The organism is Edaphosphingomonas fennica (assembly GCF_003034225.1).
Taxonomy (GTDB): domain Bacteria; phylum Pseudomonadota; class Alphaproteobacteria; order Sphingomonadales; family Sphingomonadaceae; genus Sphingomonas_E; species Sphingomonas_E fennica.
This window is the reverse complement of sequence record NZ_PHHF01000076.1, coordinates 226,815-282,830: the sequence shown is the minus strand read 5'-3', so window position 1 is coordinate 282,830 and position 56,016 is coordinate 226,815. Positions and strand designations below refer to the sequence as shown.

Here is a 56,016-nt window from a genome sequence, read left to right as displayed (position 1 = left end):
GGGCACCGTCGTGCCGCCATTGGAGCGGCTCAGCATCTCGGCGCGCTTCGGCCCGCCCATGGTGATGTCATATTCCTCGAACGCAACCCCTTTGTCCGCCAGCAATTTCTTCGCTCGGACGCAATAAGGGCAAAGCAGCTTGGTATAGATTTCGACCTTGGGCATCACGGCCCTTTCTTCTCGCATAAGGGAAATTACGTAAAAACCTGTGGTGCGGTGCGTCACTTGTCAACATCGCCGGTGGCATCGCCCAGTGCCAGATCGACACGGGCCAGATCGACACGCGCCCAGCTGATCAGCCGCACCTCGGCCGCCCCGGCCCGCTTGAGCGCGCGGGCGCAGGCATTGGCGGTCGCGCCGGTCGTATGGACATCGTCCACCAGCAGCACCCGCCGCCCCTTCAGCTCCGCCACCCGGCGCGGATTGGCGGCGAAGGCGCCCCGCACGGCCCTCGCCCGGGCGTTGCGGCCCAGCCCGCGCAGGATGGGCGTCGCCCGCCTGCGCTCCAGCATGTCGACGGCCAGCGTCAGCCCCCGCCGCCGGGCCAGCACGCCCGCGATCAACGCCGACTGGTTGTAGCCCCGCCGCCAGATCCGCCAGCGGTGGAGCGGCACCGGCACCAATATCGCGTCCGCTTCCTGCTCGATCAGCCGTTCCATCAACAGGCCGATCGTCCGGGCATGGCCGGGCCGGCCGCCATGCTTCAGCCGCATCACCACATGGCGGGCGACGGGGCCATAGGATACGGCGGCGCGCACGCCATCCAGCGCCGGCGGATCGACCATGCAGCCCGCGCATATCGTGCCCGGCGGCGCGAAGGGCAGCGCCACGCCGCACCTGGCGCAGCCGTCGTCGCCCAGGAAATCCAGGCTCTGCCAGCAATCGCGGCAGAAACCATGATCGTCAGGCGTCACCGCGCCGCAGCCGGGGCAGCGCGGCGGCAGCACCAGCGCGATCGCGCCGCCCGCGATTCGCGCCGCGATCCGCCCCCCGGTCGCGATCAGCTCCCTCATGCTCCCCCCAATGTTCCCCTTGTTCCAGCGGCGCGGGCGCGGCACAAGCCCGGCGATGATCCAGCCCCCCGCCCCGCCCTCGGCGGTGCCCGAGATATTCGATCGCCGCATCCGCCGCATCCGCCGCGATCGGGCGGCGCGCACCTTCGCCGATCACGCCTTCCTGCGGGATCGGATGGTGGAGGATATGCTCGATCGGCTGGATTCGGTGAAACGCAGCTTCACCCGCGCGCTCGATCTCGGCACGGCGGATGGCTCGCTCGCCGCCGCGCTCCGCCAGCGCGGCATCGAGACGATCGCCGCCGATGCCGGCTTCGCCTTCGCGCAGGCAGCGGGCGGCGTGCAGTGCGACGAGGATCGCCTGCCCTTCGCCGCCGGCAGCTTCGATCTGGTGGTTTCGGCCGGCGCGCTCGATTCGGTGAACGACCTGCCGGGCGCGCTCACCCTCATCCGCCGGGCGCTCAGGCCCGACGGTCTGTTCCTCGCCGCCTTCTTCGGCGCGGGATCGCTTCCCCGGCTGCGCGCGGCGCTGATGGCGGCGGACGAGGCCGTCGGCGGCGGCACCGTCGCCCGCATCCACCCACAGATCGACGTGCGCGCGGCGGGCGACCTCCTTTCGCGCGCCGGCTTCACCCTGCCGGTGGCCGACGTGGATCACGCCCGCATCCGCTATGCCGATCCGCTGCGGCTGGTCGGCGATCTCCGGGGCATGGCCGCCACCAACATCCTCCGCGATCGCCGGCACGCGGCGCTCACCCGCGCCCATCTACCGCATCTGTTCGAAGCGTTCGCCGCCCAGGCCGATGACGATGGCCGGGTGACGGAGCTTGTGGAGATCATCCACCTCACCGCCTGGTCCCCTGGCCCCGATCAGCCCAGGCCGGCGCGCCGTGGCAGCGGGCGCGCCTCGCTTGCCGACGCGCTGAAGCCCCGCCCGCAATAGGCGCCCGCGGAAAGCAAAAAGGCCCGGCGGAAACCCACCGGGCCTTTTCTCGGGGCAAGAGGTTCAGGCAGCCGCTAGACGGTCTGCACCCTGCGGCCGCGCCGGGTGCCGCGCTGGCGCAGCACATGGCCTACCGCCATGAAGCCCACCAGCATCATCGCCCACGTCCGGGGTTCGGGCACCGTCGGCGCACCGACTTCGCCGACATTATAGGCCGGCAGTCCGGTGGCGGTGCCATTGTTGGTTACCGCCCTCGCGCTGTAGCCTGTCAGCTTGACGCCGCTATAGGTGGACAGCGCGCTGAGACCGGCGAACTCGAGGTCGGGGAATGGCCCGCCGGAAGCCTGGAACGGCGGTCCCACCCAGGTGAAGACGAGGTTGAGGATGTTGGGGTCATCCGGATATCCCGGCACCGGCAGCACCCCACCGGGATCGGGGTATACGGACGACACAAGCTCCGTCGATGCGATGATGTTGGGCGACGGCGTCATCACCCCACCGGCAAAGCCCGCGAAATCGAAGATGATCAACCTGGACCCTTCAAGGAATCCCTGATCACCCGACAACGTTCCTTCATAGGAGAAGCGGAATAAGCCCCCCTCTTCCGTAACGCTCGAAAGCACGGGAATAACAGATGCCTGGGCCGTTGACGTTATCCCGGCCAGTACGCAGGCCGCGATCAGAAGCCGTTTTCTCATGCTTCCCTCCACTGTTCGTGGCCCTGTCGCCCGTTACAGCGCCGAGGTGGACAATAGACGGCCTCCCCTCCCGAATCCCCCTCTCATAAGGGGTATCCCTCAAAATGGTCCTGTTCTGGGACAGCTTTATGCGCAACAAGCCCTGCCCTTTGCCGTTCCGCCCACGCACCGATCGGCGGGTTCAAGGGGCTTCCGCCCTTGGCAGCGCCGAACCCTGCGCCTAAGCGCCAAGGCAATGTTGCGCCGGCTGATTCCCGATCCGTTCATCCTCGCCCTGCTCGCCACGGTGGCCCTCGCAACGATTCTGCCCGCCCACGGCGCCTTCGCCGGGGCCGTGGACGTGGCCGCCACCGCCGCGATCGTGCTGCTCTTCTTCTTTCACGGCGCGAAGCTGCCGCGCGAGGCGATCGTCGAGGCGCTGGGCCACTGGCGGCTACACCTCACCATCCTCGCCTGCACCTTCGTGATGTTCCCGCTGCTCGTGCTGCTGCTCCAATGGCTGGCGCCCGGCCTGCTGCCGTCGCGGCTGTGGACGGGGATGTTGTTCATGGCGGCCTTGCCGGGCACGGTGCAGTCGGCGGTAGCCTTCACCTCGATCGCGCGGGGCAACGTCGCCGCCGCCATCGCCTCCTCCTCCGCCTCGCAGCTGATCGGCATCTTCCTCACACCGCCGCTTGTCGGCCTGCTGGCCGATGCGCATGGCGGCACGGTGGATACGGCGGGCGTCGGCAGGATCTTCCTGGTCCTGTTCGCACCCTTCGTGGTCGGCCACCTGCTCCGCCCCTGGATCGGCGCATGGGTGTCCCGCAACCGCAAGCTGATCGCGCTCAGCGATCGCAGCGCCATCCTGCTCGCGGTTTACGGCGCCTTCTCCGCTGCCGTGATCGAAGGGATATGGAGCCGCCTGCCGCTTCCGGTGCTGGGCATGCTGGTCGTCGTCTGCCTCGCCATCCTCGCCTTCGCGCTCGCCTTCACCAGCGGCGTCGCGCGGCTGCTCGGCTTTTCCCGCGCGGATCGCATCGCGATCATGTTCTGCGGCACCAAGAAATCGATCGTGCAGGGCGTCCCGATGGCGCGCGTGCTGTTCGCGCCGGCGGATGTCGGCCTGATCCTGATGCCGATCCTCCTGTTCCACCAGTTCCAGCTGATGGCCTGCGCCTGGATCGCGCGCCGCTACGCCGCCCAGGGGGAATCCGCCCAAACGGACGGGGCGCAAGCCTGACGATTCGGCTTCAACCTCCCCCGATCAGGCCCTAAGGATTGGCCGAGACATATAGGAGGAATGCCCGAGTGACCGATGCCTCGATCTACCCCGTCCCGGCTGAATGGAAGACGAAGGCCAAGGTGGATGCGGCACGCTATGCCCAGCTGCACGGCCGTTCGCTGGCCGATCCGGGCGGCTTCTGGCTGGAACAGGCCCGCCGGCTGGACTGGATCAAGCGGCCGGAGATCGCGGGCGACTGGTCGTTCGACGAGAAGGATTTCCACATCAACTGGTTCGCCGACGGCAAGCTCAACGTCGCGGCCAACTGCATTGATCGCCATCTGGCGACACGCGGCGACCAGACGGCGATCATCTGGGAACCGGATGATCCCGCCGAACAGCCCCGCCGCTACACCTACGCCCAGCTCCACAAGGAAGTCTGCCGCTTCGCCAACGTGCTGAAGGCGGCGGGCGCCAAGAAGGGCGATCGCGTCACCATCTACATGCCGATGATCCCGGAGGCCGCCTTCGCGCTGCTCGCCTGCGCGCGGATCGGGGCGATCCATTCGGTGGTGTTCGGCGGCTTCTCGCCCGATGCGCTCGCCGGGCGCATCCAGGATTGCGATTCCACCATCGTCGTCACCGCCGATGAAGGCCGGCGCGGCGGCAAGAAGGTGCCGCTGAAGGCCAATGTCGATCAGGCGGCCCCGCTCTGCCCGTCGCTGGAGAAGGTGGTCGTCGTCCGCGCCACAGGCGGCGGCGTGGACATGGAGCCCGGCCGCGACGCCTGGTATCACGATCTCGCCGGTATGGTGGCGGATGAATGCCCGCCCGAGCCGATGGGCGCGGAAGATCCACTGTTCATCCTCTACACCTCGGGATCGACCGGCAAGCCCAAGGGCGTGCTCCACACCTCGGGCGGCTACCTGCTCTGGGCCAGCCTCACCCATGAGATGGTGTTCGATTACCGGCCGGGCCAGATCTACTGGTGCGCGGCCGATATCGGCTGGGTCACGGGCCACAGCTATATCGTCTACGGCCCGCTCGCCAACGGCGCCACGACGCTGATGTATGAAGGCGTTCCCAACTGGCCCAGCGCCAGCCGCATCTGGGAAGTGGTCGATCGCCATCAGGTCGAAATCCTTTACACTGCCCCCACGGCGCTGCGCGCGCTGATGAAGGAAGGTGATGATTTCGTCGCAAAAACCAGTCGCAAGTCGCTGAAACTCCTGGGCACGGTCGGCGAGCCGATCAACCCGGAAGCCTGGCGCTGGTATCATGAGGTGGTGGGTGAAGGCCGCTGCCCGATCGTCGATACCTGGTGGCAGACGGAAACCGGCGGCGCGATGATCACCCCCCTGCCCGGCGCCGTCGATCTGAAGCCCGGATCGGCCACCAAGCCCTTCTTCGGGATCGAGCCGCAGCTCGTGGACGGCGAAGGCCACCTGCTTTCGGGCGCGACCGAGGGCAATCTCGTCATCGCGCGGAGCTGGCCCGGCCAGATGCGCACCGTCTGGGGCGATCATGCCCGCTTCTTCCAGACCTATTTCAGCACCTATCCCGGCAAATATTTCACCGGCGACGGCTGCCGGCGGGACGAGGACGGCTATTATTGGATCACCGGCCGGGTCGATGACGTCATCAACGTCTCCGGCCACCGCATGGGCACGGCCGAGGTCGAAAGCGCGCTGGTGCTGCACGGCAAGGTCGCCGAGGCCGCGGTCGTCGGCATGCCGCATGACATCAAGGGCCAGGGCATCTACGCCTATGTCACCCTCAACGCCAATTGCGAGGCGAGCGAGGATCTGCGCAGCGAGCTGAAGCAATGGGTCCGCACCGAAATCGGCCCCATCGCCACGCCCGATGCCATCCAGTTCGCGCCCGGCCTGCCCAAGACGAGGAGCGGCAAGATCATGCGCCGCATCCTGCGCAAGATCGCGGAAGGCGATGTCTCGTCGCTCGGCGATACATCGACGCTGGCCGATCCATCGGTGGTGGACGATCTCGTCGCCAACCGGGTGGCCTGACGCCGGATCGCAGGAGATGCGGCGGCCGGGCTCACCCGGCCTTGCGCCGCCGCGTCTCCCAGCCCTTCTTCGCGGCCGCCGATCGATCCGCGGCGCTGCGGCCGGCCGAAGCGCGGCCGCCCTTGCGCGACGACACATGCGTATCCTTGCGGCCCCGGCCGGACCCGGATTTGTTGCCGCCGCCCGATTCCTTGTTCACCGTCGCCCAGGCCCGCCGCTCGGCTTCCTTGTCGGACACGCCGCGCTGCTCATATCCTTCCTCGATATGCTCGGCCTTGCGCTTCTGCTTGTCGGTATATTTGTCCTTGTCGCCCTGGGGCATGGTTCGTCTCCAACGCCCCCCACACGATCCAACAACAATCCGGCGCCCGCGATGATCCCACCCCCGCCCTTGGCCGGGCCACGGTTCATCCCGCCAGCACGCGTCCCAGCAGGCGATCGATCGCCGCCGCGCATTCCGGCTCGTCCAGCACGGGGGCATGGCCGATGCCCGGCACCGTCACCAGATCCGTGCCCGGCACCCGCTTCGCCATCTCCTGCGCGGTAGCCTGGCTCAGCACGTCGGAATGCTCGCCCCGGATCAGCGTCACCGGCCGTCCGGCGAGCCCTTCGAAGGCCGGCCACATGTCCATGCCGCCGCCGTCGCCGCCCGGCAGCTTCATCGGCTCGGCGATCTTCATGTCGTAATCGTAGATGATGCGGCCCGCGGGCGTCAGCCGGCACAGCCTTTTGGCCATCGCCAGCCACTGCTCGATCTCATAATCGGGATAGACGGCGAAATTGCCCTGCTGGATGCCGCGCGCGGCGTGCAGCCATGTCGGCCAGTTCGCCTGCTTGCCCACATAGGTGCGGATGCGCGCGATGCCGCCCGGCTCCACCACCGGCCCGATATCGTTCAGCAGCGCGCCGGCGATCCGATCCCGGCTGGTGGCGGAAAGCAGCATGGCCAGCAGCCCGCCCAGCGAGGTGCCGAACGCCACGAAGCGATCGATCTTCAATTCCTCCAGCAGCGCCTCCAGGTCCTGCAGGTAGGTCAGCGGCACATAGGTCATCGGGTCCTTGGCATAGGCGCTCTCGCCGCGCCCGCGCAGATCGACGCAGATCAGCCGCCATTCCCCCGCCAGCCGGTCCGCCATCGGCGCGAAATCGCGCACGTTACGGGTCAGGCCGGGGATGCACAGGATCGGCGGCCGCCCGTCCGCGCCGCCCGCATAGTCGCGATAATGGAGCCTCAGGCCATCCTTCGACCACCAATAGCCGTCGCTCCATTCCGCCATGCTTGCGTCTCCCGATGTGCCGCCCCCATATCGCTGCATGACGAAGCGCCCGCAAGCAGCCCCCTATCGCCCCGATCCCGCAATTCTCGGGCTCGGCCCGGATTTCTACGATCCCGTCGCGCCGGCGGCGTTTCCTGCGGCGAAGCTGCGCTTCCGCAACGATCGCTGGGCCGCCGCCGTGGGCCTCGATACGCTGGACGATGCCGGCTGGATCGAACATTTCGCCCGCTTCCGCCCACTGGCCGATAACCTGCCGGAACCGCTGGCGCTGCGCTATCACGGCCATCAGTTCCGCGTTTACAACCCCAATATCGGCGACGGCCGCGGCTTCCTGTTCGCCCAGCTCCGCGATCGCGACGGCCGGCTGCTCGATCTCGGCACCAAGGGATCGGGGCAGACGCCCTACAGCCGCTTCGGCGACGGCCGCCTCACGCTCAAGGGCGGCGTGCGCGAGGTGCTGGCGACGGAGATGCTGGAGGCGCTGGGCGTCAACACCTCCAAAAGCTTCTCGCTCATCGAAACCGGCGAGGCGCTGGACCGGCATGACGAACCTTCGCCCACCCGCTCCTCCGTCCTCGTCCGCCTCAGCCACGGCCATATCCGCATCGGCAGCTTCCAGCGCCTCGCTTATCTGGGCGATGGCGATGCGATCCGCCGTCTCGTCGATTATTCGCTCCGCGCGCTTTATGGCGAGGAACCGGGCGAACGGCCGGAAATCCGCCTGCTCACCCTCGTCGTCGATCGCACCGCCCGGCTCACGGCCTCCTACATGGCGGCGGGCTTCGTCCATGGCGTGCTCAACAGCGACAATATCGCCATCACCGCCGAAAGCTTCGATTACGGCCCCTGGCGCTTCACCCCGCGCTGGGAACCGGGCTTCACCGCCGCTTATTTCGACGATAACGGCCTCTACGCCTTCGGCCGGCAGGCGCAGGCGATCCATTGGGATGTCGTCCAGCTCGCCACGGCGCTCCGCGCCATCGCCGAGGCGGAAGACCTGATCCCCCCGCTGGAGGCTTTCCCCGCCCTTTACGAGGCCGCCTTCCGCGACGCCGTCTTCGCCCGCCTCGGCATCGCGCCCCTCGATGAGGAACGCGACCTCGCCTTGCTCCAGGCCATGGAAAACGGCCTGATGGCCACCGGCGTGGAGATCGATCGCTTCTTCTTCGATTGGCGCGGCGGCGCTCGGCGCGGCCCTTCGCCCGCCGACGAGGCCTATCGCCAGGCCGGTTTCGCCCAATTCGCCGCCCTGCTTCCGAACTTCCGCAAGGTCGCCGAGACCCGCCACCGCTACTGGTCCGATATCGCGCCCTGCTCCATGCATATCGACGAGGTGGAGGCGATCTGGTCCCGCATCGCCGACGATGACGACTGGGCACATTTCCACGCCAAGATCGGCGCGATCCGCCGCATGGGGGATGCGATGGCCGGCTAGCCGGGGCCACCGGCCCGAGTTGCGAAAAGTCGCCGCACCGGCCAAGATGGCCGCCATCATCCCGGCCGCAGCGCCGCCTCCATTTCCAGGATTTCCCTTTCCATGTCCGTTACCGAGATCATCTCCACCGAACCCGCTACCGGCGCGGAATTGTGGCGCGGCCAGATCGGCGATGCCGCCCGCGAGGTGGCGATCGCGCGGGACAGCTGGGCCGCGTGGGCCGCGCAGCCGCTGGCCGTGCGCGTGGAAACGCTGCGCCGCTTCGCCAATGTCGTGCGCGGCCGGCTGGAAGCCTTCGCCGATCTCATAGCGCGCGAAACCGGCAAGCCGCTGTGGGAGGCGCGGACCGAGGTCGAAAGCGTCATCAACAAGGTCGATATCTCGATCACGGCCTATTCGGATCGCACCGCCCAGCGCAGGTTCGAAGGCGCGCTGGGCGCCAAGAGCGCCGTCCGCCACAAGCCGCACGGCGTGCTCGCGGTGCTCGGGCCGTTCAACTTCCCGGCGCACCTGCCCAACGGCCACATCGTTCCCGCGCTGATCGCCGGCAATGCCGTGGTCTTCAAGCCGTCGGAAAAGACGCCCGCCTCCGGCGCCTTCCTCGTCGAATGCTTCCATGCCGCCGGCGTGCCCGAAGGCGTGGTCCGCCTGCTGATCGGCGGGCCGGATGAAGGCCGCGCGCTCGCATCCGATCCCGGCATCGATGGCCTGCTCTTCACCGGCTCCGCCCGCGCCGGCCAGGCGCTCCACCGCCAATTCGGCGATATGCCGCAGAAGATCCTCGCGCTGGAACTCGGCGGCAACAACCCGCTGGTCGTCTGGGACACGCCCGACATCGCCTCGGCGGCAGTGATCGCCGTCCAGTCCGCCTACATGTCCGCCGGCCAGCGCTGCACCGCCGCCCGCCGCCTGATCGTGAAGGACGGCGCGCACGATGCGCTGGTGGAGGAGATCGGCCGCCTGATCGATCGCATCATCGTCGATCACCCCCATGCCGATCCGCAGCCGCTGATGGGCCCGGTGATCGATAATGCCACCGCCGATCAGGTGCAGGAACGCTTTCTCGATCTGATGCTGAAGGGTGGCCGCCCCATCAAGCAGATGGGCCGCCCCGATCCGGCGCTCCCCTTCCTCACGCCCGCGCTGATCGACGTCACCGATATCGCGGCCCGCCCGGACGAGGAGATTTTCGGCCCTGTCCTCCAGCTCATCCGCGTCCCCGATTTCGAAGCCGCGCTGGCGGAAGCGAACAACACCCGCTTCGGCCTGTCCGCCTCGCTCGTCGCCGGCGATCCCGATCTCTATGATCGTTTCTGGGGCACGGTGCGCGCCGGTGTCATCAACTGGAACCGCCCCACCAACGGCGCCCCCTCTAACGCCCCCTTCGGCGGCATCGGCCTGTCCGGCAACCACCGCCCCAGCGCCTATTACGCCGCCGATTACTGCACCTACCCCGTCACCTCGTCCGAGGCGGACCAGCCCCGCGCCAGTATCGGCGTGGGTCTGCGGGAATAGCCGGGTGCGGGACAAGCTTTCCTAACCCCCGCAAAAGCATCCTTCGATTGCACGGTGCGGCGTTCGGGGCCATCTGCCGTGCCGATGTCATCGCTACTCGATCCCCACGCGCGCGGGCGCGTCATCCTTGTCGGTGCCGGCCCCGGCGATCCGGGGCTGCTGACGCTGCGCGCGGTGGAAGCGCTGCGCCAGGCCGACGTCGTGGTGCATGACGGGCTGATCGACCCGCGCGTGCTGGATTTCGCGCCGGCCACGGCACAGCGCATCTCCGTCGCCAAGAGCCGCGCGCGCCACACCCTGCCGCAGGATGCGATCAACGCGCTCATCATCGCCCATGTGAAGACGGGCGCGATCGTCGTGCGCCTCAAGGGCGGCGACCCCTTCGTCTTCGGCCGCGGCGGCGAGGAGGTGGAGGCCGTCCGCGCCGCGGGCCTGCCGGTGGAGGTGATCCCCGGCGTATCCGCCGCGCTCGGCTGCGCCGCCGATGCGATGCTGCCGCTCACCCATCGCGACTGGTCGAGCGCGGTCAGCTTCGTCGCCGGCCAGTGCAAGGGGCTGACGGAGCAGGACTGGTCCGGCCTCGCCGGCCAGGGGCGCACGCTCGTCATCTATATGGGCGTCGCCTGCGCCGGCCTGATCGCGGACAAGCTGATGGCCGATGGCGTGGCGCCGGACATGCCGGTCGCCGTGCTGGAACGCGGCACGCTGAAAGGCGCGCGCGCGCTCCGCACCCTGCTCGCCGATCTCGGCGGCATGGTGGAGCGCGAAAAGGTGGTCAGCCCCGCGATCATCGTGGTGGGCGAGGTGGTGTTGCTTTCGGATGCCGAAAACCGGCTCCAGGCGCTGGCGCAGCAGGCGGAGGCCATGTCTTGAGGATTTTGACGGGCAATGATCTGGCGACGGGGGACGTCGTCTGGTGGACGGGCAGCGACTGGTCCCGCCACGTCGCCGAAGCGGTCGATGTCGATAATCATGGCGAGGCGATCGGCGCGGCGGAAGAAGCCGCCCGCCGCGTCAACGCGCCCTATGTGATCGATGCCGAGGCCACGCCGGAAGGCCCCCGCCCCGCCCATATCAAGGATCGCATCCGCGCGCTCGGCCCCACGGTCCGGCCCGATCTCTATATCAAGCCCGCCGATCCCGCGGCGGGAAGCTGGGTGATCTGATGTACAAGTACGATCAATATGATCAGGCGATCGTCGACGCCCGCGTCGATGAGTTCCGCGATCAGGTGCAGCGCCGCCTGGCGGGCGAGATCACCGAGGACCAGTTCAAGCCGCTGCGCCTGATGAACGGCCTCTACCTCCAACTCCACGCCTACATGCTGCGCGTCGCCATCCCCTATGGCACGCTCGACAGCCGCCAGATGCGGATGCTGGCCCATATCGCCCGCAAATATGACAAGGATTACGGGCACTTCACTACCCGCCAGAATATCCAGTATAATTGGATCAAGCTGGAGGACGCGCCCGATATCCTGGCCGATCTCGCCACGGTGGAGATGCACGCCATCCAGACCAGCGGCAATTGCATCCGCAACATCTCGTCGGACCAGTTCGCCGGCGCCGCCGCCGATGAGGTGACGGACCCGCGCCCCTGGGCCGAGCTGCTCCGCCAGTGGAGCACTTTCCACCCCGAATTCAGCTACCTGCCCCGCAAGTTCAAGATCGCGGTAATCGCGGCGGAGGAGGATCGCGCGGCGGTGAAGCTGCACGATATCGGCATCCAGATTCACCGCAATGCGGCGGGCGAGGTCGGCGCGCGCATCTTCGTGGGCGGCGGCATGGGCCGCACGCCGATGGTGGCGCCGGTGATCCGCGAGTTTGTGCCGATCGGCGACCTGCTGAGCTATGTCGAGGCGTGCCTGCGCGTCTACAATCGCTACGGCCGGCGCGACAATATCTACAAGGCCCGCATCAAGATCCTGGTGCATGAGATCGGCGCGGAGGAATATGCCCGCCAGGTCGAGGAGGAATGGGCGCATGTGAAGACGCTCGGCCTCGATCCCTCGCCGGGCGAGTTCGAACGCATCGCTGCCTTCTTCGCGCCGCCGGCCTTCGAAACCGGCCTTGCCGATACGGTCGATCGCTCCGATCCCGATTTCGCCCTCTGGCTCGACCAGAATGTGAAGGCGCACAAGCAGCCGGGCTATGCCATCGTCAATATCAGCCTGAAGCCGGTGGGCGGCATCCCCGGCGATGCCTCGTCCGCGCAGATCGATCTGATGGCCGATCTCGCCGAACGCTACGGCCTCGATGAGCTGCGCGTCACCCATGCGCAGAACATCGTGCTGCCGCATGTGAAGAAGGCGGATCTCTACGCCGTCTGGCAGGCGCTGGATGCGGCGGGGCTGGCGTCCGCCAATCTCGATCTCATCAGCGATATCATCGCCTGCCCCGGCCTTGATTATTGCAGCCTCGCCAATGCGCGCTCGATCCCGGTCGCGCAGAAGATCGCCGAGCGCTTCGCCAGCCTCGATCGCCAGCGCGACCTGGGCGAACTGAAGCTCAAGATATCCGGCTGCATCAACGCCTGCGGCCACCACCATGCCGGCCATATCGGCATATTGGGCGTCGATCGTAAGGGCGTGGAGAATTACCAGCTCCTCCTCGGCGGATCGGGCGCGGAGGATGCCAGCCTCGGCCGCATCACCGGCCCCGGCTTCAGCGAGGATGGCGTGGTCGATGCGGTCGAGCGCGCGGTCGAGAAATATCGCGAGCTGCGCGAGGATGGCGAACGCTTCCTCGATACCTATCGCCGCGTCGGCTTCGAACCGTTCAAGGAAGCGATCTATGGCTGATTTCCTGCGTTTCCGCGACGATGCCCCGCATGAGGAACCGGCCGTCACGCTGGATGCCTTTCTCGGGCAGTCCAACGCCACGGCCGTCCGCCTGGAATCGGATGAGGATGCGCGCAAGCTGATCCCCCAGCTCGGCCAGCTCGCGCTGATCGAGATCGCCTTCCCCAAGTTCCGCGACGGGCGCGGCTATTCGGCCGCCCGCATCCTGCGTGAGGCGGGCTATGCGGGCGAGCTGCGCGCGGCCGGCGACGTGCTGGTCGATCAGATCCCGCTCATGCGCCGCTGCGGGTTCGACAGCTTCGCGCCCGACGCCGCGATCGACCCGGATGCCCTCACCCGGGCGCTCGGCCGCTACGACCATGTCTATCAGAAGGCGGCGGATGGCCGCTCCCCGGTCTGGGCGCTCCGCCATGGCTGAGGCCGCGCGCAGCATCGATATGATCGACACCGCCCCGCCCTTCACGGCGGAGGATGCGGCGCGCCTCAACGCGCGCTTCGAAGGTGTGGATAGCGCCGATATGCTGCGCGAGCTGCTGACCGGCGAGCTGGCCGGCCGCACGGCGGTGGTTTCCTCCTTCGGCGCGGAATCGGCGGTGCTGCTGCATCTCGTCGCCCAGGTCGATACCGAAACGCCGGTGATCTTCGTCAACACGCAGAAGATGTTCGGCGAGACGCTGGCCTATCGGGACGAGCTTTCCGAACGGCTCGGCTTCGTCGACCTCCGCGTCTTCCGCCCCGATCCCCGCATCCTCGCCGAACGGGACAAGACCGGCCTGCGCTGGTCCTACGATCCCGACGGCTGCTGCGGCATCCGCAAGGTGGAGCCGCTGCGCCGCGCGCTCGCGCCCTTCCAGGCGTGGATTTCGGGCCGCAAGGGCTTCCAGTCCGGCACCCGCACCGCGCTTCCCCGGTTCGAGATCGACGAGGGCCGGCTCAAGCTCAATCCGCTGGCCGATTGGCCGAAGGAACGGCTGGAAGCCTATTTCCACGAACATGATCTGCCCCGCCATCCGCTGGAGGCGCAGGGCTATCTCTCGATCGGCTGCGCGCCCTGCACCAGCGTGGTGAAGCCCGGCGAAGATCCCCGCGCCGGCCGCTGGCGCGGCTGGGACAAGGTGGAATGCGGCATCCACGGCGGCCGCACGCCCGGACCGGACGAAGAACCGGTATTCTGATATCTCCCTCCCCCTTCAAGGGGGGGGGGCAGAGGCAGAGACGATGCGCGGGCATGGCTCCCGGCGCGACGTTCCAGCGCCAGTCCGCAAAAAACCGGGCGCCCGCATGGGGCGCCCGGCTCCTCGTTTCCGGCAATCCGTGATCGGGTGCCTTAGCCTTACGCCCCCGGCAGCGGCACCCATTCGGCTTTCACGTCCTCGGCCAGCTTGCCCGTCACCACGGCGCGCTGGATCGCCCTGGAATAGCTGATCCGCCAGCCGTCCGCCGTCTTCACATATTTGTCGGCATAGAAGTTGGCGAGCAGGCGGAAGCTGCCCTCGCGCGGGTCATAGTTCACATAGCCCAGGTTCCAGCGCGCACTGGCGGTGTCGCCGTCGATGTCGATCTCGCCATTATGGCCGTGATGCACGTCGGTGATCGGCGTGTTCACCGCCATCTGGGTGAAGATGCCGATCAGCCCGTCCACGTCGAACTCGCCCAGCGGCGGGAAATCGATCACGGCATCGGGCGTAAAGCAGCCGCGGATCTGATCCACGTCCTTGGCATCGCACGCATTCAGGTAACGCGCCTTCAGCTTGCGGATCTCGCTTTCCGCTTCCAGGCGGGCAATGCGGGCTTCGAGGTCACTCATGGCAGCTTGATCACCTTCGTTGATGGAACGGGCTTGTCCTTGGCGTCGGTCCAGCGCCACAGCATCGTGCCGTGGCTGTGGCCGGCCGTGTCGATCCAGTTGCCGAATCCCGGATCGCGCGGCGCCACCACCAGCGTCACCGTGCCGTCGGGATTCAGCTTCGCGCTCGTATTGTTGTGGTGGATGCGGTGATACCGATAATCCAGCGATTCCATCCAGTAATTGTCGAGCTGGAAGTTCCACACCCGGCATTCGGGGATCGCCGTCTCGATCACCAGCGCCTCGTCCGGCCCCAATTCCCAGGCGCCGTGGAGATAATGGATCATGGGGTCGCCGCCGCCCTTGATGAACAGGCTCTGGTCGACGGTGTCGAGCTTGTTCATATGATCCTTGCGGAAGCCCTCGGTCCAGGCGGCAAAGGTTTTGGCCGTGCCCTCGACGAAGCCCGCCACCCGCTGCAGCGCCGCTTCCAGCCGCGCGGGCGTCATCGGCTCGGGCGTCGCCGGCCCGTCGACCGTCTCGATGCGGATGTCTACGCCCTTTTCCTTGCTCCGGTCGCCGAAGGTCTGGCGCACCAGGATCATGCTGGTGTCGTCGGCCATCGGCAGCCAGTTGCCGCTCGCCGGCTTTGTCTTGGAGACGATCAGCTCGAAGCTGCCGTCGGGGCCGATCTCCATCTCCTCGACGTCCAGCTCGCCGGTCGAAGCCATCGTGCCGTCAATGGCATAGCGGTTGGCCTTCGATCCGAATGTGAGGATCGGCACGGTGCCGCGATTGCCGCTGATGCGATAGGTGCGGTCGCCCGTAACGGTCGCGTTCAGATAATGATTGTCGGGATTGTCGGCGCCGATCTTCCCGGTTTGGTGGCTCGCTTGGTAGAAAGCGGGGAAATCCGGGTCGGCGAACTCCAGGTTCATCTCCAGCGCGATGCGCAGCAGGCGGGTGAGGTAGCGATAGCCCTCCGCCCGGTCGATCGGCGTCGCGGCGGCATCCGCCGCCAGCACCACATCGCCGGCCTTTTCCAGCTTGCGGCAGAAGTCCCGCCAGGCCTCGCCCGACATGACCTTGTCCTCGCTCATCACACTTTACTCCGATATTCCTGCCATCAAGGCGCCGCGCCTGCCAGCGCAGGGCCGGGGGCGTGCGGGCGCCACATCCTGCATGTGCGCCCCGCAGCCGCGACGGCCTAGCCCGCGAAGATGCCCTGTTGCGCTCAAGGCGCCATATATTGGCCGCCGTTGACGTCGAGCACCGCGCCGGTGACGACGCGGGCATAATCCGAAAGGAAGAACAGCACCGCCTTGGCGCAATCATCCTCGGGCGGGATGATGCCCAGCGGGATGCGGCCGGTGATCTCGGCGGTGATCTGGTCGCGATCGCCGCCGGCGGCCACGGCCCGGTCGATATAGTCATAGACCGGCTTGCCGCCGATCCAGCCCATGCGGGTATGGTTCACCCGCACGCCATATTTGCCGAAGTCGTTGGCCATGTGGCGGCTCAGCACGTTGAGGCCGCCCTTGCCGGTGGCATAGCCGCCCTCGCCGGTGAACGGGTTCACCGTCGACATGGTCGAAACGTTGATGATCGCGCCGTCATGCTTGGCCTTGAAGGTCGGGATCACCGCCTGCGCCATGCGCATCGCGCCCAGGCAGTTCACATCGAACACGCGGGCGTAATCCTCGGGGTCCGCCTCGTCCACGGGCAGCCAGGCGCCGTGGATATAGGCGGTGTTGACGAGGCCATCGATCGTGCCGAAGGCGTCGATCGTGGCCTGGGCCATCGCCTCGCACGCGGCCGCGCTGGAAATGTCGGTCGGCACCGCGATAGCCTGCCCGCCCTTGGCCTTGATGTCGGCGGCGACCTCCTCGATCAGGTCCTTGCTCCGCGCGCCCAGCGCCACCCTGGCGCCTTCGGCGGCGGCGATCCGGGCCAGCGCCTGGCCCATGCCGGGGCCGACGCCGCTGACGATGACGACCTTGTCCTTAAGCAGCATGGCGTGTTTCCTCCCCCGCATATATCTGATTCAACGCCGCATCGATGGCGTTGCCGGTTTCCGGGCAATAGGTGCCCGACGGGCCATACATCACCGCCACGCAGCGATTGCATGCGGTGCAGCCCGATTTGTCGCGCGTGCCGGCCTTCCATTGGGCCACCAGCGTCGAATCGTGGATCAGCGCGCGGGCGACGGCGACGGCGTCGAAGCCCTCGTCCAGCGCCGCCCTGGCCGATGTCAGCGATTGCACGCCGCCCAGATAGCTGAGCTTCACCTTGCGATCGGGGCCGAGCGCCGCCTTCAGCGTCAGCGCATCCTCCATCAGGTAATTCTCATGGAAGGGCGGCATCTTGGGCGTGCTGCGCTTCAATATGGCGAATTGCAGCTTGGCCAGCAGGCTCTTCTGCATGCCGGCCATCTCGTCATAAGGCAGCGGGCTGCCGAACATCTTCCAGGTGGATTCGATGTTCCGGCCGGCGGAAAGCACCAGCATGTCGGCGCCCGCCGCCTCCAGCGCCTTCGCCGTCACGATGGTATCCTGGATCGTGGCGCCCTTGGGCACGCCATCCACCAGGTTGATCTTGGCGAGCACGGCCAGCCGGCCACCCACGGCGGCCTTCACCGCCGCCAATACCTCGGCGGGGAAGCGCACGCGGTTTTCAGCCGATCCCCCATATTCGTCGCGGCGGAAGTTGCTGAGCGGCGAGATATACTGGTTCAGCAGATAGCCGTGGCCCATGTGCAGCTCGACCGCGTCGAACCCCGCCTGCTCGGCGCGCAGCGCGGCAGTGGCGAACTCGTCGCGCACCATGTCCATGTCGGCGCGCGTCATTGCCCGCTGGAAGGGGCGGCCCATCATCACGCCCATCTTGTCGATCCCGCCGGAGGACGACATGCAGCGCGAGGTGGACAGATCCTTGATCTGGCAAAAGCTGCCGCCATGGGTGATCTGGGCGGAAGCCTTGCCACCCGCCGCGTGGATCGCATCGGTGATCGCGCGATAGTGCGGCACGCTCTCGTCGCTCAGCGTCCCCTGCCCCGGCAGCGTCCGCCCGTCCTTGGACACCGCGATATAGGCCAGCGTCGTCAGCGCCACCTCATTCTCGGCATAGGCGCGGTGGAATTCCAGCAACGCCTTGGTCGGGTTCATATTCTTGTTCTTCGTCTCGTTCGCGCCGGAACGGATGAAGCGGTTCTTGATCGTGATCGGCCCGATCTGGACGGGCGAGAAGGGGTCGGCGGCCATGGTCACATCACCTCAGTCGAAATTGGCCTGTCCGCCGTCGAGCGGGATGGTCGCCCCGGTCAGATAGCGGAAGCTCGGCCCGCACAGCGCCGCCACCGCCTCGCCGATATCCTCCTCGCAACGGCCGATGCGGCGCAGCGGGATGGTCTTGAAGAAGGCGGCCGCCTCCTCGGGCCGGCTTTCGATCCAGCCCTTCAGCGCGGGGCTGTCGGCATGGGGGGCGATCGTCAGCACGCGGATGCCGTCCGGTCCCCATTCCGCCGCCGCCGCGCGGCTCAGCGAACGGATGCCCTGCTTGATGGCGGCATAGGTGCCGTATCCCGCCATGTCCCAGCGCACCGTAGCGGAAGAGGTGAGGTTGATGATCACCCCGCCGCCCCGCTTCGCCATCAGCGGCTGGCAAGCCTTCATGAAGCGCATCGTCGCCAGGGGGCCGCTGTCGAAGCCCGCCTGGAACTGTTCGTCGGTCACATCCAGCAAGGTGCCCAGCGGCACTTCCTGGGCATTGTTGACGAGGATGTCGACGCCGCCGAAGGCATCCACCACCTTGGCGACCATATCCTCGATCGCGGCGCCATCCTTGATGTCGATGGCGAAGGCGCGGGCGCCGTTGCCGCATTCGGCGGCCACGGCTTCCAGCTTGTCGAGCGTGCGACCGCCCAGCGCCACCGTCGCGCCGCGCCGGGCGAGCGACAGGGCGATGCCCCGCCCCACGCCCTGGCCGCCGCCGGTGACGATGGCGACCTGGCCCTTCAGCTCGCCGTCGCTCACGCGCCCAGCCCCGCTGGCGCGCCCGGCAGCACCGGCTGGAAATAGCCGGAGGACCAGCCGCCATCCACGGCATATTCGGCGCCGGTGACGTAGCTCGCCTCGTCGCTGACGACGAAGGCGGTCACGCGCGCCACTTCCTCGGGCGCGGCGATGCGCTGCAGCGGCATCCGTTCCATGCCCTCATTCTCGGCGCCGCCGCTCTTGCCGCTTGGATTGCCCATCTCGGTGTTGATCGCGCCGGGGTGGACGGAATTGACGCGCACGCCGCGCGGGCCAAGCTCATAGGCCAGGCTCTTGGAAAGCCCGCGCACCGCCCATTTCGACGCGGTGTAGACGGTCAGGCCGTTGCAGCCGCGCAGGCCATCGACCGAGGAGATGTTGACGACGCAGGCATTGCCGCTTGCCGTCAGCGCCGGGGCGCAATGCTTCACGCCCAGGATCACGCCCTTCACGTTGATCCCCAGCACGCGATCGATATCGTCGGGGGAAACCTGCTCGATGGCGGTATAGTGGACGACGGCGGCGTTGTTCACCAGCGTCGTCAGCTTGCCGAAATTGTCGGTGGCGGCCTTCACGGCGGCCTTCCAATCGTCCTCGTTGCGGACGTCCAGCTTCACGAACACCGCCGCGTCGCCCAGCTCGCTCGCCAGCGCCTCGCCCTTTTCGACCAGGATGTCGCCGATCACCACCTTGGCGCCGCGCTCCACGAAAAGCCGCGCCGTCGCAGCACCCATGCCCTGCGATCCGCCGGTGACGATCGCCACCTTGCCCTCAAGCCTGCCCATGCCCTCTCCATGAAATGCCGGCCGGGATCGGCCCCGGCTCTTGGGACCGATCCTTCCCGTCACGCACGGGCCTGTCAAGCGGGATGCGCGCGCAAAACCCGGCGAACGATCCGCAAAATGGCCCGTGGGATCACATCGATGTCGCTATTGCGTAATCGCTTCCGTCAGGCCGGCACGGCTTCGGCCAGCGACCGGCGCAGGCCCTCGGCTCCCACGGCAAGGGCTTCGGCGGCCGCCGGCAGCACGCCGACCATGCTGACGAAGCCGTGGATCATGCCGTCGGCGCGGCGCAGCGTCACCGCGACGCCCGCTTCCTCCAGCTTCTCGGCATAGGCCTCGCCCTCGTCGCGCAGCGGATCATGCTCGGCGGTGATGATGGTGGCGGGCGCCAGCCCCTTCAGGCTCGCGGCGCGGATGGGCGCCGCCAGCGGATCGGGGTTCGCCACATTCTCCTCGCCCACATATTGCTCCCAGAACCAGCGCATCATCGGCCCGGTCAGGAAGAAGTCCGCGCCCGATTCGGTGTAGGAAGCATTGCCGAAATCGGTATCGATCACCGGGTAGAGCAGCAGCTGGTGGGCGATCGCCACGCCCCGGTCGCGCGCCAAAAGGGCCACGGCCGCCGCCAGATTGCCGCCGGCGCTGTCGCCGCACAGCGCGATCCGGCTGCCGTCCACGCCGTCCACCTGGCCCTCCGCCACGGCGGCGACGGCCGCGAAGCATGCCTCCAGCGGCTCGGGGAAGCGTGCTTCCGGCGCGCGCGGATAATCGACGGAAACCACCGCGACATGCGCGGCCTCGGCGATGGCGCGGGCCAGCGGGTCATGCGTCTCCAGATTGCCCAGCACCCAGCCGCCGCCGTGGAAGAAGACCACCACCGGCAGCACCCGCCCCGGCTCGGGGTGATAGAGCCGTGCCGCCACCGCGCGCCCGCCATGGCTCAGGCGGATGTCGCGCACCTCGGCGATGTCGGCCCTGGGCAGCGGGATCGGCTGGTCGTCGCCGGCGCGCGCATTGGCCACCGTGAAGGGCGGCGTGCACAGCGGCGACTGCTTCATCATCTCCAATATCTGCTGGGTCATCGGGTCCAGGGCCATTCCGCTCTCCTCTCGATCGTTCATTTCCGGTCGTTTTCGGCCGTCCCGCCGCCTATGGGGCGGGCACGGGTGAAACGCCGCTTGCCGTGGTGTCGCCACAGGATAGAACAGCCCATCATGCCCAACCCCATCCAAATGGACGACGCGGCCGAAACGCTGCTCCCGTCCGCGCTACTCGAAACGCTTTATGGCAGCCTGCTCGATCCCACGCCGTGGGAACGGTTTCTGCGCGCCTTCGCCGATCATCTCAACAGCTCCTTCGCCACATTGCTGCTGACCGTGCCGGGCGCCAGCACGCCGGGCATGTCCGTAACGCCCGGCGCCAATCCCCAGGTGGAGGAGGACTATCAATCCTTCTTCACCGCCGATCCCTTCATCGGCCTGCCGGAGGGCGAGGTCGTCCATTTCGCGGAGTTCGTCGATCCCGAAACCGATCGCAGCGCCGAATTCCTCAGCGCCTTCCTGGATGCCGTGGGCGGCAACCAGATCCTCGGCGTCGATCTGCGCGCCGCGTCCGGCTTCGAAGCCCGTTTCCGCGCCACGCGCGATCGCAGCCGCCCGGATTTCGACAGGACGGAGCGCGATGCCTTCCAGGCGCTCGTCCCCCATCTGCGCACCGCCGTCCGCCTCTATGAGCGGCTGGCGACGATCGGCACCGAACAGGGCGTGTTCCAGGGCGCGATCGATCAGATGGCGGTGGCCACGATCATCCTCGATCATGGCGGCCGCATCCTGAGGACGAACGCGCGCGCCGATGTGCTGCTGGCCCGCAACGACGGCCTTTCCCGCACCGGCGCGGGCAGCGGGCGCGATCGCCTGATCGTCGGCAGCCGCGACGACCAGAAGGCGCTGGATGCGCTGCTCCGCACGCTCGACAGCGAAAGCGATCCCCACATCATCCCGCCGCTCCGCCTCAGGATCGAGCGGCCGTCCGGCGAGCGGGATCTCGCCGTCGTCGCCCAGCCGGTCGCCGGGCCGGCCTTCATGCGCGGCGGCGCCGCGGCGGCGCTGGCGCTGTTCGTCACCGAACCGGGCAGCCGCACCGGCCCCAGCCCGGAGGCGATCCGCGACCTTTTCCAGCTCACGCCGGCCGAGGCCCAGCTCGCCGCCGCGCTCGCCAACGGCGTCTCGCTGATCGACGCCGCCGATCGCCTCGGCGTCACCCACAACACCGTGCGCGGCCACCTGCGCGCCATCTTCGCCAAGACGGGCGTGCGCCGGCAATCCCAGCTCGTCCACCTGCTCAACGCCCGCCTTCCCTGAACCCCGCCGTCGCGGATAGCGGGGCGGGACAAGCATGGTTGACCACCTGCCCGCCCACGCTTAGGAGGCCGCAACGATCGGTGCGGGTCCGTAGCTCAGTCGGTAGAGCAAGCGACTTTTAATCGAGAGGTCCCGGGTTCGAGTCCCGGCGGACCCACCATCGCTCCACTTTTTCCATCGAATTGGCTCGACAGCCGCCGCCGGTTTTTGCAGCCTGCCGCCACGGCAAATTGCAAGAGGATCAGGCGATGGCCCACCATCTGCTCCGCACTGCTCCGATCGCGGCGCTCGCCCTGCTGGCGGCCTGCGGCGATTCGGGCAGCCCTTCCCCCACCAGCCAGTCGACCGCCACGGAAATCGAGCCGGTCGACAATATGGTCACGTCCGCGCCGTCCATGGCGGATGCGGCAAATGCCGCCGATGCCAATGCGGTGGACGCAAACGCCGCCGCTCCGGCCTCGGCGCTGCGCGAAGTAATCTATAGCTGCGTGCCGGCCACCACGATCATCGCGCATTACGACAATAGCGATCCCGACGATGCCGAGGTGAAGATCAGCTTCCAGGGCAAGGTCTACGATCTCGATATCGCGCGCTCCGCCTCGGGCGCCCGCTACACCAGCGACGATGGCCGGGGGCCCGGCAAGACGCTGACCTGGTGGACCAAGGGCTTCGAGGCGACGCTCTACGAAGGCACGAAGGGCGGCAAGCCGGAAGAGGACAAGGTTATCGCGACTTGCAAGGAGAAAGCCTGAGGCGCACGCGCCCCAAGCGGTCCCTCGTCCCTGGCTTCAGGCGGCGCGTATCTCCTCCAGGAACGCGCCCACCTTGCCGCGCAGCCGGCCCGACCGGTCGGCCAGCACGGCGGCCATCTCCTCCATGTCGCGGGCCTTCGCCGCCGCCGCCATCGCCGCCTCGTTGATCGCCTCGGCATTCTGATGGATGTGGGCCGATGCGGTCACCGCCTCGCTCACATTGGCGGCGATGGCGTGGGTGGCTCGTCCTTGCTCGGCCACGGCCTCCTCCATCGCCCCGGCAAAGGCGTCGATCCGCGACACGATCGTCTCGATATCCCCATGTCCCGCATGCACCGCGCCGATCGCCTGGCGGATATGGGCGACCTGGCCGTGGATGCCGGCCGCCGCCGCCTTGGTCTGCGAGGCGAGCGATTTCACCTCATGCGCCACCACCGCGAAGCCGCGCCCCGCCTCGCCGGCCCGCGCGGCCTCGATCGTGGCGTTGATCGCCAGCAGGTTCACCTTGCCGGCGATGGTCTCGATCAGCGTCACCACGCCGCCTATCTCGTTGGCGGCTTCGGCAAGCCCCGCCGCCCGTGCGCCGCCATCGGCCACGATCGCCACCGCATCCACCGTCGATGCCCTGGCCACGCGCATCGTCTCGCGCACATGATCCAGCGCGCCGGCCAGCCCGTGGCCCTGCGCCGCCACCTCCGCCATGTTGACCGACGCCTGCGAGGCCGCGCTCGCGACCGCGCTCACCCGCGCGCCGTTCAGCGTCGCGCGCTCGGCGATGCCGCTCGCGGCGTGGAGCACGGTGGTCGAAAGCGCGCTCAGCTCGTCCGCCAGTGCCGCCGCCTCGCTGCGGAAACGCTCGCTCGCGGCATCCATCGCCGCCAGCCGCGCGGCCGCGCCCGCCGCGCGTTCCGCCTCGCGCCGGGCGGCCAGCCGCAGCAGCGCGCCGTTCGCCATCACCCCGGCATAGCGGCCCTCGCGCGTCAGGATCAGCCCCTCGCGCCCGCCGCTCGCGGCATAAGCATCCAGCAACGCGCCCGCCGCCATGTCATGCGGCGCGGTGGGGCAAGGGCGCACATGGTTGGCCAGCGCCATGCCGATGCCGATCCCCGGATTGCTCAGCAGCGCATGGCCGAACGGATTGAACAATATGCGCTTCAGATCCGCCTCGAATATCGCGCCCAGCGGCCGGGCATCGCCGTCGATCACGGGCAGCAGCCGCAGGGTCGGCGCCGCGCGGAATATGTCGATCGCATCCGCCAGCGGGGCATCGATGCGGATCGCCGGATGCGCGGCGGCTTCCCAATCCGCCATGGCGGCATCCACCCTCGCCCGCGCCCTGTCCTCGCCCGCTCGCGTCACCCGTCGCCCCATTTCCGGTTCCGATGCCGCCGGATAGGCGCCGAAGGGTAAACAGGGCGTAAGGCTTATGTGACAATTATATGAAATACAGGCTTTTTCGGGTTCATCCGCGGACCATGGCCAAAGAAATCCGCTCGCCGGTTGCGCGGGTGGCGGGCAAATAGCTATATAGGGCAATATGGCTGTCCAATCTGCATCCCCTCTCTTTCTGCGCGAATCCGAGATCCGCCGTGGCGTCGAGCTGCTCTATTTCGGCTACAGCCATCTCTATCGCGAGATCGAGGCCGGGCTCGGCCGCCAGGGCCTGGGCCGCGCCCATCATCGGGCGCTCTACTTCATCGCCCGCCAGCCCGATCTCACCGTCAGCGACCTGCTTCGCATCCTGGGCATCACCAAGCAGTCGCTCGGCCGCGTCCTCAACGAGCTGAGCGAGCGCGGCATGATCGAAAGCCGCGTGGGGCGGGAGGATCGCCGCCAGCGCCTGCTCCGCCTCACGCCCGCCGGCGCGGCGCTGGAGGCCGAGCTGTTCGAGGCGCTGCGCGCCCGCCTGTCGCGCGCTTATGCCGAGGCGGGCCAGGGCGCCGTCGCCGGCTTCTGGACGGTGCTGGAGGAGCTGATCCCCGCCGAGGAACGCGCCCGCGTCGCCGATCTGCGCCGCTGAAAGCCCGCGTCCGGGCCAATTCTGGCCGCTTGCAACGCCGCGCCATGCGGGCATCCTCCGGCAAAGACATTGGAGGGGACGAATCGCATGGCCGGCATCTATGATTTCCAGGCGGAAACGATCGACGGGGCTCAGGCCTCGCTCGCCGATTATCGCGGCAAGGTGCTGCTGATCGTGAACACCGCCAGCAAGTGCGGCTTCACCCCGCAATATGAAGGGCTGGAAAAGCTGCACGAGGCCTATGCCGATCGCGGCCTCGCCGTGCTGGGCTTTCCGTGCAACCAGTTCGGCGCGCAGGAGCCGGGGGACGCGGCCGAAATCGCCAATTTCTGCACGCTGAAATATGACGTGAAGTTCCCGATGTTCGCCAAGATCGACGTCAACGGCGAAAACGCACACCCGCTCTATAAATATCTCAAGCATGAGGCGAAGGGCGTGCTCGGCACCGAAGGCATCAAGTGGAACTTCACCAAGTTCCTGGTCGATCGCCAGGGCCATGTCGTCGATCGCTTCGCCCCCACCACCAAGCCCGAGGATCTGCGCGGCGCGATCGAAAAGCTGCTCTGACGGCCCTGCCCCGGCCGCTTTTCCGGGCGGCGGCCGGCGGCTACCCCAATTCGCCGCTGCTACCTCCTAAGATTTCCCCGCCGCCGCGCGGGGCCTTCCGCTTGCGCCCCGTGCCTTAAAATCATTTCGTTCCCGCACCTTTGCCACCGCAGCCCGCCGGCCCCGCCGCGTCCCCGCGCGCCTGACGGGGGCCGGGCCGTCGATTGACTCCGGTCCGGCGCCAGCGGATGCTCATCGCCGGTCGCGGTTCTGATCCCGCAGGAGCACTGAGCATGTTCGGACCGATCAAGCGCCTCAAAGCCTTGTCCGAAAAGACGGACAAAGCCTTCAAGGAAGCCGAGGAGAAGGACAAGGACAGCCCGATCGACGACGGCAAGCCGAAGAAGAGCGAGGATGACGCCAATGCCGCCGTCGACGCCGCCGAAGCGGTGGTCGAAGTGGCCAAGCGCGCGGTGCTGAACGCCATCGCCGACAGGAAGGGCACCGATCGCTAGGAGCCCCGCCCGCGGGGCATCTGCCAGCATCGTCGGCCGGCCGGATCGCTCCCCCCGTTGATCCGCCGGCCGGCGAACCCCGCTGCGGCCCCGGCATGCTCCGTTCCGGCCGCCGCCGCTCCTGCCTTTCCACGCTCATTCCGGAAACATTTCGTTTCACTAATGATGGTTTGACAGTCGCGCGCCGCACCGTCAGCCTCGCGCGGCTTTTCAACGACCGGAGCCTGAAATGCGCAAGATCATGATCGCCGCGGCGCTTGCCGTCACGTCCGCCGTCGCCATCCCCGTCATCGCCCAGATGCCCACCACCGCGCCGGGCGCCAAGGATCCGTCGCGGGTGAAGGCCGGAACCTACACCGTCGACAGCGCCCACACCCAGGTGCTGTTCGAGGTGAACCACCTCGGCTTCAACGATTATTTCGGCCTGTTCGGCAGCGCCACCGGCACGCTGAAGCTTGATCCCGCCAATCCTGCCGCCGCCAGCGTCGCGATCGAGATTCCGATCGCCAAGGTCGCCACGAACAGCGATGGCCTCACCAAGCATCTGCTCGGCCCCGATTTCTTCGATGCCGCCAAATTCCCCACCGCCACCTTCAAATCGACGAGCATCACCGTCGACGGCAACGATGCGAAGATCACCGGCGATCTCACCATCAAGGGCGTGACCAAGCAGGTCGTGCTCGATGCCGAGTTCGAAGGCGCCGGCGTCGGCCCGATGAACAAGAAGGATACGGTCGGCTTCGAAGCCGAAACCAAGATCCGCCGGAGCGATTTCGGGATCAGCTACGGCATCCCGATGGTGCCGGACCAGGTGGAGCTGAAGATCAGCGTCGCCTTCGAACGCGAGGGCTGATCCCCCAGGACATGAAAAGGCCGGGTCGCCACGGAGGCGGCCCGGCCTTTGTCTTTACCCCGATCGGGGGATCGGCTTACCGCCAATCGAAAGCCAGCGGCGCCTCGCGGAAGGCGAAGCGATCGAGGTGGCGGGCCACCGCGCCCTTCAGCGCCTCCAGCTGCTCGGGCGAGCTCGCATCGATCCGCACCGTCAGCGCATCCGCCGCCGCATCGAAGGTGGCGACGGCGTCGCCCGGAAAATCGGCGCCGCGCGCGTCCTTCGGGAAGGTCACCGTGCCGTGATCGGCGGTGAACTCCACCTTCAGATTATGCGCCCAATGCTTGCAGAGCTGCTGCAGGTAACGGCTGCCATGGCTGGTCGGCACGCTGGCGGCGGCACTGGTCGTCGTCGGGTTGGTCAACGGGCTACTCCCTTCCCATGTCCGTGCGGGAAAGCGCGTGGGGGCGATACGGCCCCAACGCGCGCCCGCGGATCGCGCATATGTAGGGGCGGCCGGGTCGATCCCCAGCCGCCGCCGCATGATATCGAGCCGAGAGGTCTTCACATCCGCTCGATCTTGCGGGCCACCTCGTCGATCAGCGCCACGGCGTCGTGGATCGTCTCGGTGGTCACGTCCGGCCGCGAAAGCCGGTGCCGCAGCACGACATGCAGGTTGTGCATCGCGCGGCGCACCGCCATCACGTCGGGCCGCCCGCGTTCCTCGGCCAGCCCGGCCAGCCGTGCGAACAGTGCCTCCACCTCGGCCTGCCGCTCGGCCAGATGGGCCGTGCCGGCTTCGGTGATGGCGAAGGCCTTGCGGTTGCCCTCGGCTTCCGCCTCGGCGATCAGGTCCATGTCCTGCAGCAGGGTCACCGTGGGGTAGACCACGCCGGGGCTCGGTGCATAGGCGCCGCCGGTCAGTTCCTCGATCGCGCGGATGAGGTCGTAGCCGTGGCGCGGCTGGTCCCCGATCAGCTTCAGCAGCACGAGCCTCAGTTCGCCGCCGTCGAACACGCGGCGCCGGCGGCCGCCGCCTTCCTCGCCTTCCAGGCCCCAGGCCATGGCGAAGCGCCCGCCCCGGAAGCCGCGCGGCCCGCCGTGCCGGCCGAATTCATGGCCGAACTCCCGGCCGCCTTCAAATCCCGGGCCGAAATGCCCACCACGTCCGCGGCGGCCATGCCCTTCATGGAATCCAAATCCGAATCGCATCTGTCATATCTCCTTTAGATGCGTCTAAGATATATCTTGATGTGACGAATGCAAGCCCCCTCCCGCATGCCATCCGCCCTTTGTGCCGATGCGCCCACATCCCTATATTCCGGGGCGATGGCCGATCTCTTCGCTCCCGCCCTTGCCGCCACTCCGCCGGAAACCGCCCCGCTGGCGGATCGGCTGCGTCCCCGCTCGCTCGCCGATGTCGTGGGCCAGGAACATCTCACCGGCCCGGATGGCGCGATCGGCCGGATGGTCGCGGCCGGGCGCCTGTCCTCGATGGTCTTCTGGGGGCCACCCGGCACCGGCAAGACGACGATCTCCCGCCTGCTTGCCGACGCGGTGGGCCTGCGCTTCGCGGCGGTCTCGGCCGTCTTCTCCGGCGTCGCCGATCTCAAGAAGATCTTCGCCGAAGCGCGCGAACATGCCCGCATGGGCACCCGCACCCTGCTATTCGTGGACGAGATCCATCGCTTCAACCGTGCCCAGCAGGACGGCTTCCTGCCCTATGTGGAGGACGGCACCGTCATCCTCGTCGGCGCCACCACCGAAAACCCCAGTTTCGAGCTGAACGCCGCCCTCCTCTCCCGCGCGCAGGTGCTGATCCTCAACCGGCTGGACGCGAAGGCGCTGGAAACCCTGCTCGCACGCGCCGAGGAAGCCGAAGGCCGCCCCCTCCCGCTCACGGCCGAAGCCCGCGCCGCCCTGGTCGCCTCGGCCGATGGCGACGGCCGCTTCCTCCTCAACCAGGCGGAAACGCTCTTTTCGGTCGATCTGCCGGAGCCGCTCGATCCCGCCGGCCTCGCCGGGCTCCTCCATCGCCGCGTCGCGGTCTACGACAAGGATCGCGAGGGCCATTACAACCTGATCTCGGCGCTCCACAAAAGCCTGCGCGGGTCCGATCCGCAGGCCGCGCTTTATTATCTCGCGCGCATGCTCACGGCGGGGGAGGAACCGCTCTACGTGCTGCGCCGCCTCGTCCGCTTCGCATCGGAAGATGTCGGCCTCGCCGATCCGCAGGCCCTGGTCCAGTGCCTCGCCGCCAAGGATGCCTATGATTTCCTGGGTTCGCCCGAAGGCGAGCTGGCGATCGTGCAGGCTTGCCTCTATCTCGCCACCGCGCCCAAATCGAACGCGGCCTATGCCGCGCAGAAGGCGGCGTTCCGCTCCGCGAAGGAAACCGGCTCGCTGATGCCGCCCAAGTCGATCCTCAACGCGCCGACCCGGCTGATGAAGGATGTCGGCTACGGCAAGAACTACGCCTACGACCACGACACGGCCGATGCGTTTTCCGGCGCCGACTATTGGCCGGAAGAGATGGGCCCCCAGACCTATTACGCCCCCTCCCCGCGCGGTTTCGAGGCGAAGATCGCCGAACGCCTGGCCTATTGGGAAAGGCTGCGCCGCGAACGGAACGGCGGATGAACTGGGAAGAAGCCGTCGCCTTCGCGCTTTCGCTGCCGGGCACGGAAATGTCGACCAGCTATGGCGCACCGGCGGTCAAGGCCAATGGCCGCACCATCCTTTCGCCGGGGCGCGAGGCGGGTTCCTTCTGCCTCCATATCGATCGCGACACCGTCGAGATGCTGATGGAGACCGATCCCGACAGCTGGTGGCAGACGCCCCATTATACCGGCTGGCCCGCCGTGCTGGTGCGCCATGACAGCGCCGATCCCGATCGCGTGCGGCTGATGATCGAACGCGCGCGCGATCAGGCCGCCAGCCGCCCGCGCCCCAGGCCCCGCCCGGCCAAGAAGGGCTGATGCGCCGCTTCACCCGCTTCGCCTGCATCGACTGGTCGGGCGCACGGGGGGAGAGGCTTCCCGGCATTGCGGTCGCCGAATGCCATGCCGATGGCGGGCCGCCCCGCCTCTCCGGCCCGCCCGGAAGCTGGTCCCGCCAAGCCGTGCTCGATTGGCTGGTCGATCGCGCCGATGAAAGCGCGGACATGCTGATCGGCTTCGATTTCTCCGCCTCCTTCCCTTTCGCCGATCGCGGCGCCTTCTTCCCCGGCTGGGATCGATCGCCCGCCGATGCCCGCGCGCTCTGGGCGCTGGTGGACGGCATCTGTGAAGACGAACCCCATCTCGGCGCCAACGGTTTTGTCGATCATGAGGATGCCGCCCGCCATTTCCGCCGCCATCGCGGGCGGGAAGGCGTGGATTTCGGCGGCGGCGCCGGCCGGATGCGTCTGGTCGAAACCCGCACGCAGGCTCGCCCGGCCTCTTGCTTCAACCTGGTCGGCGCCAAGCAGGTCGGCAAATCCAGCCTCACAGGCATGCGCCTCCTCCACCGCCTCGCCGGCCGCATCCCGGTCTGGCCCTTCGATCCCGTTCCAGAAAAAGGGCCGCTGATCGTGGAGATATATACCAGCATCGCCGCCGTCGCCGCCGCCCGCCCGCCCGGCCGCACCAAGATGCGCGACGCGACCAGCATCGCCCAGGCCCTCGCCGCCCTCGGCAGCGCCCCGCCGCCCGCGCCCGAGCATCATGACGATCACAGCGCCGACGCGCTCGTCACCGCCGCCTGGCTCCGCATCGCCGCCGGCCAGCCGCACCTCTGGCACCCCGCCCCGCCATTTTCTCCCGCCATCACCGCAACGGAGGGCTGGACCTTCGGCGTCGCCTGAAGCATGGAGCATCGGTCGCCGGCTTAGCTCAGTTGGTAGAGCACCTGATTTGTAATCAGGGGGCCACGGGTTCGAATCCTGTAGCCGGCACCAGCACCGCCTTGGCACCAAGCCATGATGCTGGAGCAAGTTTCACCCTCCCACCGCCTGCGTCGGCGGCGCTGCATTTGGATATGTCGACGCCTTTACCAGTCACGTGAACGTCGGGTTTTTTCCATGGCGCGGCGCTGGAAGACCCGGCGGGCCTCCTGGAAGGCACCGGCAAGCGCATGCGGCACGTAAAGCTGCGCCGTGGCCAGCCGGTCGACGACGCCGCGCGCTGGGCGCGCTGCTGGCGGTTGCTTATCGCGACATCCGCCTGCGCCTGGAAAGCGCATCGTGAAGGCTATTCCGGCGGACGCTTCTCAGCCATTCTTGCCACCCTTCTTCCCGTTCAGCGCCACCGCCGCGCGGACCAGCGCCTTCAGCGCCGGCTCGTCGATGGCATCACCCTCGTGGAAGTCGATCGCGCGGCGGGTATTGCCGTCGAGGCTCGCGTTGAACAGGCCGGCGGGGTCATCCAGCGCCGCGCCCTTGGCGAAGGTCATCTTCACGGCCGTCTTGTAGGTCTCGCCGGTGCAGACCATGCCGTCATGATACCAGACCGGAACCCCGCGCCATTTCCATTCCTCGACCATGTCGGGGTCGGCCTCGAGGATCAGCGCGCGCAAGCGGGCGAGCATCTCGCCGCGCCAGTCGCCCAACGCCCTGATCCGCTCGTCGATCAGCCTGGATGGGGATTTGTCGTCCGCGGTCGCGCCGTTGGCCATGTCGATCCTTCCTCCTTGCCTTGCGCTACGGAACCCAGCCGGGCAGCGCCGCCGCCTGCCTGATCCAGTCCGCCAGCGCGTCCTCGTCCAGCGCATCATCTTCGTGGATGTGGAAGTAACGCGTATCCTTGTCCTTGGACTCCACCGGCGGCAGCGGCCGCAGCGCGGCGCCGCGAAAGAAGGCCAGCTTGATATAGCGGGTGAAGCAATGCACGCCGAGGAACCAGCCCTGCCCTTCCACGCCATATAAGGGCGAGTTCCACTTCACCGCCTTGCGCACGCCGGGCACGGCCCGCTCGATCAGCGCGTCCAGCCGGCGCCCGGCTTCGCTTTTCCAGCCGGGCATGGCGGCGATATAGGCCTGCACCGGGCCATCGCCGTCGCCCTTGGCAATCTGCGGATTGCCGCCCGAAAGCAGCACGGGCTGCCCTGTCCCGCCCTTCGCCGATCCCCCGGATGCCTTGCGCGCCATCCATCCTCTCCTTGGGCCCAACCCATCCGGCCGGGCGGACGGGTGGTTGAACATGGCCCTCGCATGTCCTATCTTATTGCCCGTCAATCGCATAAGCGGATATACCAGATCATGGATTTCAACCCGACAGCAACCTTTGTCCGTTCCGCTGCTCGGGAAACCCGCATCCATGTCCGCCTCGATCGCTCTTTCCAACCTTGCTTGGTCCACGCCTGAAGGCCATCCGGTCCTTTCGGGCCTCACGCTCAGCTTCACCACGGAACGCACCGGCCTCGTCGGCCGCAACGGCGTCGGCAAGACGGCGCTGCTGAAGCTCATCTCGGGCGAGCGCCAACCCCGCTCGGGCACCGTCACGATCAACGGCAGCCTCGGCTTCCTTCACCAGGCCGTCCAGCCACGACCGGGCGAGACGATCGCCGACCTGTTCGGCATCGCCCCCGCGCTCGCCCTTCTCGCCCGCGCCGAACGCGGCGAGGCGACGATGGAGGAGCTGGGCGACGCCGATTGGCTGCTGGAATCCCGCCTCGCCGAGGCGCTTGCCACGGTCGAGCTCGACGTGCCGCCCGAAACGCCGCTGGCCGCTTTGTCCGGCGGGCAGCGCACGCGGGCCGGGCTGGCCGCCCTGATCTTCGCCGAGCCCGATTTCATCCTGCTGGACGAACCCACCAACAATCTCGATCGCGACGGCCGCCGCGCTGTGATCGATCTTCTCCACGGCTGGCGCGCCGGCGCCATCGTCGTCAGCCATGATCGCGAGCTGCTGGAGACGATGGACGCGATCGTCGAGCTGACGTCGCTCGGCGCCACGCGCTATGGCGGCAACTGGAGCCTTTATCGCGAACGCAAGGCGCTGGAGCTGGCCGCCGCCCGCCACGACCTGGCCGATGCCGAAAAGCGCGTGGCAGATGCCGCCCGCGATGCCCAGAAGATGGCCGAGCGCAAGGCCCGCAAGGATGCCGGCGGCCGGCGCAAGGCCACCAAGGGCGATATGCCCCGCATCCTGCTCGGCACCCGCAAGAACCGCGCGGAGGCGACCGGCGGTACCAATGCCCGGCTGGCCGAGCGGCAGCGCGACGATGCGCAAAGCACCGCCGCATCGCTGCGCGGACGGATCGAAGTGCTCCAGCCGCTCACCGTCGTCCTGCCGCCCACCGGCCTTCCCACCGGCCGGACGGTGCTCCGCATCGACGGCCTCGGCTTCGGCCATGATGCCGCCCGTCCGCTATTCCGCGATCTTCCCCTTACCGTCACCGGGCCGGAGCGGATCGCCGTCACCGGCCCCAACGGATCGGGGAAAAGCAGCCTGCTGGCACTGATTGCGGGCCGGCTCCGGCCACAGGCTGGGTCGGTACGGGTGATGGTCGACATGGCGATGCTGGACCAGCAGGTCGATCTGCTCGATCCGTCATCCTCCATCCGCGACAATTATCGCCGGCTCCATCCGGGCGCGGACGAGAATGCCTGCCGCACGGCGCTCGCCCGCTTCATGTTCCGTGCCGATGCCGCGCTCCAGCAGGTCGCCACGCTCAGCGGCGGCCAGATGCTCCGCGCGGGCCTCGCCTGCGCGCTCGGCGGAACGGCGCCGCCGCAATTGCTGATCCTGGACGAGCCGACCAACCATCTCGACATCGATTCCATCGAGGCGGTCGAAGCGGGTTTGCGCGCCTATGACGGCGCGCTGATCGTCGTCAGCCATGACGAGGCTTTCCTCGAAGCCATCGGCATCACGCGCCGGATAAGGCTCGGCGGCGGGAACGGCATCGACGAATGAACGAGGGCCGGCTGCGAACGCCGTTTGCAGAAATGTTGCAACCGTTGGTCGCAAAATGGGTCCGAAGCGGCCCCGAGACGCGCATCCTGTTGCACAACGGCATCAGGCGCTGAAACAAAATCGCCGCTGGCATCCTTTCACGGCCGGCAAGGGGATCAAATCGGGGTCGGCGGCGTCTGTGCCGGATCGGGAGCTGACAGGGAGCGACCGCCATGACCTGCATCATCATCAAGCCGCGCCTTCTGGCCGGGATTTCGCAAGCGACGATCGCCATCCTCGCCTGGCCGGCGCTGGCCCAGGCCCAGACGGCCGATGCGGAACCCGAGCAGGGCGGGGACATCATCGTCACCGGATCCCGCATTGCCCGGCCGCAGATCGATTTCCCCAATCCCATAACCGCGATCACCGCCACCCAGATCCAGGAATCAGGGCGCACCAACATCACCGATCTGCTGACGCAGACACCGGCGCTGGTGGGTTCGCAGACCAGCAACACGAACGCGGGCTCCAATGCCGCGATCGGCACCAGCGGCCTGAACCTTCTCAACCTTCGCAATCTGGGCCCGCAGCGGACCCTGGTGCTTGTGGACGGGCGCCGCCATGTCGCCTCGCTGCCAGGCACGGCCGCGGTCGATATCAACACCATCCCGGTCGACCTGATCGAGCGTGTGGACGTCCTCACCGGCGGCGCTTCGGCCATATACGGCGCGGATGGCGTCACCGGCGTGGTGAATTTCGTCACCAAGAAGAATTTCGAGGGTATTCTCGCTCGCGGCCAGATGGGCATCTCCGAGCGCGGCGATGCCGGCAACCGCTTCTTCTCGATCACCGCCGGCAAGAATTTCGCCGACGGGCGCGGCAATTTCACGCTCAATTACGAATATGACCGCGACGAACGGCTTCAGGCGTATCAGCGCAAGCGCAACCTCACCCAGAACCGCACCACCTTCCAGAACAATCCGGACGATCCCGACGACGATCCCAACATCCCCGACAACGTGCCGCTGAAAGACGTGCGCTTCTACGACAGTTCACGCGCCGGCGGCATCGACGTCGACTTCGATGGCGTGCCGGATTATCGGTGGGACGGTTCACCCTGGGATGGCGGCCGCTTCGTGCCGCCTTTCTACCAGCAGGGCGGCGACGGCACGCCGCGATCGGACTATATCGGCGATCTGCTGCCGGATATCGAACGGCATAATGTGAATGCGCTGTTCCGCTACGAAGTGGCGGATGGCATCGATTTCTTCGTCCAGGGCAAATATGTGAAGACCAAGACCTTCACGATCAGCCAGCCGACCTTCGATTTCTATTCGCTGATCCAGCCGGACAATCCCTATCTTCCCGCCAATCTGCGCCAGATCGCGCTGGATAACGCCAATAATCCCGATATCGAGATGGCGGGCGTCCTCCTCAACCGCGACAATTTCGATCTCGGGACCCGAGGCGAGGATGTCGATCGCGAGACGATCCGCAGCGTCATCGGTTTCGAAGGGGATATCAGCTCGCACGCCCGGTTCGAGATCAGCTATGTCTACGGCCAGACCAAGGTGAAGAACCGCCAGATCGGCAACCGCTATAACGATCGCTTCTACGCGGCGATGGACGCGGTGGACGAAGGCCAGTTCCTCACCGGCACGCCCAACGGCAATATCGTCTGCCGATCGAACCTCGATCCGACGGCCCTGCCTTTCCAGCCGCTGGCGAGCCCCGGCATCAACAATTTCGGTTCCTTCACTCCGGGCCCGAATAGCGGGTGCGTGCCGCTCAATCCGTTCGGCGAGGGATCGCCCAGCCGGCAGGCGATCGACTGGGTCACGCTCACCAGCATCGCTCGCGACAAGCTGACCCAGCATGTCGTGTCCGGGTCGGTCAGCGGCGATCTCGGTGGCCTCTTCTCGCTGCCGGGCGGCGACGTCGGCTATGCGATCGGCGCCGAATATCGGCGGGAAGGCAGCAAATCCACACCCGATCCGGCCGACACAGCCGGCTTCACCTTCAACAATGTGCTGCTGCCCTCCAAGGGGCATTATGATGTCTGGGAGATTTTCGGCGAAATCAATGTGCCGCTGCTCAAGGACAGGCCCTTTGCCGAGGAGCTGAGCTTCGGCGGCGCCGTCCGCTATTCGGATTACAGCACCGTCGGCAGCACATGGACGTGGAAGGTGGACGGCGTCTACGCGCCGATCCGCGACGTCCGCTTCCGCGCCACCTATGCCGAAGCGGTGCGCGCGCCGAACATCTCGGAACTGTTCGATCCGGCGAACCAGACCTTCCTGTTCATTGATGACCCCTGCGACGTCAACAACGTCAACAATGGCGCCTCCACCCGGCGGGCCAATTGCGCGGCCCTCCTCACCGCAGCGGGCGCCGATCCCAATACTTTCCGGGACCCCAATTCCGCTTCCATTCCCGGCGTGCAGACCGGCAATCCCGATCTGACCGAGGAGACCGCCAAGACAACCACCGCCGGCATCGTGCTGCAGCCGCGCTTCCTGCCCGGCCTCACCGCCTCGGTCGACTGGTATAATATCAAGCTCAAGAGCGCGATCACCACGGTGACGGCGCAGCGCCTGGCCGATCTCTGCGTCGATCAGGCCACCATCGACAACCAGTTCTGCGCAAACATCACGCGGCAGGTGGGCGGCGCCAATGCGGGCGGGATAACGGGCTTCACATTGCTGCCCCAGAACGTCGCCAATTTCCACACGCGCGGCGTCGATTTCACCGTCAACTACCAGTTCGCGGTGGGCGAGGCCGATCGCATCGCCCTGAACCTGGTCGGCGGCTATCTCGACAAACTGACCTTCATCGGCTCACCGGGGGCGGACCCTTCCAACGACCGCAACGTCGCCCAGAGCGTCAATGGCGGCCCCGCGCCGAAATGGCTGCTGAACTTCGACGCGACGTGGAAGCACGGCCCGCTCACCGTCAATTACGGCTTCAACTATTTCGGCAAGACCCTGCGCTTCCTCCGGTCCACCACGACCGGGGACGACGATTATGTGGAGAAGAAATATTTCCACCTGAAATCCAAGCAGGAACATGAAATCCAGCTGAGCTACGACATCAACGAACGGTTCAACGTCTATTTCGGCGTCAACAACCTGTTCGACCAGAAACCGGACTTTGCCGAGGTTTTCCTGCCTATCTCCGGCGTCGGCCGCTATTTCTACGCCGGTGCCAAGGTGAATCTGGCCGATATCTTCTGAAGCGATTTCTCGGCGCCGCTCCATCGCCGGGCGGCGCCGGCATCGCCCGCCTCCTATTGCAACGCCATCCCCGGCCGCCAGCCGCTCGCCGCGAGGATAGCCTTCGGATCGCGCAACTCGAACAGGTCACGCAGCGCCCGATGCTTGTCCTTCGCGCGTTGGTAATAGGCCTTGGCAATGCGGTAGCCGACCCAATAGCCCAGATCGCCCGGCGTCTCGTTCGTGCCGTTGTAGAACCAGTCCGAAAGGTCGGCCTTGTCCTGGTCGGCCATGAACCGGGCCTCGATTTCCGCCTCGTGCCCCTTGGTGATCGCAGCAGGCGCCATATTGCCGACATTGCCGGAAATCAGCTCCGCCACCAGCTCCGCTCCTCCTTCCCTCAAGCCCGCTTCCAGAACGGTCATCTGGCCATCCTCGGGCTCGGGGCTCTGCTGGATATGGGCATATTCGTGCGCGATCACGTGGACGAAGCGATCTTCCGGATCGGGGTTCATGTAACGGGTGGCGCAAAGCCCCTCCAGACCGATGCGCACACCCTCCCCGTCCGTCATGCCCACGGGCTTGGTCCGCGATACGGCGATCGTGATCGGCGGAAAGCGGGCCTCGGGATAAAGTTCGCGGAACCGCTCCAGCGCGACAGCCACCCTCGGCTTCACGCGCGGCAGCACGGCCATGCACGCCCGTGCATTCTCATAAGCCTGGGGCCGCGCGGCGATGGCGGCCGCGATCGTCGCCCCCGTCACGTTGCGCTGCGCCGCCAACTGGTGGAGCCCCGCCGATCCCGCATCCAGATATTCGCGCTGCAGCCGCTCCGCGCCCGGCTTGCCCCCGGTCGCGTCATAAAGCCGGTAGAAGCGCGTCACGTCATCGACGTCGATTATCGGCGTAGCGGGCGGCCCGGCGCCTGCCCCACCCGCATGTGCCGCCGCGAAGCCCAGCGCGGCGCAGATCAGCAGGCGCTGGCGAAGGCTGTTGGCGCTGGGCACGGGCTATTCCTTTTCGATCGACGGCAATCGGCAGCCATCCTGTTCGGGGCGACCGCACGGGTCAAATTCCGGCACTGACTTCCCACGGCCATTAATGTCCGCCACGATAAATCCGCGTCCGATGCGCGATGGCGGGGGCGTTGACGCTCATGCGCACCCGCCGCCATATGGGATTGCGTAGTTCATCATTTACAACCGCTATGATTGACAAAATGCGGAATATGGAGGGGATATGACGGCGAAGGTTCCCGATCGCGAGGCATTGATCGCGGAAGCGAAGGCGAAGACCGGGCTCGACGATTTCGGCGATACCTGGTTCTTCTCGCACATCGATGCCCTCATCCCCGCTTTCAACGGCGAGGCGAAGCTGAGCGATGCGGGCGCGGCCTATGCGCGCGAAACGGTGGTCACGTCGCTGGTGAACCGCCTCCGCTTCGTCGAGATGTTCAAGCAGCATCCCGAGATCGACGAGGAGGAGGTCGAGGTCGCGGCCGTCGTCGTCGGCCTGCCGCGCACCGGCAGCACCATGCTTCACCGCATGCTGGCGGCGGCGCCGGGGATGACCGGGTGCCGCTGGTACGAAACCAAGAACTACGTCCCCTTCCCCGGCGAGGAACGCGGCAATCCCGAGCCGCGCCGCGCCGAGGCGAAGGTGCTGATGGATTATATGGTGCAGGCCATCCCGGAGCTGATGTCGATCCATCCCATGGATATCGACCAGCCGGATGAAGAGCTGATCATCATGGGGCAGCTTTTCTCCTCGACGATGATCGAGGGCACCTTCTTCGTGCCGAGCTTCGCGCGCTGGCTGATGCAGCATGATCGCATCCAGGTCTATCGCGACCTCAAGCAGATATTGAAGCTGCTGCAATGGTCCGATCCCAGCCGCAAGGGCGCCAAGTGGGTGCTGAAGACGCCGGGCCACCTGATGGGCATCGATGGCGTGATCGAGGTGTTCCCCGAGGCAAAGATCGTCATGACGCACCGCGATCCGGTGCAGACCGTGCCGTCTTATTCCAGCATGATGGCCAATCTCTATTCGATGGTATCGGATGAGGTGACGCGCGAGGAAGTCGGCGCCTTCTGGATCGATCGCCTGGCGGAACTGCTCAACACCTTCGTTGCCGAGCGCGAGAAGGTGGGCGGCCGCAACTTCATCGACGTGCGCTATACCGAACAGCTTTCGGAACCGGTGAAGGTGGGCCGTTACGTGCTGGAACAGGCCGGCATCACCGTGACGCCGGAAATCGAGGCCGGCATGGCCGAGTGGATCGAAGCCAACAAGCGCGAGGATCGCGCGCCGCATAAATATTCGCTCGAGGATTTCGGCCTCACCCGCGCGCAGGTGGAGGAGAAATTCCGCAGCTATCGCGAGGCCTTCCTCGAAAAGACCCCGGCCTGATACCGGCGCGCGCCGTTGCGCGCGTAATCCGTTACCTCAACCCTGCCCCGGTTCCACCGCGGGCAGGGTGAAGGTGAAGCGCGCGCCCTGCCCCAGCTGGCTCTCCACCGTCAGGTCGCCGCCCATCGCCCGCGCCAGCCGCCGCGCGATATAGAGCCCGAGCCCGGTCCCCGCGCCATCGCCCGGTTGCAGCCGCTCGAACTTCTCGAAGATGCGCTCATGATCCGCCGGGTCGATGCCCCGGCCCTGATCCGCCACTGTCACCGCCGCATAGCTCCCTTGTCGTTCGCACCTGAGCCACACCGCCCCGCCTTCGGGCGAATGGCGCACGGCATTGCCGATGATGTTGACGAGCACCTGCAGCGCCCGCCGGAAATCGCCCTGGACGGGCAGTGCTTCGTCCGCCGCCGGCCGATCGATCCGCACGCCCCGGTCCGCCGCCCGCCCGCCCAGCAGCCCTGCGGCGCGGCGCACGGCATCGGCGATGTCGAGCCGCTCGATCGCCGGCGCGAAATCCGGCCGCTCGATCGCCTGGAGATCGACGAGATCGTCGACCAAAGCCAGCAGGTGCCGGCCCGCGGCCGCGATATCGGCGGCGTAATTGGCATAATCGCGCCGCAGGGGGCCGTCGGCCTGGGCGCGGATATGTTCGGCGCTGGCGATGATCCGGTCGAGCGGATCGCGCAGCGCCGTGTCGAGCCGCCGGCCGAAGGCTTCGGCCTGGACCCGATCGACGCTGGTGCCGCCGCTGTCGGTAACGGGCAGCAGCACCGGCGCGCTGGGCGGGGATATGGCCACCGCCGCGCCGCGCAGCCCGGCAAAGCGGCCGGCGGCATCGAAGATCGGCACCGCCGAAAGCCGCACCCCGCCCCCGCCTTCGCGCAGTTCGCCCTCCTGATCGTCGAAGCGGCGCTGGGTGGCGATCGCGTCCAGGATAGGCAGCACGCCGGCCTCATTCTCCCGCAAGGTGACGAGCTTGGTCAGCGGCTGACCAAGCAGGGATTCGCGGGACGGCACCACGCCGGGCGATAGAGCGGTGATCTTCAGCGCGTCATCGGTTTCCCAGAGCCAGTCGGCGGAGGCCCGGATGAAATCATGCTCGCGGTCGATCGTCGTGGCCGGGAAGGAATCGGCGGCGGGCCGCGCCGTCCATCCGGCGATCGCCAGCGCCACGCCCTCCCCCTGCGGTTCGGCGCGCACCCACAGCTCGAGATCGGTTTCGCCATCGGCCGCGATCACGCCGCGCGAGACGACAATCCCCAGCCGGCGCGCGAGCCGGGCGATGCTGGCCACCTGCGGAACCGCCAGCACGCCGCCGGCAAGGCCGCCGGCGCGCAAATGCAGCCCTTCCAGCGCGGCATCCGCCTCGACCAGCCGGAAATCCCGGTCCAGGCGCCCATGGATGGGGGCCATCATCATCGCAGCCCCGCGTCGAGTTCGTCGATGGCGGCGCGGAACGCCGGCTCCAGCCGCCATGGCCGCAGCACCTCGTCCGCGCGGTTGCGGTCGAGCATCATGAAGGCTTCGATGCGGGCGGCGGCGGTATCGGGGTCGACATCGCTCGGCACGCAGCGGAACAGGATGTCGGCGGCCGCCTCCGCCTCCATGCCGATGGCGCTCAGCAGCACGGCAAGGCGGCTGCCGTCGGCGTCGAAGAGCATGTCCCACGCCGCGCCGAATTCGATCCCCGCGCGCAGCGCCAGCCCGGCCACGGTCAGCGCCACCCGGCCTTCGCCCAGCGCGCGCGCGATCACCGCATCGGTAAGGCGCCCGCCGGCGCGCAGCAGCAATGCGAGCGCCATCGCCCGCCCTTCCAGCGTGGCGCTTTCGTCATAGCCCGACAGCAGATGCTGCGCGGCGAGGCCGACTTCGCGATCGGCGGTGGCGGCATCGAGGCGGCCGATATCGATCATGTAGCGGCGCAGGCAGGCCGCCACCCGCCAGATCAGCCGATGCTGGATATCGGCGGGCAGATCGGTGCGGGCCAGCACGGGATCCTGAAAACGATCTATCCGCCGGCTTTCCGCGACCACCATCGCCATGGCGGCTTCCGCGATCGCCGGTTCGGCATCCTCGACGAGCAGGTCGATCAGCGGCGGTTCCGGGGCGATCGCCGCCATGCGCGCGGCGGCGAGGCGCAAGGCGACGCTCAACCGATGCTCCTCCGCCCGCCGCAGCACCATTCCGACCAGCTCGGCATCGCGGAGCAGGCCGGCCTGCTCCATCATCGGCGCGGCGATCGGCACGGCGCCGGCGGTGATCGCGGCGGCCAGCACGGGATCGCGCGCTTCCAGCCTTTGACCGATACGATCGCGCAGATCATCCTCGACGGTGCAGATCAGCCGTTGGAGGAGGTTGGCGGCGGCAATCCGCTCGATATCCCGCAAGCGGCGGCCATCCGGCAGGAACAGGTCGATCAGCGCCAGCCGGATGCGTTCGCGGCCCGCCACCTGCGCGCGCGCGGCATCGCCCAGAAGGCGTTCGGCACCGTCAACAGAATCCGGAACGAAGGCGACCATTGCCACGGCTTATCGCGACGCGGTTAAAGCGGGCTTAAACGAAATTGGCGAACGGCTGCGATCACTTGGCCATGTTCAGGCGGTCTCGCTTGCCTGCGCGACGACGCGGATCGCCACCTCGCGCTGGACGAAACCGAAGGAGGCGAGCGCATAGGCCGCCAGCACGGCGATGCCCGCCAGCCATTGGCCGATCAGGGCGAAGGGCAGCATCGCCCAGATCAACCCGTCGAGGCTGGCGATCCAGTGCGGCGCCAAACCGCCCGGCAGATGCCGGAGGATGCGCTGCTCGCCCGCCAGCGCGCCCATGGCGAGCAGCAGCATCGCCGCCACGGGCCAGGCGCCCCAGCCGGTTTCCTTCGCCAGATCGAACGAAAGGATCAGGAGCGCCGCCACCGCCGCAAGGGACCGCGCGATGAAGAAGGCGCCCGACCAGCGCAGCGGCGACAGGCGCGCGCCGGCAAGCCGTTCGGCGACGGCGGCGATCGGGCCGGAAAGCATCAGCGCCGCCTGGCCCGCCAGCCGCCATCCCGCTGCGATCAATATGCCGGCCGCGACGGCGGCGGTGACGGCGCCGACCGCGAACCAGATCGGGTCGGTTCCCCGGCGGAGCAGCGGCGGCGCGACCACGCCCTCGATCAACGGAAAAACATGCCGCCATGGCCAGTCGCGCCCGCGCGGCCTGGCGGTGGCGAGCATGTGCCGGTCGAATCCCTCCAGATCGATTATCCCGTCCACCAGCAGCGGCGTCCTGCCGGCCGCGTTGCCGGCGGTGGCGTCGACTCGTTCGGCGTCGCCCTGCACGGCGCGGCGCAGCAAGGTGGATTCCACGTCCCAATCGCCCAGCATCGCGGCGGTATCCCGCAGGAAGGCGCCGCTCACCAGCATCAGCCCGCCCCAGCGGACGGTGGCGTCCATCCGTTCGAACATCGCGCGATCGGGCTCGTCCGGCACCGTCAGCAGCGCCGGCGCCCGCGCCTTGACCATCCTGCGGAACAATCGGGGCGAGGCCAGGCAGCCATCGCCCACCACCAGAAGCTCCTCGTCGGGATGGATGCGGTCCGCCGCGTCGTTCACCCCGCGCGCGATCTCGACCCGCATGCCGCTGCGCCGCAGCCGCTCCACCGCCTGAGCCAGGGCCACGGGAACGCGCTCCGCCAGCACGACCACATTATCCGCGCCGGCGAGGGCCGCCAGCCGGGCCTGATGCTCCAGCAAGGTCCGCCCGGCAAGCGGCAGGGTAGACCGCAGCCCTTCGGCCTCGTCATTCGCATAACGGTAAGCAGATATCAGCGCCGCAAGCGCCACAAGCGTCCCCCGATCCTATCGCGCCTCAGCGATAAGCCGGGAAGCCGGATGATGCAAAGCCGCCCGCGACGAAAGGCCGGCCGGCGGAGCCGCCGGCAAAGGGCTTCAGGATGCGAGGCCGCCGATAACCGCGTCGATGGCGCGGGAAAGCACGGTGTTTCCGGGCGTATCCTGCGCCGCCTTTTCGGCCAGGTCCATCAGCTCGAACGCGCCGAAGCTGGCCGCGAGCCCCTGGAGGCGCATCGCCGACGCCCGCCATTCCGCCACGTCCGCCGTGCGGCCCATCGCATCGGCATGGCCGCGCGCGCCGGAAAGAAAGGCCTGCCGCAGTTCCGCCGCCAGCATGGCATCGTCTCCCACGGCGGCGGAAAGCGTGGCTTCAAGGGCGCGCGGATCATATTTCATGGGCGCCAGTCTCGCATGAACGCCTTAACAGGGCGTTGCATGCCATCGCCATGCTCTCGGCCCTTTCGCCACGCCCGAAAGCTGATAAACAAAGATCATGAACCAGGGGGTCCGATCCACCGACCAATGGCGCGAGCACCGCGCGCTGCTCGAAGCCATTTCGCGCAATCGTGAAGACGCCGCCACGGCCGTCGAGGCCCCGCCCCAAAGCGTCGCGGTCGCCCCCCAGGCGCCGGAACCGGAGGCAGAACCCGCGATCGAGCCCGCCTCGTCCTGGCAGGGCCGCGTGACGGCGGCCGTCCTGCTCGTGGCGGCGGCGATCTGGATCGTGGCGGTCGGCACCTCCGTCGAGGCGGATGGATCGCCCCTCACCCGCGCGACGGCGCTCATCTCGCTCGCGAGCGGGCCGTTGGCCCTGCTGGGCGTGATCTTCATCGTCCTGCAGCGCTCCAGCCGGAAGGAAGCCGCCCGGTTCGGCCAGACGGCCCAGGCGATGCGGGCCGAGTCCGCGCTTCTGGAAAGCGTGATCGGCCGGCTGGCCGACCGGATATCCGAAAGCCGGAAGGATTTGGCGGATCAGGCCCAGCAGCTGATGTCGCTGGGCGACGATACCGCGCTTCGCCTGAGCGAGATCGCGGCCGCCATGGGGCGCGAGACCAGTATATTGCGGGCGGAATCGGACAATCTGGAAACCGCCGCCGAAATCGCCCGCAGCGATCTGGGCGTGCTGATCGACGATCTGCCCCGGATGGACGAGCAGGTTCGCGGCATTTCCGATCGCCTGCGCGAGACGGCGGGCGAGGCCGGCGGCAGGGTGGATGCCCTGCAGGCCCAGCTTGCGGCGCTGGAGACGCAGAGCGAGAAGGCCGACCAGGCGGCATCGGGCGCGGCGCGGCAGCTTGCGGAGCAGATCGCCCGGATCGACGAGCAAGGCGCCCGGATCGATGCGCGCATGGCCGAAGCGGCGACCGCGCTCGCCGCGCGGATCGAGGATATGGGCAGCCGGATCGATTCCCTTGCCGGCGGCTTCGCCACCCGCAATGCCGAAAGCCAGGCCGCGATCGACGCCATCGCCCGGTCGCTCGACGAGATCGAGGCCCGCTTCGCCGGGCTGTCCGGCAAGGGCAATGATGCCGTCCAGGCCCTGACCGAAGCAGTCGGCCGGCTGCGCGAGCAAAGCGAAGGCCTGGCCGATCGGCTCGCCACCGCCGCCCCGGCGACGGAGGCCCTCGTCGAGCGCGCGGCGGCGCTCAAATCCGCGCTGGATGCGAGCACCGCCGGCATCGATAGCGACATTCCCGCCGCGCTTGCCGGAATCGAGGCTCAGGCCGGGCGCAGCCATGCCGCGATCACGGCGCTGCTGCCCGAGGCAAGCGCGCTGGAACGCGCCCTCGCCCTCGCCACCGGCGGCATCGCCGATGCCGGCCAGTCGCTGGCGGATCAGCGCGCGGTGATCGAGGATATGCATCGCATCGCCGGCGACCGGCTGGCCGAAGTCCGCACCCGTTCGGAGGAGTTGCAGGCAAGCCTGGCCCAGGCCGAGGACAGCGCGAAGCAGCTTGCCGAAAAGGCCGGGCCGCAGCTCGTCGAAGCGCTGCTCCGCGTGCGGGAGACGGCCGTTCAGGCGGCGGACCATGCCCGCGAGACCATCGGCACCGTCATTCCCTCCGCCGCGACCGATCTGGGCGCCGCCGCCCGCGACGCGATCGAGAAGGCGATGCGCGAGGCGCTCGGCACGCAATTGGAGGAGGTGGCCACGGCCGCCGACCGCGCCGTTTCCGCCGCGACATCGGCCAACGAGCGGCTGCAGCAACAGCTTCTCGCCATCCGCGATACGGCCGCCGCCGTGGATGCGCGGATCGACGAGGTTCAGGCGCAGGTGGCCGAGGCGGACGAGGAAAGCTTCTCCCGCCGCGCGGCCCTGCTGGTGGAATCGCTGAACTCCACCGCGATCGACATCGCCAAGATCCTGTCCAACGACGTGACCGACAGCGCCTGGACATCCTATCTGAAGGGCGATCGCAGCATCTTCACCCGCCGCGCCGTGCGGCTGCTCGACACGGCCGAGAGCAAGGAAATCGTCCGGCATTATGAGGAAGAGCCGGAGTTCCGGGAGCAGGTGAACCGCTACGTCCACGATTTCGAGGCGATGCTGCGCCGGATGCTCGCCCAGCGCGACGGCGCGCCGCTGAGCGTGACCTTGCTGTCCTCCGATATGGGCAAGCTCTACGTGGCGCTGGCCCAGGCGATCGAGCGGCTGCGGGCCTGATCCCGTCAGCCGTTCGGCTGGGCGCGGCCGGCCGGATCGGTGCTGGAAATCACCATCTCCTCCGCCTCGATCGGATCTGTCGGCGGCATCATCCGCAGCGCGCGCCATCCGCCGAACCGGAAATAGGCGATCGTCAGCACCAGCGTGGTGAGCGAACCGGCGTTGTAGCTCCACCAGATCGCGTCCGCGCCGATCCGCGGCTGGAAGCAGGCGGCCAGCCCCAGCCGGACCGGGAAGAAGGCGATGACCAGAATCAGGAGGGGCACCATCACCGCGCCGTTCGCCCGCACCACGGCCGACAGCACCGATGTGATGCCGAACAGGATGAAGCCCCAGCTGACGATCAGGTTCATGTGCCGGGCAATCGCCATGGCATGCCCGTCATTCCCCAGGAACAGCGACAGGGCGTGGCGATCGATGGCGAGCAGCAGGAGCACGGCCGATCCCGTCATCAGCACGTTCATGCCGATGCCCGCGCGGGTGACCTGGCTCACCCGATCCCAGCGGTTCGCGCCGATATTCTGGGCGGCCATGGCGCTCACCGCCGCGCCCAGCGCCATCGCCGGCATCTGGATATAGGTCCAGAGCTGGTTTGCCGCGCCATAAGCGGCCGTCACCGCCGCCCCTTCCCGGTTGACCAGCCCGATCATCGCCAGCGCCGAAACCGATACGACCAGCATCTGCAGGCCCATCGGCACGCCCTTGAACACGATCGTTTTCAGAAGGCGAAGGTCGGGCAGGAGATAGCCGATCTCCCGCCCGCGCAACCGCAGCGGCAGATCGCGCCGGTAGATATAAGCGACCAGCGCGAGAAGGCCGACGATATTGGCGATGAGCGTGGCCGCCGCCGATCCCCGGATGCCGAGTTGAGGGGCCGGCCCCAGCCCCAGGATCAGCACCGGGTTGAGTATGACGTCGATCACAGCCGACAGGATCATGAACCACAGGGGCGTCAGCGAATCGCCCGATCCGCGCAGGCCCATGGTGATCAGCACCACGATCATGCTGGGCGGCAGGCCGAGGAAGATGATGCGCAGATAGGCCAGCGCGAGGCCGAATACCTCCGGCGGCGTGGCCAGCAGGTGGAGCAGGGACGGCGCCCACAGCCATCCGGCCAGCGCGACCAGCGATGCCGCCACGGCGAACATGCCGATGGTCGTGCCGATCACGCGCCGCGCGCCATCCACGTCGTGCGCGCCGATGCGCTGCCCGATCAGGATCGTCGCGGCCATGCCGAACCCGAACACGGCCGAGAACATCAGGAACATGACGAGGTTGGCATTGGCCGTCGCCGCCAGCGCGGCCTCGCCCAGAAACTGGCCGACCCAGATGGCGTTGATCGATCCGTTCAGCGACTGGAGGATGCTGGACCCGAGCGTCGGCAACGCGAACAGCAGCAACGTGCGGGCGATCGGCCCCTGCGTAAGGTCCCGCCCCGGGCGTGTCGCCATATCCTACTCTCCGTCCCACGCCGGCGGATACCGGGCCCTGCGTGTGTAGCCGCTGGCGCCGGCGGGGCAAGGCGCCGATCGCAGGCCCCCGACATTTCGGGACCGAAGTCTCGCCCCCGGCCCGATGACGAAAACGGGCCGGGGGCGATCGGGATCAGAAGGCTTCGACGGGAAGCGTCATCATGCTTTCGGCGCCGCTTTCGATCTTGCGGCGCAGCGAGCCCGCATCCGGCAGGATGCGTTCCGCGAAGAAGCGCGCGGTGACGAGCTTGGCTTCGTGGAAGGCGCGGTCGCCGCCGTCCCCGGCCGCGATCGCGGCCGTCGAGGCGCGGGCCATCTTCAGCCACATCCAGCCGAGCGACACGATCCCCAGCAGCGTCATATAGCTATAGGCCGCGGCGCCGGCATTGTCGGGATTGGCGAGGCCGTTCTGCATCAGCCACATGCTGGCCGCCTGCAATTCGCCCACCGCCTTTTCCAGCCTGCCCGCGAGATCGGCCGTTTCCGGCGTCGCCTTGCCCTGGGCGATCTCCTCGCCGATCAGGGCCAGCAGCGCCATCATCGCCCGGCCGCCGTTCATCGGCAGCTTGCGGCCCACCAGATCCATGGCCTGCACGCCGTTCGTGCCCTCATAGATCTGCGAGATGCGGGCATCGCGCACATATTGCTCCATCCCCCATTCGCGGATGTAGCCGTGGCCGCCATAGACCTGCTGGGATTTGGTGGCGATGTCGTAACCCAGGTCGGTCACATAGCCCTTGATGACCGGCGTCAGCAGCGAGATCAGGTCATCGGCCTGCTGTCGTTCCTCCTCGGTCGCCGCATGGTGGGCGAGATCGACCTGAAGGCCGCCCCACAGGCACAGCGCGCGGGCGCCTTCCAGGCAGGCCTTGCTTTCCATCAGCATGCGGCGGACGTCGGGGTGCACGAACAGCGGATCGGCCTTCTGGTCCGGCTCCTTCGGACCGGTGAGCGCGCGTCCCTGCCGGCGATCCTTCGCATATTGCACGGCATTCTGATAGGCGACCTCGCCCACGGACAGGCCCTGCAGGCCCACGCCCAGGCGCGCGGCGTTCATCATGATGAACATCGCCGCAAGACCCTTATTCTCCTCGCCCACGAGGAAGCCGGTGGCGCCGTCATAGTTCATGACGCAGGTGGAATTGCCGTGGATGCCCATCTTCTCCTCGATGGAACCGCACGACACCGCGTTGCGATCGCCGATCGATCCGTCCGCGCCCACCATGAACTTGGGGACGATGAACAGGCTGATGCCCTTCACATTGTCCGGCGCGCCCGTCACCTTGGCCAGCACCAGGTGGATGATGTTCTCCGTCAGGTCATGCTCGCCCGAGGAAATGAAGATCTTGGTGCCGGTGATGGCATAGGTGCCGTCGCCCTTCGGCTCGGCCTTGGTGCGGATCAGCCCCAGATCGGTGCCGCAATGCGGCTCCGTCAGGTTCATGGTGCCGCCCCATTCGCCGGAGATCATCTTCGGCGTGTAGAGCGCCTTCTGCTCGTCCGAACCCTTGGCGAGGATCGCGGCCGTGGCGCCCATGGTGAGGCCGTTATACATGGCGAAGGCCATGTTGGCGCTGATCAGATATTCCTCGAAGGCCGTCGCGACGACATGGGGCATGCCCTGCCCGCCAAATTCGGTCGGCCCCGAAAGCGTCGGCCACCCCGCCTCGCGGAAGGCGTCATAAGCCGCCTTGAAGCCGGTGGGCGTCGTCACGCTGCCGTCCGGATGGCGGGTGCACCCTTCGTGGTCCCCCACCTGGTTGAGGGGGAAGAGCACTTCCTCGCAGAATTTCGCGCCTTCGGTGAGAACCGCCTCGACCATGTCCGGCGAGGCGGCTTCGAAGCCGGGAAGATTGGAATAGCGGTCGAGGCCGATGATGGCGTCGAACACATAGCGGGTATCGCGCACCGGCGCGGAATAGATCGGCATTGCAGGCTCCTGCTCTTGCTCTCAGGCGTCGTTTCCGGTGTTCCGGGCGCGCTTGCTTTCGGCGAGGCGGCGGGCTTCCCGCTCGGCCGCCTCGACGCGCTTCGGATCATCCTCCGCGCTGTTCACCAGTTCCACGAAATCCATCAGTTCGGCGATCGCGGCGTCGATGTCCTCGCGCTGGCGCCGCAGCGCTTCTATGCGCGCCTCGCACTTCTCCACCGTGACATGGCGCTGCGTGGCGCGGCCATCGTCGAGATCGTAGAGATCGATCATCTCGCGTATCTCGGCAAGGCTGAAACCTACGCGCTTGCCCCGCAATATCCAGGCGAGGCGGGCGCGATCCCGCTTCGAATAGACCCTGGCCAGCCCGACGCGCTCGGGCGCGATCAGGCCTTCATCCTCATAGAAACGTAGCGCGCGCGCCGTGACCCCGAACTCCTCGGACAGGTCCGAGATCGTATAGGATTCGCGATTCTGCGCGTCGGGCGTGTCGATCGTGGCATGAACAGGCATGCCGCCATGCTAGTTTACGCTCACGTCAACGTCAATCGGATGGTGCCGCGCGGCCCTTCCCTGCTACCGGGCCGCGGCGGATCGCCTCGCCTCCTTCCTGGATGCCTCCTTCGCGGGCAAGGAAAAGGGCGGCCGCAACCTTCGTTGCAGCCGCCCCTTCAGCTTTCCGAACCCCGTCCCCTCAGAGGTCGTCGTCAGGTTCAGGCCCGGACATCAGCGCTTCGGCCACGTCCGCCGAATTGCCGCGGATCGCCCTTTCCAATCGCTCGGCGACCTCGGGATTCTCGCGAAGATAGGTCTTCGCATTTTCGCGGCCCTGGCCGATGCGGATCGAATCATAGCTGAACCAGGCGCCGGACTTCTCGACGATCCCGGCCTTGACGCCGAGGTCGAGGATTTCACCCACCTTGGAAACGCCCTCGCCATACATGATGTCGAATTCGACCTGCTTGAACGGCGGGGCGACCTTGTTCTTCACCACCTTCACGCGGGTCGCGTTGCCGACGATATCGTCGCGATCCTTGATCTGGCCGGTGCGGCGGATGTCGAGGCGAACCGACGCATAGAATTTCAGCGCGTTGCCGCCCGTCGTGGTTTCCGGGTTGCCGTACATGACGCCGATCTTCATGCGGATCTGGTTGATGAAGATCACCAGGCAGCGCGACCGGCTGATCGATCCGGTGATCTTGCGCAGCGCCTGGCTCATCAGCCGGGCCTGCAGGCCGACATGGCTGTCGCCCATCTCGCCTTCGATTTCCGCGCGCGGCACCAGCGCGGCCACCGAGTCCACCACAAGCACGTCGATCGCGTTCGACCGGATGAGCGTGTCGGTGATCTCCAGCGCCTGCTCGCCCGTGTCGGGCTGCGACACGATCAGCTCGTCAATGTCCACGCCCAGCTTGCGGGCGTAGACGGGGTCGAGCGCATGTTCCGCATCCACGAAGGCGGCGGTGCCGCCGGCCTTCTGCGCCTCGGCAATGGCATGCAGCGCCAGCGTCGTCTTGCCCGAGCTTTCCGGGCCGAAAATCTCGATGATGCGCCCGCGCGGCAGGCCGCCGATGCCGAGCGCGATATCCAACCCCAGCGATCCGGTCGAAATCGCCTCGATCTCGATCTTCTCGCGGCTTCCCAACTTCATCGCGGAGCCCTTGCCGAACGCGCGATCGATCTGCGCGAGAGCGGCTTCGAGGGCTTTCTGCCTATCCATATCGGCCTTTTCCTTTTCGGAACCGATGAGCTTCAACTGTGCGGCCATCCGGTCAGCTCCCCTCGTAGATCGCGCATCGGCGCGGTTCAACAGGCAGCTTCGTACACGGATTGTTCCATGAGAACAAGAGGGGAACGAACGGTCAGGCGGTAGCGGCTATCCCGTCCAGCCCCAGGCGCACCCCGTCCATGGTGAAGGGCTTGATGAGCACGGGCGCCTGGGCATGCCGGCCCGGCGGCGGCTCGACATGGCCGCCCGTCGCCAGCAGGAACGGCTTGGACGCGGCCACCAGGGCATCGGCAACCGGCCAGCTCGCCTCGCCGCCCCGCAGGTGGACATCGAGGATCGCGGCATCGAAATCGCCGCCGGCGACCATGGCCAGCGCGCCTTCGACCGAATCGACGGCGCCGGCCACCTCATGACCGAGACTTTCCAGATAGTCTTCGAGGACCATCGCGATCAGCGGTTCATCCTCGACGACCAAGATACGGAGGGTCTGGTTCATTTCGATGGTCATACAATGACAACAAGGCGCCGACCAGTGCCTGCCGCGCCCTCCGTTCGCCGATGCGGCAAACCGCTTCGCCGCCCGCTCAGGAAGCCGCCGTCCCCTCGGCGCCCAGCGCATCGCGCGCCGCCTCGGCCAGTTGCTGGACCGAAAAGGGCTTGGCCAGGAAGGCCACCCGATCGAGATCGATCGAACGGCGAAGCTGCTCCTCGGCATAGCCGGACATGAACAGGATCGGCAGCCTGGGGAACATCTCGCGCGCATGGCGGACGAGCGTCGGCCCGTCCATGGTGGGCATCACCACGTCGGATACGAGCAGGTCGATCGTCTCCCCGCCATCGGCCGCCATGCCCTGCAGCACTTCCAGCGCCTCCTCGCCATTGGCAGCGGTCAACACCTTGTAGCCCTGGCGGGTGAGCGCGCGTTCGGCCACGGCGCGGACCATATCCTCGTCCTCGACCAGCAGGATCGTCCCCGTTCCCCACAATTCGCCCTGGCGCGGCTTCTTGGGCGGGGGCGGCGCATCCAGCATGGGGTCCGCGCGATGGACGGGTAGATAGATGACGAAGCTGGTGCCGACGCCGGGCTTGGAATCGGCGAAGATGAACCCGCCCGATTGCTTGACGATGCCGTAGACGGTGGACAGGCCGAGGCCGGTGCCCTTGCCCACTTCCTTGGTGGTGAAGAAGGGTTCGAATATCTTGCCCAGCAGTTCCGCCGGAATGCCGGTGCCCGTGTCGGAGACGCTGAGCGCGGTATAATCGGCGACCGGCAGGATATCGCTGTTGAGGCGGCGCACCTCCGCGGCGGTGACGCCATAGGTCTGCACCGTCAGCGTGCCGCCATCCGGCATCGCATCGCGCGCGTTCACCGCCAGGTTGACGATGACCTGTTCGAGCTGGCCCGGATCGGCGCGGACCTGGCCGAGATTGCGGCCATGCTTGACGACGAGGCGGACCCGCTCGCCCAGCAGCCGCTTGATGAGATTGGAAATTTCCGAAATGACGTCCGGCAGTTGCAGCACCTGCGGGCGCAGCGTCTGCTGGCGGGAGAAAGCGAGGAGCTGGCGGGTCAGGCCGGCGGCACGGTTCGAATTCTGGCGGATCTGCTGGATATCGTCATAATCGCTCTCGCCCGGCCGGTGGCGCAGCAGCATCAGATCGCAATGGCCGATGATGGCGGTCAGGATATTGTTGAAATCATGCGCGACGCCGCCGGCGAGCTGGCCCACGGCCTGCATCTTCGTCGCCTGCGCCACCTGGTTCTTGAGGCGCGATTCCTCGCTATTGTCCTTGAGGCTCAGCAGCACCGCCGCCTCGCCCAGCCCGCGCGCGCCGGCGATGGTGAGCGCCACCGCCTCGTCCGCGCGATAGCGGAGACGGACGGCGATGTCGCCGGACATGCGCTGGCCCGCGGCGAAACGGCGCACCGCATCGGCCACGGCGGCCTTGTCCTCCTTCACCACGAGATCGCTGGGATAGAGCACCGGCTGCCCCTGCGGCAGCCCCGCCGCGCGCCGGAAGGCATCGTTCATGAAGAGGATGCGGCCGTCGCGCTCCGCCAGCGCAAGGCCCAGCGGTAGCATCGCCAGCAGGGCTTCGACATGATCGGAGGCGGCATCGGCCGCCGGCCGGAGCGCGCCGGCATCGTCGAGCAGCAGGAACAGGGTGGGGCTTTCGCCGACGCCGTCGTCCAGCGGCACCTGCACCACCCGCAACGGGGTCGCCTCATCCCCTTCATGGCGGAAGCGGATCACATCGCCGCCGCTGTCGTCGAAAAGATCGGCAAGCGCGTGGATGCCGGCTTCCTCATTGCCCAGCGCGCGCTGGAGGAATACCCGGTTGGCGGCGACGAGCCGGCCGCCGCCATCGGCGATGGCCGCCATCATCCCGGCCGCGCCTAGGCGCTGCCCCCCCTCGCCTTCCACCAGCCTGCGGGTTTCATCGACCAGCTGGCCGCCGCGCATCCGCCGCAGCCGCCAGACGAGATGGTCCTGCGCCGTGCCTGCCCGCAGCGCGGTGGCGGAAAGCCGTCCACGCCCGGTCGCCAGCCCCTCGATCTCGGCCCAGCCGTCGCGCCATGCCGACCGGCCGGCCTCCGCCAGACGATCGTCGCCATGATCGCCGATCGCGAGCCCCGGCGGCGCCGACAGGCCGGGAAACCATTCGCCGAAGGTGCGGTTGGCGCAGATCAGCCGCCCGGACCTGTCGGTGATCGCGACCGCTTCGGACGAATCGCCGATGGCGGCGTTGAGCAGGCCGATATCGCCCATGGTCGCCGCGTCGGCCAGGCCGGACCGGTGCCGGCCCAGCAGCAGGATGAGCCCGCCGGCCGCGAGGAAGACGAGGAGAAAGACGCCGGCCGCCAGCGCATCGCCGAGCAGCCAGAGCAGCAGCAGCGCCGTGCCGAGGCCGAGGCCCGCCACGCCCAGCAGGATCGCGCGATCGCCGCGTTCGGAAGCCTGGACCGGGAGGGACGGAAAGGCGGTTGCCATGATCCTGTTTCATCCTCCGGCAAGGCGCGGCCCGTCAAGCGCGGCGGCGGCGATCCATCCGATGCCGCGACCGGCAGGGCTCAATCGTTACGCTGGCGCTCATGCCGGCGGTGCCGCCACTTGTGGGCGATCCACATCCGCCAGGTGATGGAGGCGACCAGATAGCCGAGCACCGCGCCGACGACCGCCACGACGACCAGCCCGAGGCCGAGCGCCGGGCCGACGTCGCGCAGCAGCCATTCGCTCCAGCCCATCGCCTTGTTCACGCCTTCGACGACAGCCGGATCGCCGCCATGATGGCCCAGCATCATCCGGCCGATCCAGATGGAGAAGGCCCAGATGGCCGGGGTGGTGAACGGATTGGTGATGAAGGTGGTGAGCGCCGCCACCGGCACGTTCGCGCGTGATGGCAAGGCGAAGATCGCGGCGAACACCGTCTGCGCCACCGGGATGAGCACGCCGACCAACACGCCCAGCGCCACGCCGCGCGGCACCGAGCGGCGGTGGAAGCGCCACAGTTCGGGCAAAAGGATGCGGTGCGCGATCGGCCGCAGCCAGCCGATCCGCTCGAACGTCTCGCGCGTGGGCATGTTGCGCTCCGACCAGGCGCGCATTCTCTCGAACATCGCGCCTAACCCCGGTCGCGCAGCAGGCGCTGCTGTTCGCGTTTCCAGTCCCGCGACTTTTCCGTCTCCCGCTTATCGTGCAATTTCTTGCCCTTGGCGAGCGCGAGTTCCACCTTCGCCCGGCCGCGCGGGTTGAAATAGATGGACAGCGGAATCAGCGTCATCCCCTCGCGAGAGACGGCGTTGCGCATCTTTTCGATCTCGCGTTCGTGCAGCAGCAGCTTGCGCGGCCGCTTCGGCTCGTGATTGAAACGGTTGCCGTGGCTGAATTCCGGGATGTTGGAATTGATGAGCCAGGCCTGCCCGTCCCTCACCTCGGCATAGCTTTCGGCGATCGATCCCTCGCCGAACCGCAGCGACTTCACCTCGGTGCCGGTCAGCGCGATGCCCGCCTCGAAGAATTCCTCCAGGAAATATTCATACCGCGCCCGCCGGTTTTCGGCGACCGTCTTCACTTTTTCAAAGGTTGCGGGCTTGGGGCGGGCCATCTCTTGCTTTCTTGGGCGCAGAATCGCGTCATGCGCCCATATGGGGGACGGTAGCTGTTACACCAGCCCCGCATGGACGAGCGCCGCATCCACCGCCTTGCGGCTCGCGTCCGACGGCCAGGTCATCGGCAGGCGCAATTCCACGGGAAAATCCGGGCGGGTACGGCTGAGCGCATATTTGACGGGGCCGGGTGAAGCATCGGTGAACAGCGCGCTGTGCAGCGGGAACAGCCGGTCCTGAAGCGCCAGCGCCCCCTTCCAGTCGCCGGAAAGGCAGGCGGCCTGGAAATCGGCGCACAGCCGGGGCGCGACATTGGCCGTGACGGAGATGCAGCCGACGCCGCCCATCGCCATGAAGCCCAGCGCCATATCGTCATTGCCGGAAAGCTGGCAGAAATCCGCCCCGCAGGCGAGCCGCTGGGCGGCCACGCGCTCCACCTTGCCGCTGGCATCCTTGACGCCGACGATGGTGGGAAGCCTGGCGAGCGTCGCCATGGTATCCACGCTGATATCCGTCACGGTGCGCGCGGGCACGTTGTAGAGGATGATCGGCAGATCGCAATTTTCGGCGAGGTAGGTGTAATGCGCGATCAGCCCATCCTGGTTGGGACGGTTGTAATAAGGCAGCACGACCAGCCCGGCGGCGGCGCCGGCGGCCTTGGCATGCTGCATATGTTCCAGCGCGACCTTGGTGTCGTTCGATCCGCAGCCCGCGATCACCGGCACGCGGCCGGCAGCCTGATCGATGCACACCGCGACGACATGGTTATGCTCGTCGATCGACATGGTGGCGCTTTCGCCCGTCGTGCCGCAGGGCACGAGCGCGGACGAGCCGTTCTCGATCTGGAAATCGACGAAGGCGCGGAAGGCCGCCTCGTCGAACCGCCCGTTGCGAAACGGCGTCACGAGAGCCGGAATCGACCCGCTGAACATCATGCACTCCCTTCACCTGAAGCCCAGGGCGCGGCATAGTGCGCGATATGGGCCGGTTATGTTCAGCGGCTGATAAGGATGCCAGCCACATCATGTCCAGCATGTTGAAGCGCGTTTTGAGCCTGGGTGTGCTTATGGCGTCGGTGGCCGGCGCCGCGACGCTGACCACGGAGCAGCGGGACTGGTATCGCGGGCGGCTGGGGCTGTCGGCCGCCAGCGGGATTCCGGCCGCCGGCGTGGCCGCCGATCCCGTGGCCGAAGGGGTGGTCCGCTGGAGCCGCCTGCGCCAGACGGACAGCCTGCCCTTTTCCG

General features: G+C 67.5%; 55 protein-coding genes and 2 tRNA genes (2 of these 57 running past the window's edge). 26 read left to right on the top strand and 31 right to left on the bottom strand.

From position 1 onward, the window contains the following. Positions 1-165: the 5' portion of a glutaredoxin 3 gene (gene grxC, locus CV103_RS19415; protein ID WP_107395845.1), read on the bottom strand. It extends 93 nt beyond the left edge of the window; 165 of the gene's 258 nt are visible here — the first part of the coding sequence; the start codon lies at positions 163-165; its stop codon lies off the left edge, out of view. A 56-nt stretch (positions 166-221) separates the two neighbouring features. Next, positions 222-1,013, bottom strand: a complete 792-nt coding sequence (locus CV103_RS19410; protein WP_107395844.1) for a ComF family protein — start codon at positions 1,011-1,013, stop codon at positions 222-224. A gap of 55 nt (positions 1,014-1,068) precedes the next feature. Here CV103_RS19410 and CV103_RS19405 point away from each other — a divergent pair, with 55 nt between their 5' ends. Next, positions 1,069-1,956, top strand: a complete 888-nt coding sequence (locus CV103_RS19405) for a class I SAM-dependent methyltransferase (protein WP_107395912.1) — start codon at positions 1,069-1,071, stop codon at positions 1,954-1,956. A 74-nt stretch (positions 1,957-2,030) separates the two neighbouring features. Here the strand turns inward: CV103_RS19405 and CV103_RS19400 are convergent, their stop codons facing one another. Then, complete coding sequence (locus CV103_RS19400) at positions 2,031-2,486, bottom strand: PEPxxWA-CTERM sorting domain-containing protein (protein WP_070933738.1); 456 nt, start codon at positions 2,484-2,486, stop codon at positions 2,031-2,033. Positions 2,487-2,889: 403 nt separating this feature from the next. On the opposite strand from CV103_RS19400, the gene CV103_RS19395 reads away from it, so the two are divergent. Both CV103_RS19395 and acs read left to right on the top strand, forming a co-directional pair. Beyond that, entirely contained in the window at positions 2,890-3,876 is a 987-nt protein-coding gene (locus CV103_RS19395) for a bile acid:sodium symporter family protein (RefSeq protein ID WP_015460339.1), read from the top strand. A 68-nt stretch (positions 3,877-3,944) separates the two neighbouring features. Next, complete coding sequence (acs, locus tag CV103_RS19390; RefSeq protein ID WP_107395843.1) at positions 3,945-5,885, top strand: acetate--CoA ligase; 1,941 nt, start codon at positions 3,945-3,947, stop codon at positions 5,883-5,885. A gap of 31 nt (positions 5,886-5,916) precedes the next feature. Here acs and CV103_RS19385 read toward each other — a convergent pair whose 3' ends face one another. Beyond that, positions 5,917-6,207: a plasmid stabilization protein gene (locus CV103_RS19385; protein WP_070933736.1), complete on the bottom strand. Its 291-nt coding sequence runs from the start codon at positions 6,205-6,207 to the stop codon at positions 5,917-5,919. A gap of 85 nt (positions 6,208-6,292) precedes the next feature. Further along, positions 6,293-7,162, bottom strand: coding sequence for an alpha/beta fold hydrolase (locus tag CV103_RS19380; RefSeq protein ID WP_070933735.1), 870 nt, complete (start codon positions 7,160-7,162; stop codon positions 6,293-6,295). A gap of 37 nt (positions 7,163-7,199) precedes the next feature. On the opposite strand from CV103_RS19380, the gene CV103_RS19375 reads away from it, so the two are divergent. The 7 genes from CV103_RS19375 (at position 7,200) to CV103_RS19345 (ending at position 14,087) form a co-directional block, all read left to right on the top strand. Next, the gene (locus CV103_RS19375) at positions 7,200-8,597 is read left to right on the top strand and encodes a protein adenylyltransferase SelO family protein (protein WP_070933734.1); all 1,398 of its coding nucleotides are present in this window, start codon (positions 7,200-7,202) and stop codon (positions 8,595-8,597) included. A gap of 102 nt (positions 8,598-8,699) precedes the next feature. Further along, positions 8,700-10,112 carry a succinylglutamate-semialdehyde dehydrogenase gene (gene astD, locus CV103_RS19370; protein WP_107395842.1) on the top strand — a complete coding sequence of 471 codons (1,413 nt, stop codon included), beginning with the start codon at positions 8,700-8,702 and terminating at the stop codon, positions 10,110-10,112. Between the two features lie 84 nt (positions 10,113-10,196). After that, positions 10,197-10,985 (top strand): uroporphyrinogen-III C-methyltransferase, encoded by a 789-nt coding sequence (gene cobA, locus CV103_RS19365; protein ID WP_107395841.1) that lies wholly within the window; start codon positions 10,197-10,199, stop codon positions 10,983-10,985. Continuing rightward, positions 10,982-11,278: a DUF2849 domain-containing protein gene (locus CV103_RS19360; protein ID WP_107395840.1), complete on the top strand. Its 297-nt coding sequence runs from the start codon at positions 10,982-10,984 to the stop codon at positions 11,276-11,278. The genes cobA and CV103_RS19360 overlap by 4 nt, the downstream gene beginning before the upstream one ends. Then, the gene (locus CV103_RS19355; protein WP_107395839.1) at positions 11,278-12,912 is read left to right on the top strand and encodes a nitrite/sulfite reductase; all 1,635 of its coding nucleotides are present in this window, start codon (positions 11,278-11,280) and stop codon (positions 12,910-12,912) included. Before CV103_RS19360 ends, CV103_RS19355 begins: the two co-directional genes overlap by 1 nt. After that, positions 12,905-13,330, top strand: coding sequence for a DUF934 domain-containing protein (locus CV103_RS19350; protein WP_015460330.1), 426 nt, complete (start codon positions 12,905-12,907; stop codon positions 13,328-13,330). The genes CV103_RS19355 and CV103_RS19350 overlap by 8 nt, the downstream gene beginning before the upstream one ends. After that, positions 13,323-14,087, top strand: a complete 765-nt coding sequence (locus tag CV103_RS19345; RefSeq protein WP_015460329.1) for a phosphoadenylyl-sulfate reductase — start codon at positions 13,323-13,325, stop codon at positions 14,085-14,087. The genes CV103_RS19350 and CV103_RS19345 overlap by 8 nt, the downstream gene beginning before the upstream one ends. A gap of 158 nt (positions 14,088-14,245) precedes the next feature. Here the strand turns inward: CV103_RS19345 and CV103_RS19340 are convergent, their stop codons facing one another. The 7 genes from CV103_RS19340 to CV103_RS19310 form a co-directional block, all read right to left on the bottom strand. Beyond that, the gene (locus tag CV103_RS19340; RefSeq protein WP_070933729.1) at positions 14,246-14,719 is read right to left on the bottom strand and encodes a nuclear transport factor 2 family protein; all 474 of its coding nucleotides are present in this window, start codon (positions 14,717-14,719) and stop codon (positions 14,246-14,248) included. Further along, positions 14,716-15,798, bottom strand: coding sequence for a DUF1214 domain-containing protein (locus CV103_RS19335; RefSeq protein ID WP_070933728.1), 1,083 nt, complete (start codon positions 15,796-15,798; stop codon positions 14,716-14,718). The genes CV103_RS19340 and CV103_RS19335 overlap by 4 nt, the downstream gene beginning before the upstream one ends. Positions 15,799-15,932: 134 nt before the next feature. Beyond that, positions 15,933-16,712 carry an SDR family oxidoreductase gene (locus CV103_RS19330; RefSeq protein ID WP_015460326.1) on the bottom strand — a complete coding sequence of 260 codons (780 nt, stop codon included), beginning with the start codon at positions 16,710-16,712 and terminating at the stop codon, positions 15,933-15,935. Then, the gene (locus CV103_RS19325) at positions 16,702-17,958 is read right to left on the bottom strand and encodes an NADH:flavin oxidoreductase (RefSeq protein WP_107395838.1); all 1,257 of its coding nucleotides are present in this window, start codon (positions 17,956-17,958) and stop codon (positions 16,702-16,704) included. Before CV103_RS19325 ends, CV103_RS19330 begins: the two co-directional genes overlap by 11 nt. Positions 17,959-17,970: 12 nt before the next feature. Beyond that, entirely contained in the window at positions 17,971-18,729 is a 759-nt protein-coding gene (locus tag CV103_RS19320) for an SDR family NAD(P)-dependent oxidoreductase (protein WP_070933726.1), read from the bottom strand. Then, entirely contained in the window at positions 18,726-19,514 is a 789-nt protein-coding gene (locus CV103_RS19315; protein ID WP_015460323.1) for an SDR family NAD(P)-dependent oxidoreductase, read from the bottom strand. The genes CV103_RS19320 and CV103_RS19315 overlap by 4 nt, the downstream gene beginning before the upstream one ends. A gap of 164 nt (positions 19,515-19,678) precedes the next feature. Continuing rightward, positions 19,679-20,611: an alpha/beta hydrolase gene (locus CV103_RS19310; RefSeq protein ID WP_107395837.1), complete on the bottom strand. Its 933-nt coding sequence runs from the start codon at positions 20,609-20,611 to the stop codon at positions 19,679-19,681. Positions 20,612-20,728: 117 nt separating this feature from the next. Here CV103_RS19310 and CV103_RS19305 point away from each other — a divergent pair, with 117 nt between their 5' ends. The 3 genes from CV103_RS19305 (at position 20,729) to CV103_RS19295 (ending at position 22,626) form a co-directional block, all read left to right on the top strand. Next, positions 20,729-21,874: a helix-turn-helix transcriptional regulator gene (locus tag CV103_RS19305; RefSeq protein WP_107395836.1), complete on the top strand. Its 1,146-nt coding sequence runs from the start codon at positions 20,729-20,731 to the stop codon at positions 21,872-21,874. An 84-nt stretch (positions 21,875-21,958) separates the two neighbouring features. Further along, positions 21,959-22,034 (top strand) — tRNA-Lys (locus tag CV103_RS19300). A gap of 88 nt (positions 22,035-22,122) precedes the next feature. Further along, entirely contained in the window at positions 22,123-22,626 is a 504-nt protein-coding gene (locus CV103_RS19295) for an MliC family protein (protein ID WP_146163454.1), read from the top strand. A gap of 36 nt (positions 22,627-22,662) precedes the next feature. Here CV103_RS19295 and CV103_RS19290 read toward each other — a convergent pair whose 3' ends face one another. Next, a complete protein-coding gene (locus CV103_RS19290; protein WP_245896949.1) occupies positions 22,663-23,985 on the bottom strand; it encodes a methyl-accepting chemotaxis protein in 1,323 nt (440 codons plus the stop codon). Between the two features lie 178 nt (positions 23,986-24,163). Between CV103_RS19290 and CV103_RS19285 the strand changes: the two genes are divergently transcribed. The 4 genes from CV103_RS19285 to CV103_RS19270 all read left to right on the top strand — a co-directional run bounded on the left by CV103_RS19285 (position 24,164) and on the right by CV103_RS19270 (position 26,560). Continuing rightward, a complete protein-coding gene (locus CV103_RS19285; protein ID WP_015460318.1) occupies positions 24,164-24,646 on the top strand; it encodes a MarR family winged helix-turn-helix transcriptional regulator in 483 nt (160 codons plus the stop codon). A gap of 87 nt (positions 24,647-24,733) precedes the next feature. Beyond that, positions 24,734-25,213, top strand: a complete 480-nt coding sequence (locus CV103_RS19280) for a glutathione peroxidase (RefSeq protein WP_107395834.1) — start codon at positions 24,734-24,736, stop codon at positions 25,211-25,213. 272 nt (positions 25,214-25,485) lie between these two features. After that, the gene (locus CV103_RS19275) at positions 25,486-25,707 is read left to right on the top strand and encodes a hypothetical protein (RefSeq protein ID WP_015460316.1); all 222 of its coding nucleotides are present in this window, start codon (positions 25,486-25,488) and stop codon (positions 25,705-25,707) included. Positions 25,708-25,936: 229 nt separating this feature from the next. Continuing rightward, a complete protein-coding gene (locus tag CV103_RS19270) occupies positions 25,937-26,560 on the top strand; it encodes a YceI family protein (RefSeq protein ID WP_107395833.1) in 624 nt (207 codons plus the stop codon). Between the two features lie 76 nt (positions 26,561-26,636). On the opposite strand, the gene CV103_RS19265 is transcribed toward CV103_RS19270, so the two are convergent. Further along, positions 26,637-26,963: a DUF2218 domain-containing protein gene (locus CV103_RS19265; RefSeq protein WP_015460314.1), complete on the bottom strand. Its 327-nt coding sequence runs from the start codon at positions 26,961-26,963 to the stop codon at positions 26,637-26,639. A gap of 140 nt (positions 26,964-27,103) precedes the next feature. Beyond that, positions 27,104-27,751: a PadR family transcriptional regulator gene (locus CV103_RS19260; protein ID WP_015460313.1), complete on the bottom strand. Its 648-nt coding sequence runs from the start codon at positions 27,749-27,751 to the stop codon at positions 27,104-27,106. 117 nt (positions 27,752-27,868) lie between these two features. Here CV103_RS19260 and CV103_RS19255 point away from each other — a divergent pair, with 117 nt between their 5' ends. From CV103_RS19255 to CV103_RS19240, 4 genes are all read left to right on the top strand, one after another. Further along, positions 27,869-29,179, top strand: a complete 1,311-nt coding sequence (locus CV103_RS19255; RefSeq protein ID WP_070933673.1) for a replication-associated recombination protein A — start codon at positions 27,869-27,871, stop codon at positions 29,177-29,179. Beyond that, entirely contained in the window at positions 29,176-29,517 is a 342-nt protein-coding gene (locus CV103_RS19250) for an MmcQ/YjbR family DNA-binding protein (protein WP_107395832.1), read from the top strand. The genes CV103_RS19255 and CV103_RS19250 overlap by 4 nt, the downstream gene beginning before the upstream one ends. Next, positions 29,517-30,383, top strand: a complete 867-nt coding sequence (locus CV103_RS19245; RefSeq protein WP_107395831.1) for a hypothetical protein — start codon at positions 29,517-29,519, stop codon at positions 30,381-30,383. Before CV103_RS19250 ends, CV103_RS19245 begins: the two co-directional genes overlap by 1 nt. A gap of 17 nt (positions 30,384-30,400) precedes the next feature. Beyond that, a tRNA-Thr gene (locus tag CV103_RS19240) sits at positions 30,401-30,476 on the top strand. A 311-nt stretch (positions 30,477-30,787) separates the two neighbouring features. Here CV103_RS19240 and CV103_RS19230 read toward each other — a convergent pair. Both CV103_RS19230 and CV103_RS19225 read right to left on the bottom strand, forming a co-directional pair. Next, on the bottom strand, positions 30,788-31,192 hold the full coding sequence (locus CV103_RS19230) for a DUF1801 domain-containing protein (protein WP_107395830.1): 405 nt from the start codon (positions 31,190-31,192) through the stop codon (positions 30,788-30,790). Positions 31,193-31,217: 25 nt separating this feature from the next. Continuing rightward, a complete protein-coding gene (locus CV103_RS19225; RefSeq protein WP_107395829.1) occupies positions 31,218-31,664 on the bottom strand; it encodes a DUF1801 domain-containing protein in 447 nt (148 codons plus the stop codon). Between the two features lie 169 nt (positions 31,665-31,833). On the opposite strand from CV103_RS19225, the gene CV103_RS19220 reads away from it, so the two are divergent. Further along, a complete protein-coding gene (locus CV103_RS19220; protein WP_107395828.1) occupies positions 31,834-33,435 on the top strand; it encodes an ABC-F family ATP-binding cassette domain-containing protein in 1,602 nt (533 codons plus the stop codon). Positions 33,436-33,647: 212 nt separating this feature from the next. Then, on the top strand, positions 33,648-36,647 hold the full coding sequence (locus CV103_RS19215; protein ID WP_107395827.1) for a TonB-dependent receptor plug domain-containing protein: 3,000 nt from the start codon (positions 33,648-33,650) through the stop codon (positions 36,645-36,647). Positions 36,648-36,700: 53 nt separating this feature from the next. Here the strand turns inward: CV103_RS19215 and CV103_RS19210 are convergent, their stop codons facing one another. After that, positions 36,701-37,633, bottom strand: a complete 933-nt coding sequence (locus tag CV103_RS19210; RefSeq protein ID WP_107395826.1) for a gliding motility protein GldB-related protein — start codon at positions 37,631-37,633, stop codon at positions 36,701-36,703. Between the two features lie 232 nt (positions 37,634-37,865). Between CV103_RS19210 and CV103_RS19205 the strand changes: the two genes are divergently transcribed. Then, on the top strand, positions 37,866-39,035 hold the full coding sequence (locus CV103_RS19205; RefSeq protein ID WP_015460303.1) for a sulfotransferase family protein: 1,170 nt from the start codon (positions 37,866-37,868) through the stop codon (positions 39,033-39,035). Positions 39,036-39,071: 36 nt separating this feature from the next. Here CV103_RS19205 and CV103_RS19200 read toward each other — a convergent pair whose 3' ends face one another. From CV103_RS19200 to CV103_RS19185, 4 genes are all read right to left on the bottom strand, one after another. Continuing rightward, entirely contained in the window at positions 39,072-40,451 is a 1,380-nt protein-coding gene (locus tag CV103_RS19200; RefSeq protein WP_070935689.1) for a sensor histidine kinase, read from the bottom strand. Next, positions 40,451-41,554: a DUF2336 domain-containing protein gene (locus CV103_RS19195; RefSeq protein ID WP_107395825.1), complete on the bottom strand. Its 1,104-nt coding sequence runs from the start codon at positions 41,552-41,554 to the stop codon at positions 40,451-40,453. Before CV103_RS19195 ends, CV103_RS19200 begins: the two co-directional genes overlap by 1 nt. A 75-nt stretch (positions 41,555-41,629) precedes the next feature. After that, entirely contained in the window at positions 41,630-42,859 is a 1,230-nt protein-coding gene (locus CV103_RS19190; RefSeq protein ID WP_107395824.1) for a nucleotidyltransferase family protein, read from the bottom strand. A 105-nt stretch (positions 42,860-42,964) separates the two neighbouring features. Next, positions 42,965-43,264, bottom strand: a complete 300-nt coding sequence (locus CV103_RS19185) for an Hpt domain-containing protein (protein WP_070933665.1) — start codon at positions 43,262-43,264, stop codon at positions 42,965-42,967. A gap of 97 nt (positions 43,265-43,361) precedes the next feature. Between CV103_RS19185 and CV103_RS19180 the strand changes: the two genes are divergently transcribed. Beyond that, complete coding sequence (locus CV103_RS19180) at positions 43,362-45,533, top strand: coiled-coil domain-containing protein (RefSeq protein ID WP_107395823.1); 2,172 nt, start codon at positions 43,362-43,364, stop codon at positions 45,531-45,533. Positions 45,534-45,538: 5 nt separating this feature from the next. On the opposite strand, the gene CV103_RS19175 is transcribed toward CV103_RS19180, so the two are convergent. From CV103_RS19175 to dapA, 9 genes are all read right to left on the bottom strand, one after another. Continuing rightward, entirely contained in the window at positions 45,539-46,984 is a 1,446-nt protein-coding gene (locus CV103_RS19175; protein WP_107395822.1) for an MATE family efflux transporter, read from the bottom strand. Between the two features lie 154 nt (positions 46,985-47,138). Then, positions 47,139-48,935: an acyl-CoA dehydrogenase C-terminal domain-containing protein gene (locus tag CV103_RS19170; protein ID WP_107395821.1), complete on the bottom strand. Its 1,797-nt coding sequence runs from the start codon at positions 48,933-48,935 to the stop codon at positions 47,139-47,141. A 21-nt stretch (positions 48,936-48,956) separates the two neighbouring features. Continuing rightward, entirely contained in the window at positions 48,957-49,448 is a 492-nt protein-coding gene (locus tag CV103_RS19165; protein WP_070933661.1) for a MerR family transcriptional regulator, read from the bottom strand. Positions 49,449-49,629: 181 nt separating this feature from the next. Further along, the gene (recA, locus tag CV103_RS19160) at positions 49,630-50,703 is read right to left on the bottom strand and encodes a recombinase RecA (RefSeq protein WP_015460294.1); all 1,074 of its coding nucleotides are present in this window, start codon (positions 50,701-50,703) and stop codon (positions 49,630-49,632) included. 94 nt (positions 50,704-50,797) lie between these two features. Continuing rightward, positions 50,798-51,160: a response regulator gene (locus CV103_RS19155; protein WP_015460293.1), complete on the bottom strand. Its 363-nt coding sequence runs from the start codon at positions 51,158-51,160 to the stop codon at positions 50,798-50,800. A gap of 88 nt (positions 51,161-51,248) precedes the next feature. Then, complete coding sequence (locus tag CV103_RS19150; RefSeq protein WP_107395820.1) at positions 51,249-53,657, bottom strand: ATP-binding protein; 2,409 nt, start codon at positions 53,655-53,657, stop codon at positions 51,249-51,251. A gap of 80 nt (positions 53,658-53,737) precedes the next feature. After that, on the bottom strand, positions 53,738-54,283 hold the full coding sequence (locus CV103_RS19145) for a DUF2062 domain-containing protein (protein ID WP_015460291.1): 546 nt from the start codon (positions 54,281-54,283) through the stop codon (positions 53,738-53,740). 5 nt (positions 54,284-54,288) lie between these two features. Further along, positions 54,289-54,771 carry an SsrA-binding protein SmpB gene (gene smpB / locus CV103_RS19140; RefSeq protein WP_015460290.1) on the bottom strand — a complete coding sequence of 161 codons (483 nt, stop codon included), beginning with the start codon at positions 54,769-54,771 and terminating at the stop codon, positions 54,289-54,291. A 57-nt stretch (positions 54,772-54,828) separates the two neighbouring features. After that, on the bottom strand, positions 54,829-55,704 hold the full coding sequence (dapA, locus tag CV103_RS19135) for a 4-hydroxy-tetrahydrodipicolinate synthase (RefSeq protein WP_107395910.1): 876 nt from the start codon (positions 55,702-55,704) through the stop codon (positions 54,829-54,831). Between the two features lie 92 nt (positions 55,705-55,796). On the opposite strand from dapA, the gene CV103_RS19130 reads away from it, so the two are divergent. Further along, positions 55,797-56,016: the start of a lytic transglycosylase domain-containing protein gene (locus CV103_RS19130; RefSeq protein WP_107395819.1), read on the top strand. 1,790 nt of this gene lie beyond the right edge of the window; only the first 220 of its 2,010 coding nucleotides appear in the window; the start codon lies at positions 55,797-55,799; the stop codon falls past the right edge of the window.

Coding starts and splice junctions, on each gene's coding strand:
- dapA (WP_107395910.1), bottom strand. CDS start 55,704: ATGTTCAGCGGGTCGATTCCGGCTCTCGTGACGCCGTTTCGCAACGGG.
- CV103_RS19380 (WP_070933735.1), bottom strand. CDS start 7,162: ATGGCGGAATGGAGCGACGGCTATTGGTGGTCGAAGGATGGCCTGAGG.
- CV103_RS19345 (WP_015460329.1), top strand. CDS start 13,323: ATGGCTGAGGCCGCGCGCAGCATCGATATGATCGACACCGCCCCGCCC.
- CV103_RS19385 (WP_070933736.1), bottom strand. CDS start 6,207: ATGCCCCAGGGCGACAAGGACAAATATACCGACAAGCAGAAGCGCAAG.
- CV103_RS19155 (WP_015460293.1), bottom strand. CDS start 51,160: ATGAACCAGACCCTCCGTATCTTGGTCGTCGAGGATGAACCGCTGATC.
- CV103_RS19170 (WP_107395821.1), bottom strand. CDS start 48,935: ATGCCGATCTATTCCGCGCCGGTGCGCGATACCCGCTATGTGTTCGAC.
- CV103_RS19205 (WP_015460303.1), top strand. CDS start 37,866: ATGACGGCGAAGGTTCCCGATCGCGAGGCATTGATCGCGGAAGCGAAG.
- cobA (WP_107395841.1), top strand. CDS start 10,197: ATGTCATCGCTACTCGATCCCCACGCGCGCGGGCGCGTCATCCTTGTC.
- recA (WP_015460294.1), bottom strand. CDS start 50,703: ATGGCCGCACAGTTGAAGCTCATCGGTTCCGAAAAGGAAAAGGCCGAT.
- CV103_RS19340 (WP_070933729.1), bottom strand. CDS start 14,719: ATGAGTGACCTCGAAGCCCGCATTGCCCGCCTGGAAGCGGAAAGCGAG.
- CV103_RS19220 (WP_107395828.1), top strand. CDS start 31,834: ATGTCCGCCTCGATCGCTCTTTCCAACCTTGCTTGGTCCACGCCTGAA.
- CV103_RS19410 (WP_107395844.1), bottom strand. CDS start 1,013: ATGAGGGAGCTGATCGCGACCGGGGGGCGGATCGCGGCGCGAATCGCG.
- CV103_RS19145 (WP_015460291.1), bottom strand. CDS start 54,283: ATGTTCGAGAGAATGCGCGCCTGGTCGGAGCGCAACATGCCCACGCGC.
- CV103_RS19230 (WP_107395830.1), bottom strand. CDS start 31,192: ATGGCCAACGGCGCGACCGCGGACGACAAATCCCCATCCAGGCTGATC.
- CV103_RS19270 (WP_107395833.1), top strand. CDS start 25,937: ATGCGCAAGATCATGATCGCCGCGGCGCTTGCCGTCACGTCCGCCGTC.
- smpB (WP_015460290.1), bottom strand. CDS start 54,771: ATGGCCCGCCCCAAGCCCGCAACCTTTGAAAAAGTGAAGACGGTCGCC.
- CV103_RS19350 (WP_015460330.1), top strand. CDS start 12,905: ATGGCTGATTTCCTGCGTTTCCGCGACGATGCCCCGCATGAGGAACCG.
- CV103_RS19195 (WP_107395825.1), bottom strand. CDS start 41,554: ATGGTCGCCTTCGTTCCGGATTCTGTTGACGGTGCCGAACGCCTTCTG.
- CV103_RS19305 (WP_107395836.1), top strand. CDS start 20,729: ATGCCCAACCCCATCCAAATGGACGACGCGGCCGAAACGCTGCTCCCG.
- CV103_RS19175 (WP_107395822.1), bottom strand. CDS start 46,984: ATGGCGACACGCCCGGGGCGGGACCTTACGCAGGGGCCGATCGCCCGC.
- CV103_RS19405 (WP_107395912.1), top strand. CDS start 1,069: ATGATCCAGCCCCCCGCCCCGCCCTCGGCGGTGCCCGAGATATTCGAT.
- CV103_RS19250 (WP_107395832.1), top strand. CDS start 29,176: ATGAACTGGGAAGAAGCCGTCGCCTTCGCGCTTTCGCTGCCGGGCACG.
- CV103_RS19260 (WP_015460313.1), bottom strand. CDS start 27,751: ATGCGATTCGGATTTGGATTCCATGAAGGGCATGGCCGCCGCGGACGT.
- CV103_RS19295 (WP_146163454.1), top strand. CDS start 22,123: ATGGCCCACCATCTGCTCCGCACTGCTCCGATCGCGGCGCTCGCCCTG.
- CV103_RS19215 (WP_107395827.1), top strand. CDS start 33,648: ATGACCTGCATCATCATCAAGCCGCGCCTTCTGGCCGGGATTTCGCAA.
- CV103_RS19280 (WP_107395834.1), top strand. CDS start 24,734: ATGGCCGGCATCTATGATTTCCAGGCGGAAACGATCGACGGGGCTCAG.
- astD (WP_107395842.1), top strand. CDS start 8,700: ATGTCCGTTACCGAGATCATCTCCACCGAACCCGCTACCGGCGCGGAA.
- CV103_RS19180 (WP_107395823.1), top strand. CDS start 43,362: ATGAACCAGGGGGTCCGATCCACCGACCAATGGCGCGAGCACCGCGCG.
- CV103_RS19330 (WP_015460326.1), bottom strand. CDS start 16,712: ATGCTGCTTAAGGACAAGGTCGTCATCGTCAGCGGCGTCGGCCCCGGC.
- CV103_RS19185 (WP_070933665.1), bottom strand. CDS start 43,264: ATGAAATATGATCCGCGCGCCCTTGAAGCCACGCTTTCCGCCGCCGTG.
- CV103_RS19245 (WP_107395831.1), top strand. CDS start 29,517: ATGCGCCGCTTCACCCGCTTCGCCTGCATCGACTGGTCGGGCGCACGG.
- CV103_RS19310 (WP_107395837.1), bottom strand. CDS start 20,611: ATGGCCCTGGACCCGATGACCCAGCAGATATTGGAGATGATGAAGCAG.
- CV103_RS19285 (WP_015460318.1), top strand. CDS start 24,164: ATGGCTGTCCAATCTGCATCCCCTCTCTTTCTGCGCGAATCCGAGATC.
- CV103_RS19315 (WP_015460323.1), bottom strand. CDS start 19,514: ATGGGCAGGCTTGAGGGCAAGGTGGCGATCGTCACCGGCGGATCGCAG.
- CV103_RS19325 (WP_107395838.1), bottom strand. CDS start 17,958: ATGGCCGCCGACCCCTTCTCGCCCGTCCAGATCGGGCCGATCACGATC.
- CV103_RS19375 (WP_070933734.1), top strand. CDS start 7,200: ATGACGAAGCGCCCGCAAGCAGCCCCCTATCGCCCCGATCCCGCAATT.
- CV103_RS19275 (WP_015460316.1), top strand. CDS start 25,486: ATGTTCGGACCGATCAAGCGCCTCAAAGCCTTGTCCGAAAAGACGGAC.
- CV103_RS19150 (WP_107395820.1), bottom strand. CDS start 53,657: ATGGCAACCGCCTTTCCGTCCCTCCCGGTCCAGGCTTCCGAACGCGGC.
- CV103_RS19395 (WP_015460339.1), top strand. CDS start 2,890: ATGTTGCGCCGGCTGATTCCCGATCCGTTCATCCTCGCCCTGCTCGCC.
- CV103_RS19225 (WP_107395829.1), bottom strand. CDS start 31,664: ATGGCGCGCAAGGCATCCGGGGGATCGGCGAAGGGCGGGACAGGGCAG.
- CV103_RS19165 (WP_070933661.1), bottom strand. CDS start 49,448: ATGCCTGTTCATGCCACGATCGACACGCCCGACGCGCAGAATCGCGAA.
- CV103_RS19200 (WP_070935689.1), bottom strand. CDS start 40,451: ATGATGGCCCCCATCCATGGGCGCCTGGACCGGGATTTCCGGCTGGTC.
- CV103_RS19335 (WP_070933728.1), bottom strand. CDS start 15,798: ATGAGCGAGGACAAGGTCATGTCGGGCGAGGCCTGGCGGGACTTCTGC.
- CV103_RS19355 (WP_107395839.1), top strand. CDS start 11,278: ATGTACAAGTACGATCAATATGATCAGGCGATCGTCGACGCCCGCGTC.
- CV103_RS19255 (WP_070933673.1), top strand. CDS start 27,869: ATGGCCGATCTCTTCGCTCCCGCCCTTGCCGCCACTCCGCCGGAAACC.